This is a genomic window from Aeromonas sp. R2-3, from assembly GCF_040908375.1.
Taxonomy (GTDB): Bacteria; Pseudomonadota; Gammaproteobacteria; order Enterobacterales; family Aeromonadaceae; genus Aeromonas; species Aeromonas veronii.
On record NZ_JBFODP010000017.1, the window covers coordinates 459612 to 515988 of the forward strand.

The following is a 56377-nucleotide window of genomic DNA, read 5'->3' on the forward strand; positions in this document are numbered from 1 at the left end:
TGCTGCAATGTCTCTTGATTGGGCCAGTGAAGTAACAGCTGTTGCAGCAGTTGCTCATCATCCAGCATTCTCAGATCGCCAAGCCATATCACGGCATTTGCCTGTGCTAGCCGTCTGGCATTTTCCAGTTGGTTGTCGGCAAGAGTGAATAGCAGGGTAGGCAGAGCCAAGGTAGCGCGCTCCCAGCAACTGGTTCCTCCAGCACCGATGGCAAGATCGGCCTTCAACATCAATTCGGCCATGTTGTTTGCATCGAGGTGCAATTTGACGTGATGGCGACTTTTTGCCATGACCTCTTTAAGTGCATCGATATGAGGGGCTTTGCTTGCCAATACCAGATCAATTTCCAATATAGGGATGGGCAGTTGATCTATCTGGGGCAGAATGCGGGATAGATGATTGTCACTGTCCATTGCTCCGAGGGAGAGCAGCAGTCGTCTGATCCTTTTATTTGACGCTCTTCTGACAAGCGCGACAGGCCGTAGCCTGGCAAACTCTGGTCGCAGTGGCGCATAACCAGGGCCCAGCAGAGGCACTTCTGCAAATAGGCTCTCGCCATAGTCGGCTGGTTGCCGGTGTGGGGTCATATCAAGCAACCGGGTTGCTTCATGAGGTCTGTCAGCCAGATCGTCGATAACCAGTTGTTGGGGGAAGAGGGCCGCCAGCGGCTGCTCCCAACGGCGATCCAGCTGATAGTGATCCACAATCAGCCAGTCACTGCCTCCCCACCCCATGATGGCGCGATAGAGCGAGCGCCAGTCAGGTTGTGCGGGAAGCAGCGTCAGACCATGCTGGCGAGCAATGACTTGAGTGCCATCAAAGCCAGGCAAATCGGCACAAAAGAAGTGGCACTCGTCACCTCGGCTGGCTGCAAGATCAGCGATGCTAAGGCACCGCATGAGATGGCCTGCGCCTATTGTCGTACTGGCATCACATCGGAACAGCAACCGCATCAGCGTACCCGGAATACGGGTTGAATGGACTCGCCATCAAGCGCACTGGCCAGTGTCAGTTCTCTATCGTGGCGAATGAGCGCTGGTAGTATGTCGCGATAGGCGGCCAGCAGAACGGCCACATCCTGTTCGCTATGGGCCAGATTCATATTGTGACTGCCAAGGGTGAGGAGCCCTCGCTTGCACAACTCTTGGATCAGATAGCTCTTGAGAAGCCAGGTAGAGTGGTTTACCGAATCCGCAACCAGCAGAAAGCTCCAGCTCGGGTGTCCGGCGGTTTGCAGCCAAGCTGGGGCATCGATCTCTTTTAGCAAGCTATGTAGCCCATCCAGTAACTGTTGTCCCCGCTCTGCAAGCCTCTTCGGTACATCCAGTCGCTGCATCTTCTTGATGACGGCGTTGGCGGCGGCGAGCGCAATCACGTCCCCGCCGAAGGTGCCGGAGAAGAAGATATCTTCCATCCGTTTCATATATTGGCGGCGGCCAACAACGGCGGAAATCGGGAAACCATTGGCCATGCCTTTGCCGAACGCAGCAAGATCCGGCGTCACACCAAAGAGGCTCTGTGCCCCGCCCAAGTGGTAGCGAAAACCGGTAATGGTCTCATCAAAGATGAGTAGTGCGCCATGGGCATCGCAGAGTTGGCGCAGACCAGGCAGAAAATCCGGGGTTGGCCAGGTTACATTCATCGGTTCCAGAATGACGGCGGCAAACTCGCCCGGGTGAGCTTCCAGTAGACGCTGCAGCGAGGCAAGATCGTTGTAGTCAAATCTGTGCGTCAACTCTCTCACGCACTCGGGGACCCCCAAATGGCGGGTGGTTGAGCCTATATACCAGTCTTGCCAGCCGTGGTAGCCACAAACGGCTACCCGCTCGCGGCCTGTGACCGCACGGGAGAGCCTGATACAGGCTGAGGTGGCATCAGTCCCGTTTTTGCCAAAGCGAACCATTTCGGCGCAGGGGATGAGCTCAATGAGCTGTTCTGCGACCTCGGTTTCCAGCCGGTGGGGAAGGGAGAAGATCGAGCCAAGATTGAGTTGCTCCATTACCGCTTCATTCACATCCGGATCGCAATATCCAAGACTGATGGCCAGTAGGCCGCTGGCGAAATCAAGATACTCGTTGCCATCTACATCCCAAACATGTGCACCTTTGCCGCGCTCGATAAAGAGTGGGGCGGCGCCATAGGGAAAACAGAGGCGGCTTTTGGAGAAGGTTTGGGAGCCAAGAGGAATGCTCTGTTCCGCCCGAACCGAGAGAGCCAGTGAATGTTGATAACGTGAGGTCATATGTGATTCTCCTTGGCTAGTGAATTAGCCAATCCTTCGTTGCGTTGGTGCCGGGTATTCAGTGTTGCCAGCTCCGGCTGCTGCGCCAGCAGGTCGAGGATATCGTCGGTCGTAAAGGTTGGGTTGGTAGGATAGAGAGCCTGATAAATGCGCTCCACCAGCTCAAAATCGGCAGGCTCATCGACAGTCCAGCGCAGGTGGGCCAGCGAAGGCGAGCGCTGCAGTTCGCCGATGGAAAACTGCTCGGGATGACAGCGAACGTAATAGGTGACATGTTCCCGCTCGGTCTGCGTGGTGGCTTTTTCCTGCAAGGTTGCCAGAGTCGCTCCAGTCATGATCTCGGCATCCAGCCCATCCGGATAACTGGGACTGCCGCAGTTACTGCTGTAGTCGAACTTGCCCGAGAGATGGAGGGCTATCAGCTCGTCTATTACCATTGGGTCTGCCAGTGGGCAGTCAGCTGTGAGACGGACAACATGGGTCGGACTGTAGGGTTGGGCTGCCAGATAGAAACGTAGCAATACATCGTCAAGAGGACCGCAGAAACAGGGGATATGCAACTTTTCGCACAGTTCGGCAATGGCACGATCTTCTGGCTTATCGCTGGTGGCAACCAGCAGCTTGTCCAGCAGCTTGCTCTGTTGCAGCCGTTCAATCTGCCTTGCCAGCATGGGGTCGCCCAGCAGTTCTTTCAGTACCTTGTTGGGTAGGCGTGAAGAACTGGTTCTGGCCTGCAGAATACCTAGGATCATTGTATTCTCCAGAGTCCGGGGTTGATAAGTTCCTGTTCCATAGACGCCAGATGGGCGATATCGGCCTCGTAGCACTCGTGCAGCGCTTGACTGGCCGCAACGATAGCTGCCAGCTCTTGGGCATGACAAACACCGACAACAAAGCGGCTTACCTGTGGTAGGGCCGTCATGATGGAGAGGGCTCTGCCAAGCGGGGCCATTGAGGGATGCCACTGGTCAAACCGTTCAAGTGCGGTAGCGAAACGCTGAAAATAGTCAGGTCGCTGTGCTGGCTGCATCAACAACAGTCCCTGCAAAAAGAGCGAGCGAACATGGATTTCACAACCCATATCTACCAGTTTGTCGAGCCATCCAGTACGTAAAAAGCGTTGATCGAGCAAATTGGCAGGTAATTGCACCAGTTCCAGAGGATATCCAGCTGCGCTCCAGGCATCGAGCTCCTCCGGGGAGTAGACGGAGATCCCGAGTTTTCCGATCGAGCCCTTTTTCTGCAAATCGGTGAGCAACTCGAACATGGCAGGTGAGGCATCCTGGCTGCGGTGCAGCAGCAAGCCATCGAGCCGCTTTCGCCCCAGCAAATGCAAACTGTTGTTGACTGCGGCCTTAACATCGGACAGCGGTAGCCCAGGCGCCAGTTTGTCGATGATCGTGAAGCGGGTGATATCTCTTTGTCCCAGCCTCTGCTCGGCATTGCCATAGGCTTGCGCCGTATCCAGGGTATCGATACCTGCATGACGGGCCAATGCAATGATCTCGTCGAGTTCCTCATCGCAGACTTGTCCGTCGTGATTGCTGATCCCGTAATCCAGACCGAATTGCACTGTGCCCAGAGCTAGCCGCATAGTGCCTGCTCCAGCGCATCTACGACCTGTTGCTGCTCTGAAAGAGTCAGAGCCGGGAACAGTGGAAGAGAGATTGCTCCCTGATAGTAGGCTTGTGCGCCCGGATAGTCTGCTGGGTCATGTCCCAGCCCACGGTAGTAGGGTTGGGCAGGGATAGGAATATAGTGAACGTTGACGCCAATGCCGGCAGCACGCAGGCGGGCAAACACCTGATCGCGTTCAGCCACCTGAATGACATAGAGGTGATAACCGCTCTGGCGATTATTACTCTGCTGCAACGGCTGGACTGGCAAGAGGGATAACAGCGCGTCATATCGCCTGGCAAGTTCACGACGCTGGGTAATGAACTGATCAAGACGGCTCAACTGACTAAGCCCTAGTGCCGCCTGAATGTCGGTCAAGCGATAGTTGAAGCCCAGAAGTTGTTGCTCGTAATACCACTCTCCGGGAGAGGGGATGAACAGCGCTTGCGGATCGCGAGTTATCCCGTGGCTGCGATATAGCCGCAATTTGGCTGCGAGTTCCGGATCCCTAGTGGTGATGGCGCCTCCTTCTGCGGTCGTAATCGGTTTGACTGGATGGAAGCTGAAGACCGTCATATCGCTGTGACGGCAACTACCGATAGGTGACCCCTGATAGTGGGCACCCAGTGCATGGCAGGCATCCTCGATCAGAACGATTCCGTACTGGCGACAGAGAGCACCGATCTCTTCGAGATCGCAGGGCTGTCCGGCCAGATGTACAGCAATCAGCGCTTTTGGAAGGGAGTGGGTGCGCATAGCTTGCTGCAGTTTCTTATCCAGTGCCACTACATCGAGGTTACCGGTAGCAGGGTCAACGTCGACAAAATCAACGTTGGCATTGCAGTATCGAACGCAGTTCGCCGAGGCAACAAAACTGACCGCAGAAACCCAAACTGTATCTTTGGCGCCAATATCCAGAACTGCGCAGGCCAGATGAAGCGCAGTGGTGCCGTTACTGCAAGCAACCACATGCGGCACTTGGCAGTAATCGGCCAGTCCTTGTTCGAAAGCGGGAACAGCTTGGCCTTGGGTCAGATAATCAGATTTCAGTACGGCAACGACGGCTTCTATATCGGCATCGCTGATCGATTGGCGGCCATAAGGGATCATTCGGACAATACCTGCTGGTTCATGCTCTGTAGTTCGGCTATCGACAGAAAGTGCTGATTATTTAGGGAATTGTATTCAAAGCCCGGTGCAACCAGTGTGGCTGTTTCACCCAGAGCATTAACGCTGAAATCATTGTTGCGGCTGGTGAAACTGATGCTGGGTGCAATCACGTAGTAATCGTTGAACTCATAAGTGTGGAAAGAGTCGTCAGCCGGACACATCACCTCGTGCAGCTTCTCCCCCGCACGGATGCCGATGATCTCCTGCTTAAGGGTCGGAGCCATGGCTGCCGCCAGATCGGTGATCTTGACCGACGGGATTTTCGGCACGAACAGTTCGCCACCGCGCATACGCTGGAAGTTGCTAAGAACAAAATCTACGCCTTGCTGCAAGGTCAGCCAGAAGCGGGTCATCTCGGGGTGGGTGATGGGCAGCGTACTGGCGCCGCTCTTGATCAGATTGTCGAAGAAGGGAACTACTGAGCCCCTTGAGCCGACCACGTTGCCATAACGTACCACTGAGAAGATGGTCGGGTTCTTGCCCGCCATATTGTTGGCAGCGACAAAGAGCTTGTCAGAACAGAGCTTGGTTGCCCCGTAAAGGTTGATCGGGTTGGCAGCCTTGTCGGTCGAGAGTGCAATGACCTTCTGCACGCCATTGTTGAGCGCGGCCTTGATGACGTTTTCGGCTCCTCCAACGTTGGTCTTGATGCACTCCATCGGGTTGTATTCGGCAGCTGGCACTTGCTTGAGCGCAGCGGCATGCACCACAAAGTCGACATCGCGCATCGCCATGTCGAGGCGCTCGGCATCGCGAACATCGCCGATAAAATAGCGCATGCAGGGATGGTTGAAACACTGCTGCATTTCAAACTGCTTGAGCTCATCACGGGAGTAGACGATCAGTCGTGCGGGTTGGTAGCGGGATAGCACGGTTGCAATGAATTTCTTGCCAAATGACCCCGTGCCACCGGTAACCAGGATTGTTTTTCCATTAAACATGACGGTGTCCCATGATGAAAATTGGTATCTATAGAATTCTAAAGCACTTTTTATGCCATTTGCAGACGTATATTGGCAGGCGTGATCTGAATGGCTGTTTTTTGGCTACTTGCTGTTGGGTTGGGTAATAGCTTGGCAAACCTGCTCCACTGCATTGAGGGCTCTCGGGGTGAAACGGTGCAGCTCATCCGAGTTGATCAAATCGAGTCGCTGATGCTGCACCGCGTCGAGATTAGGCCACTTCAGCCAGTGACGCAGAGCGTCAGGATCTTGACTCCCAGCAAGGATCAGCGATGGGTTGGCTCTGATCACCTGTTCCATGTCAACTTGAGGGTAAGGGGTCTTGGCATTCGCCATGATGTTGATCCCGCCGCAGAGTTCGATGGCCTGAGCCGGCCAGGCATTGCCACTGACGCTGGTGAGCGGTGGGTACCAGAGCTGGTAGAACACCTTGACACCGGTTAGTTGGCCATAGCGCTGTTGCAGGGAATGCAGGCGCGCCAGATAGCGATCGGCGGCTTCGTTGGCACTCTTCTCCACTCCAAGCAATTTGCCCAGCGCCCGCATCTCGGTCGCCAGCGAGGCAAAATTGGTGGGCTCCGAGTAGAACACCGGGATACCCAGCTGTTCCAGCGGTACCAGCATTCGTGACTGGGCCGAGCGCCAGCCCAGGATCAGGTCCGGTTTTTGTGCCAGCAGGGCCTCGACATTGATGCTGCGATAATTGGCCACCTTGGGTTTGTTTTTCACCTCGGCGGGATAGTCGGAGGCATCGTCGATGGCCACCAGCTTGTCACCGGCACCGATGTCGTAAAGCAGTTCGGTAAGATGGGGTACCACGCTCACCACCCGGCTCGGAGTGGCTGCCTGCAGCGCAGCGGGCAACCAGGCAAGCAACACGCAGGGCAGCCAGATAGGCAATCGCAACCATCTAACCATGAAATAACCCCGCCACAGTGACAAGCAGCGCCAGCATCAACCAGCCCCAGCCAATTCCTTGCAGAATATTCAGCACCTTGCGCGGTGACTCACCGTCGGGGTCATCACCGCTGCCAAGTATCGGCCAGCGTTGCAAGGTTCCCTGATAGTAGCGGGGGCCGCCAAGGCGAATCCGGCACTTGTCAGCAAGTAGCGTCAACAGCATCCCGATGGTGGGATAGGGCCAGAGCGCACCATTGCGCAGCAGCTGTGCGGCCTGCTTGAGCCGCGGGAGCAGGAGCGGCAGCCCCAACAGCAGGATGGTGGGAGCATTGAGCCCCTGATAGAGGGCGCTGGTGGCTCGGCCAAAATAGCCAAACGCGGGATCCTTCATGCTCCAGCCCTGGCTCATCAGCTGAGTCAGCCGCCAGAGCAGTGCACCTTGTACCCCCGCGAGAGCGTACCCCATCAAGGGGCCAGCCCATTGGCCGATCAGACGCAGGGCGCAGCTCTCCGTCACCGCTTTGGCGAGCCCCATGGCCGAAAGTTTGCCGGTTTCCCGTTTGAGCCAGGGGGCGGACTGCAATCTCGCCAGCGGCAGCGTCTCCTGCGTGGCGAGCGAGCGGGTGGCATGGGCGAGTTCGCGTAGTGGACGAGATTCGATCATCAAGAGCAGGAACAGCAGGTCGAAGATCGGCTCGCTCAGGGCCAGATTGCGCAGCGACCAGAGCCCGGCGGCGCAGGGGAGCCAGACTACCAGCATCGCCAGCAGGCCGGCTTGCATTTGCTGGCCGGGTGAACCATCGGGTCTGTGTACCTTGTGCCCCAGCCGGGTCAGCAGGGGCGTGACGGCCGAAAGACGCAGATGGGATGGCCACGGGATCACCGCCTCCAGCAGGGCTGCCCCCACCAGAATGGCCGCCGTCGTCGAGAGGAGGGCGTCGGCCATCAAATCAAACAAGCCGTTCTCGATCACAGCTTGCCGAGCATCTTGATGATCACTTCGGCGGAGTGCTTACCGGCCACTTCGATGAAGGCATCGAAGGATTCAACCTGTTCCTTGCCAGCGATATCGGACATGGCGCGTACCACCAGATAGGGCACCTTGAACATGTGGCACACCTGACCGATCGCGGCACCTTCCATCTCGACCGCCAGCATCTGCGGGAAGTCGGCGCGAGCCTTGGCGATGGCGTCCGGTTTGCACATGAACTGATCGCCGGTGCAGATAAGGCCGACCTTGGTCTGGTGCTTGCCCTGCTCGGCGATGCAATCCTGAGCGACCGCGATGAGTTTCTCGTCGCAGGGGAAGGCGGCGGGTTGCTGCGCCATCTGGCCCATCTCGTAACCAAAGGCGGTCACGTCCACATCGTGGAAACGCATCTCGCTGGCAATCACCACGTCACCGATGTGCAGGTCCTGGGCAAAGCCGCCTGCAGAGCCGGTATTGATGACGCAGTCGGGAGCGAACTTTTCCAGCAGCAGGCTGGTGGCCACGCTGGCGGCGACTTTACCGATGCCGGAGCGGGTCAGGATCACCTCTTTGCCCGCCAGCATCCCTTGATAGAACTCACAGCCGCCCAGTTGCAGAGTGGTGGGGTTGCTCATCTGGCTGCGCAGCAGGGCCACTTCTTGCTCCATGGCGCCGATAATACCTACTTTCATTGCTGACCTCGTCTTGATAGCCGTGTGGCTGAATTTAAGTTGCTGTAGATCATAACAAAAGATGGCGTCGGCGCCGAGAGGCACGAGCGAAAGGTGAGATGAAGTGCAGCGCTCCATATGGGAGCGCCGCAGGTGACAAAAAGCATTGATGAGAGAGGGGCTAGTGTCTTTAGCCGAGCGCGGTATCGAGGGTCATCATCAGGGCAAAGCCCGCCATCAGGCCGAGGGTGGCATAGGTCTGGTGACCGTTGCGGTGAGTCTCCGGGATAACCTCGTGCGAGACTACAAACAGCATGGCGCCGGCGGCGAGCCCAAGTCCGATGGGGTAGGCGATGGCAAGGCCGCTGGAGAGCCCCACCCCGAGCAGGGCACCAACCGGTTCGAGCAGGCCACTGGCGATAGCAACCAGCACCGCCACCGAGGGGCGAAAACCGGCGGCGCACATGGCCAGTGCCACCGCCAGTCCTTCGGGAATATCCTGCAGTGCGATAGCGGTGGTGAGCGGCAGTCCCACCGACATATCCCCCTGCGAGAAGCTGACCCCGATGGCCATCCCCTCCGGCAGGTTGTGCAGGGCGATGGCAAAGACGAACAGCCAGACCCGGGAGCAGCTCTCATGGCCGGGGCCGCAGGGGCCGGTTTTGTCATGCTCGTGCGGGGTGAACTGGTCCAGTCCTAGCATCAACAGCACCCCGAGGGTCATGCCGACCACCACAACGGCGGCGGCGCTAAAGCCGTTGCCGGTGATCCCCTCGGCGGCCTCCAGCCCCGGCAGCAGCAGGGAGAAGGCGCTAGCCGCCAGCATCATGCCTGCGGCAAAGCCCAGCATGGTGTCCTCTACCTTTTGCGGTACCGAGCGCAGAAACAGAGCGGGCAGGGCGCCGATGGCGGTGGCGGCAAACCCGGCAGCACCACCGACAAGGCCGTAGCGCACGCCGCTGGTCACCTCTCCGGTAGCGAGCATGATGAGACTCTGCAACAGCAGTAACAAGACGGCAGCCAGCGCGATAAAGAGACCGAGGGCAGTGAGTGGGCGGCTTTGCATCTGGCTACGCAGTTGCTGTGACCAGGATAACGGAGGAAGAGCTGAGAGATGGTCCATGGCATGACCTCAAGGTGTGCAAAGTGGATGGTGGCATTACATCCACTTGGCCGCCCCTTGTCCATGCCTGCAAGGCGATTGCCGCTATCTGAAAATCTGGAAAGAGTTTATCTAGGCAAACACATGGGAACTCTTATCGGTAGCCAAAGGCGGGGGGCAAGATGGGTTGTCTGCAAATGGCTGAAGTGGATGTTGAGTGGCAAGTGGGGATGCATCGCGAACTCTTTTAAATCAGCTGTAGATGTCTGCCTTGGTGTTCGGATAACAGATACAAGAAAACCGGCTTGCGCCGGTTTTGTTATCTGTCTGCTCGAAGGCTGGCTTATTTCGCCAAGGATTCCGGCAGCTCTTCGCGGATCTTGCCCAGCATCTCTTTCAGGACGCGCGGGTTGGCAACCACGATGTTGCCGGAGTTTTCGTAGTTGTGACCACCTACGAAGTCGGTGACGATGGCGCCAGCTTCTTTGGCCAGCAGTTCACCGGCAGCGGTGTCCCAGGGTTTCAGGCCGATTTCCCAGAAACCGTCGACGCGACCGGCAGCCACGTAGGCCAGATCCAGTGCGGCAGAGCCGGAGCGACGGATGTCGGCACATTCGATGAACATGCTCTGGAACATCTTCAGGTAGGACTCGATGTGGTGCTTTTGTTTGTAGGGGAAACCGGTCGCCAGCACGGTGCCAGCCAGCTCTTTGGCTTTGCCGACACGGATACGGTAGCCGTTCAGCTGGGCGCCGCTACCACGAGTAGCAGTAAACAGTTCGTCACGGATGGGATCGTAAACAACGGCTTGTTCGGTTTTGCCTTTTACGCGCAGGGCGATGGAAACGGCAAAGTGCGGAATGCCTTTGACAAGGTTGGTCGTGCCATCCAGTGGGTCAATGATCCATTGGTAGTCCGGATTGGTACCGGCAATCTCACCAGACTCTTCAGCAACAATGCTGTGCTCCGGGTAAGATTTTTTGATGGTGTGAATGATGGCCGCTTCGGCTTCACGGTCAACGTTGGTCACGAAGTCATTGCTGCCTTTTTGGATAGCCTCAATGTTCTCGGGCTGGGAGAAGGCTTTTACTACAACTTGACCGGCGTTGCGCGCAGCGCGCACGGCGATATTCAGCATCGGATGCATAGGTTCACCACTGGATGTTAAAGAACGGGGGATAAAAGGACGCGGTATGATACCAGTATTTTGTGCGATGGCAACTGTTATCCCCCTACGACCAATTGATTACCACTGCCAGATTTGACGGCTCCAATATAGACCAGATCTGCGCTAGTCTTATCCCAGCAGCCGGATACAGGCTGTCATGAGCATAGGGATGTGAACCATGAATTTGTCATTAGTGAGTCAGAACGTGTCAGCGGCCAGCGAGGGACTGTTGGCCATCTTGCGGTCATCACCCGAGTATGGTGATCACTTTGCCCACATCACCGTGACCCCCCTGGCCCAGTGGCAACCGGCCAAGACGGAGGCGGCGATCATGCTGATAGACGGCGATGCGCCCTGGCAGGATGCCGGATTTGCCCGGGGAGAGGATGAGACGATCGGTTTGCCGGTCTTGCCGCTGTTGATCCGCAAGGGAGACAAGGAGCTGACGGTTTGCGGGCCGGATGTGCGTGACCCCCGTTTCTATTTTGTCTCAAACGGCATCGTGCTGGATGAGTCGGAGCTGGCCGAGCCTGCCTGCAGCCGGGTGCTGTTGCGCAAGCTGGAGTCCTACTTCCCGCTGCTTTCCCGCCTGATCATGCTGCGCCAGCGCAAGCCGGTTGCCATGATCAACTAATATCTACCATCGCCAGAGCGCACCAGCGGCGCACCGTGGCCTTGTTTGGCCTACGGTGCGCCGCTTTTTAATGGTCTGGAGCCGGTCACTTGTTGCAAGATGAGGCGGCTATGGTGTTGCACCCTGTTAAAACTGTGCAATCTGGCTATGACCAACAAGGAGTGAATCATGATCGATTTTTACACCGCCGCGACCCCCAATGGTTTCAAAGTGGCGATCGCTCTCGAAGAGCTGGGTTTGCCCTATCGGGTCATTCCCCTCGATTTGTCGGCACTGGATCAGAAGAAGCCCGAGTTTCTTGCCATCAATCCCAATGGCCGCATTCCGGCCATCGTCGATCGGGATAACGACGATTTCGCCGTATTTGAATCGGGCGCCATCCTCATCTATCTGGCGGAGAAAGCCGGCAAGTTGCTGCCCGCTGATCCCAAGCGCCGCTCTCAGGCCATCCAGTGGTTGATGTTCCAGATGGGCGGGGTAGGACCCATGATGGGGCAGGCCAATGTCTTCTACCGCTATTTCCCCGAGAAGATCCCCGCCGCCATCGAACGTTACCAGAAGGAGGGGCGCCGTCTGTTCGAGGTGCTCGACAGCCATCTGGCCCACCAAGAATATCTGGCGGACGAGTACAGCATCGCCGATATCGCCACCTGGCCCTGGGTGCGTATTTATGACTGGAGCGGCATCTCCATCGAGGGATTGCCCCATCTGCAAGCATGGATGGATCGCATGGCACTGAAACCTGCCTGCCAGAAGGGGATCACCATACCACCGCGCAAAGAGCAGCCCGATGAGCTGATCAAGCAGGCGCAGCAGATGGTAACACGTTGATTTTTAACTGCTGACGGGGCGAAATGCCCCGTAATATTAGAAAAACTAAGGCAAGCCGATTATAAAGATTCGTTCGTTTTTTGTGAGCTGAATCACTATGATGCCCCCATACCACCAAACGTCCTGTGCGGTGGCTTGGCGGGCTCCCCGCCTACTGTTTCCAACACTGTTTTTGATTGCATCACAACCTCTGTGATCAGATTCCTCTGGGCCATTTTGTGCCAGAGGGGCGGCAGCATTTTTTCGATTTTTTGGGACTGATATGGATCGGCACAGTTTTTATCCGTTGTTTTTATTGACCATTCTGATGGTCGCTGTGGGCCAGATGACCCAGACCCTTTATGTTCCCTCCATTCCCATGATGGCGGGGGACTTCAATGTGGCCTCGGGCCAGTTACAGGCGGTGATGGCCTGTTACCTGATCCCCTATGGCCTCTCCCAGTTTGTCTACGGGCCGCTGTCGGATCGCATCGGTCGTCGTCCGGTGCTGATCGTCGGCATGATGGTGTTTCTGGTGGGCACCCTGATCATTCAGGTCATCCCCCATTTTGCCGCCTTGCTGGTGGGCAGCTTTATTCAGGGACTGGGCACCGGTGCCGGTGGCGCCATGAGCCGTACCGTGATGCGCGATCGCTACAACGGCGCCGAGCTCAACCGCGCCAACAGTCTGGTGAGCATGGGGGTGATCTTCTCCCCGCTGCTGGCACCGGTGCTGGGGGGATGGCTGACCGAGCTGTTCAACTGGCGCGCCGGTTACTGGTTCCTGTTCGGTTTTGGTGCCGTAGCCACTCTGGCGATCATGGCCTGGTTTGGTGAAACTCTGCCTGCTGCTGCCCGTCAGCCACTGCGCGTCGGTGCAGCCTATCGCCACGTGCTGGGCAACCCCAAGTTTCAGGGAAACCTGCTCTGCCTCATGGCGACCTTTGCGGGACTCGCGGTATTTGAAGCGGCGGCCGGTGTGCTGCTCGGCGATGTGCTGAAACTGAGCGCCCGTACCGTGAGCGTGCTGTTCGTGCTGCCGCTGCCCGGCTATTTGTTCGGGGCCTGGCTCTCTGCCAAGCTGAGCTTCCGTTTGACTCAGGGCAAACTGATGCGTCTTGGCATCGCCTTTCTGGCGCTGGGGTCGCTTATCATTCTGGTGCCGGGGCTGTTCGGGATGGTGAGTGCCGCCTCGCTGGTCGGTGGTGCGGCTGTCTACTTTATCGGTAGCGGCATTCTCTACCCGACCGCCACTTCCTGTGCCATCGAGCCCTTCCCGGGTCAGGCCGGCACCGCGGGGGCCATTCTCGGCGGGATGCAGAATCTGGGGGCCGGTGTGGTGACCCTGCTGGCGGCCGGTTTCCCGATGACCGGTCAGGTGACGCTGGGGGCCATCATGACCCTGATGGTGCTGATCGTGGCGCTGAGTTTTGTCTGGCTGCGCCACCACGGCTCGCCGCACGAGCAGATGGCAATTTGATCTGCCGCTCTCTTTGCATCTGGAGCAAGCCCACCCTCAGCGGTGGGCTTTGTTTTATCCGGAGAACGGGCTAGGAGATCGCATTCGCTTGATGTAGTGATCGATGTTGTGAGGTTAACTTCCTGAAAAGAAAAAGCCCGTCACGCTGGTGACGGGCTTTTGCTGTTGGTACCCCGAGATGCCGTTGCCGGTTTGGGCCCTTGAACCGTCGGTTCAAGGCGGGGATCGGATCTGACCGCAGGCTTCTCGGTCGTGCCGAGCATGCGCAATAGCCAGAAGGCAGATCCCCTGTTTGGTATGAATATCGGCTCGGGGACTTGAACCGGCTGACAAACATCCCAGGGAATTTTAAAACGGTTTGCGATTAGGGCTGCTGCCCCTCTTCGCTGGAATCACCATATTGTCCGTGCTCGATCAGGGCCGCTTCGATGGTGCGCTGCAGCATTTTGATCCGCTTGTCCATGGTCTCAGAGTATTGGTGGTTCTTCTCTTTTTCAAGGCAGAGCTCATGACAGAAATTAAGCGCCGCCATGATAGCCAATTGCTCGTTGCTGGAGACTTTGGAGCGTTGACGCAGGTCGATCAACTTGTCGGTCAGCTGCTCGGCGGCCTGGCGCAGGGCATCCTGCTGTCCCAAGGGACAGGATACCTTGTAGGGACGTCCCAAAATGACGATTTCTACGGCCTCTGTGCTCATGCCTTCCTCAATACGGCGGAGCTGATTTCCGCCTTTATCCACGTGGACAACTGGGCGGGACTATATAGCGCAGATGCATAAGTTTCAAGGCCTTGCTGGCTCTGCAAGAGGGAGAATGCTAGGATCCTGACCATTAATTCTGCAAATTTGACTGAACTTTGAGCGGATCCTCGATGAGCAAAACGAACCCCCTTAAATATGCGGCAGTGGCCGACATCATGGAACAACATGAGCTGATGGCCAGCGCAGTAGAGGCCCATGGTGTGATCTGCGGTCTGGTGTGCGGCGGTGTGGCACTGGACGACAAGAGTTGGGTGCCCCATTTCAACGATCTGGTGAACGACGGTTTCGGTCTGCCGGCCCCGGTGCGCCAGGTGATGACCGATCTTTATCACAATGTGGTCGAGAGCCTGATGGCCCAGAAGGGCGTCGAGCTGCTGCTGCCAAGCGATGATGCTCCCCTCGACGAGCGCATCGATTCGCTGGTGGACTGGTCACAGGCATTTCTGGCCGGTTTTGGCGTGGTGCAGCAGGAGCTCTCCCGCGCGTCGGAAGAGCTGCAGGAGATGATCCAGGATATCGCCAGCATCACTCAGGTCTCTGCCGAGTTCGATCAGGAAGATGACGAGAACGAAGCCTCCTTCCTGGTGCTCTACGAACACGTCAAACTGGGGGTCATGATGGCCTTCGAAGAGTTTGGCAAGCGCCCCGATACCCCGAGCGCGCCGCCGACCCTTCATTGAGGCGCGGGTCAACGCGATCCTTACTGAATCTGCAAGAGCGCCTGATGGCACTCTTTTTTATTTCCTTGTGGTGGCTAACCCTGTGAGGCACAACCGGTTTTTTGCCGGTGACCTCGCATTCGGCCAGCGGCTTTGTGATAGCATGAGGCCACCTTTTTCACTTCTTCCTCTCTGCTTATGTCTCAATCTGATGTGCGACAGGTCGATGTCACCTTGGTCGGCGGTGGAATGAGCGGTGCCGTGCTGGCCCTCTCGCTGGCAGCCCTGCTTCGATCCGATGGCTCCCCCCTCGAGATCCTGCTGCTGGAGGCAAGCGTCCCCGAACAGCACACCCATTCAGGGTTCGACGCCCGCGCCATTGCGCTCTCGGCCGGTACCTGTGATGCGCTGTTGCGACGCGGACTCTGGCCGCTGTTTGCCCCCTATTGCGCCCCCATTACCCAGATTCATGTCTCGGATCGGGGCCACTTCGGTCAGGCTCGCCTGTCGGCTGCCGAATACGGTCTACCCGCGCTGGGCCAGGTGATCGAGCTTGCAGCTGCCGGTCATGAGCTGCAACGGGCGATGGCGGCCTCTCCCAATATCCGGGTCTGTTGTCCGGCCCGGGTGAGCGAGATTGTGCCCGATGAGGAGAAGGTGACCCTCACCCTCGAGAGCGGTGAACAGATTGAGACCCGCCTGCTGGTGGCGGCAGACGGCGGCAACTCCTTTGTGCGTCAGCACTTCAAGTTGCCGGTGACCCGCCACGACTTTGAGCAGCACGCCATCATCGCCACGGTCAAAACGGCGCAAGACCCTGAGGGACGCGCCTTCGAGCGTTTTACCGAAGGGGGGCCGCTGGCCCTGCTGCCGATGCAGGAGGGGCTCTCCTCGCTGGTATGGAGCGTCGGGCAGCATGAGGTGGATGAGCTGATGGCCCTCGATGAGGCGGCGTTTCTTGCCCGTCTGCAGCAGGCCTTTGGCTGGCGGCTTGGTCGCTTCGAGCGATGCGGCGTGCGTAACGTCTATCCGCTCATTCTGACCGCCTGCGACTACCCGCTGGCCCAGCGCACCGTGCTGGTCGGTAATGCCGCCCACGCCCTGCACCCGATTGCCGGACAGGGCTTCAACCTCGGGATGCGGGACCTCGACCTGCTTACCGGCGCCGTAGCCAAGGCGTTGGCAGAGGGGGAGGATATCGGCAGTTTCAAGGTACTGAGTGGCTACTGGCAGCAGCGTCAGCGCGATCAGGAGCAGACTGTCTGGCTCACCTCTTCGCTGGCCCAGCTCTTCTCCAATGGTCACGATCCGCTGGTGGCGGGGCGCAATCTGGCGCTCACCCTGATGGGGCGATTCCCGTGCCTCAAGGCGCCGCTTGCCTCGCGCACCCTGGGCTTTGTCGCTGATGTGTGCGGCAACTAGCCAGCATTTGTTGAGTGGAACCTGTTGACCGCCATTCGTTGATCAAAACCTATTGAATAAAGAGGTGATGCCTGCGGGCGTCCCCTCGCTGGCCAGCCGGTCAGCCCTGAAAGGATGAGATGATGCAGATGCAAAATGTGGATGTGGTGATTGTCGGTGGCGGCATGGTGGGGCTGGGGCTCGCTGCGGCCCTGAAACATAGCGCCCTCAAGGTGCTGGTGGTGGAGGGACAACTGCCCGACCCGCAGCTGGGGGAGGTGGCCGATAACCGGGTCAGCGCCCTGAGTCTGGCCAGCCAGCAGATCCTGCGCCATGTCGGCGCCTGGGACGGCATTGAAGCGCGCCGCCTGCAGGCCTACGACAAGATGGCGGTGTGGGAGCAGGACAGTTTCGGCCATATCGACTTCGATGCCGCCAGCCTGCGTCAGGCCAACCTCGGCCATATCGTCGAGAATCGGGTGATCCAGCTGGCGCTGCTTGAGGCGATTAAAGGTGCCAGCAATATCCAGTTGCTGACCCCCGCCAGAGCCAAGAGCCTGCAGAGCGGCCCGGCGGGTGCCCTGCTGCTCCTTGAAGATGGTCAGGCCATCTCGGCCAAACTGGTGGTAGCCGCCGATGGCGCCCACTCCTGGGTGCGCCGTCAGGCCGATATCCCGCTCACCAGCTGGGATTATGGCCACCACGCGCTGGTGGCGACGGTGCGCTGCGCCGAACCCCATGAAGCTGTTGCTCGCCAGATCTTCACCCCGGATGGCCCGCTCGCCTTTTTGCCGCTGTGGAAGGAGAACCTCTGTTCCATCGTCTGGTCGCTGCCTGCGGCCCGCGCCGAGGCGCTCTGCGCCTGCGATGATGAGCAGTTCAATCGCCAGCTTACCGCCGCCTTCGACGCTCGGCTCGGTCTGTGCAAGGTGGAGGGGCCGCGCAGCGCGATTCCCCTCACTGCCCGCTATGCCCGCGACTTTGCCCGCGAGCGGCTGGTGCTGGTGGGAGATGCCGCCCACACTATCCATCCGCTGGCGGGGCAGGGGGTCAACCTTGGCCTGCTGGATGCTGCCGCGCTGGCGGAGCAGATCTTGCAAAATCATGCCGCGGGTGAGGATATCGGCCTGCTCGCCAACCTGCGCAGCTACGAGCGCTGGCGCAAGAGCGAAGCGGCTCGTATGCTGGCGGCGATGGAGGGGCTCAAGCGGCTGTTCAGCGGGGCCAACCCGCTCAAGAAGCTGGTGCGGGGCGTGGGATTGCGCGCGGCCAATCTGCTGACTCCGTTCAAGGAGGGGGTGATCCGCGCCGCCATGGGGCTGGAGGGCGAGTTACCCGCATTGGCCCGTCCTGACTGGGCTGTTGCTGCGACCAAGGGCAGTGCCATGCAGGCCAAGGGTGAAAAAAACTAATATTACTCGCCGTTTTTGACAACAAAAGTAATCCGACAAGGCTGATGACCCGTTTTGGGTGTCAGCCTTTAATTTTGCTCTGGAGCGAAACGTTTTTCTGCAAATTGTGACGAAACGGTAAAAATCAAAATTTAATCTCGCCTGAGTCGGCTTATGGCTGTTTTTATCACTGCATTTATCTTAGTGTCTGGAGTCGGTTTTACGGGAGGGGATTAGTTTTTTTTGAGCGGCACGCTCGCCTGCTTGTCATATAATCCGCTCCGTTCAAGGAATCCCTCTTGCCTGGCAAGGGCAGGAGCGAGCACACACTTTTGGATCCGGTCGCTTTTTGCTGTTCGTAGTGCAGTCAGAGCGGTGGCACGGGTCGCAAGGGTGGTCGCCAAAGCGAAAAGGCTTTTTGCTAAGGAAAGAATGCGATGATCCAGACTACTGTACTGCATCCCAAACACCTGGAAGCCGGCGCCAAGATGGTGGACTTCCACGGTTGGGAAATGCCAATCAACTACGGCTCCCAGCTGGAAGAGCACCACGCGGTGCGCAGCGATGCCGGTATGTTCGATGTCTCCCACATGACCATCGTCGATTTGACCGGCGAACGGGTCAAAGCCTTTCTGCAACACCTGCTGGCCAACGATGTGGCCAAACTCACAGCCCCCGGCAAGGCCCTCTACAGCGGCATGCTCAATCCGGAAGGCGGCGTGATCGATGACCTCATCACCTATTACCTGACCGATACCTTCTACCGGCTGGTGGTCAACTCCGCTACCCGCGAGAAGGATCTGGCCTGGATCCGCCATCACGCCATCGATTTCGATATCACAGTGACCGAGCGTCCCGAGCTTGCGATGATTGCGGTGCAAGGCCCCAACGCCAAGGTCAAGGCTGCTGCTGTGCTGAGCGCCGCTCAGCGTACCGCCGTGGTGGGGATGAAACCCTTCTTCGGCGTGCAGGCAGGCGATCTCTTTATCGCCACTACCGGTTACACCGGCGAAGATGGTTATGAAATCGTGGTGCCGCAAGAGAAAGCCTGCGAGCTGTGGCAGGCACTGCTGGATAACGGCGTCGCCCCGTGCGGCCTAGGTGCCCGCGATACCCTGCGCCTCGAAGCAGGGATGAACCTCTACGGTCAGGATATGGACGAGTCAGTCTCTCCACTCGCTGCCAATATGGCCTGGACCATCGCCTGGGAGCCGAGCGATCGCAACTTCATCGGCCGCGACGTGCTGGAAGCGCAGAAAGCGGCGGGTAACCAGCCCAAGCTGGTGGGGCTGGTGATGGAAGAGAAAGGGGTGCTGCGTGCCGGTATGCCCGTTACCTTCACCGCGGCAAACGGTGAGAAGCGGGAAGGTGTGATCACCTCCGGCTCTTTCTCCCCCACCCTGGGCTACAGTATTGCCCTGGCGCGGGTGCCCCGCGATATCGGTGAGCTGGCCGAGGTGGAGATCCGCAAGAAGCTGGTCACCGTGAAGGTCACCAAGCCTGCTTTCGTCCGTAACGGCCAGAAGCTGGTTTAATACCGTCTTGGGGGAGGGCAGTGCCTCCCCCATCCCTTTTCATATTCGTTTTTAAACGCGACTCAAAGATCAAAGGAAGCACAAATGAGCCATATCCCGAGCGAACTGAAATATGCCACTTCCCACGAGTGGATCCGTGTTGAAGCCAACGGCGAGGCCGTGGTCGGTATCACCGAACACGCCCAGGAGCTGCTGGGTGACATGGTGTTTGTCGAGCTGCCGGAAGTGGGTAAGCAGGTCAGTGCCGGTGACGACTGCGCCGTGGCCGAGTCGGTCAAGGCGGCCTCCGACATCTACAGCCCGGTGAGTGGCGAGATCATTGCCGTCAACGAAGAGCTGGAAGGGAGCCCCGAGCTGGTCAACTCCGACCCCTACAGCGCTGGCTGGCTGTTCCGCATCAAGCTCGATGACGAGAGCGAGCTGGCCAACCTGCTGGATGCCGAAGGCTACCAGAACGTGGTGGACGAAGAGTAATGCCCCCGGGCCCTGCCAACACAGCAGGGCCCCTTTGTATGGCCGCCAGCCGGGCAAGCACCGGCCGGTGGAAGGGTGAAGTCGTCCGCACCTGCCGTTTGCCAGCCTAGGGGCAAACAGGCCGGTTCGCAACAAGGCGATCCCCTCTCGATGCTGCCGCAGCATCCGGTGCCGCGCCCTGTCTGCGGGACCCAGAACATGAGTGGAGTCGGTATCAGCCGACGATTAGGAACATCAGGTCTTGGTTATCAGGATGTCATGCCAGGACTTATTTATCAGGAAATAGGGAAATGACCCAGTCACTGTTTGAACTCGAGCAAAAAACCGATTTTGTCCGCCGCCATATCGGCCCGGGCGAGGAAGAGCTGCGCCAGCTGCTGGCGACCGTCGGGGCCGAAAGCCTGGACGATTTGATTGAACAGACCGTGCCCGCCGCCATTCGCCTGCCGGGCCCGCTGGGGATCGGTGCCGGCATGACCGAAGTGGAGGCGCTGGCCAAGCTCAGGGGCTATGCCGCTCAGAACAAGATTGCCAAGAGCTACATCGGCATGGGTTATCACGATACCCATGTGCCCCACGTCATTTTGCGCAACGTGCTGGAAAACCCGGGCTGGTATACCGCTTACACCCCGTACCAGCCCGAGCTGGCGCAGGGCCGTCTCGAAGCCCTGCTCAACTTCCAGCAGCTGACGCTGGATCTCACAGGCATGGATCTGGCAAGCGCCTCCCTGCTGGATGAAGCGACCGCCGCCGCCGAGGCGATGGCGCTGGCCAAACGGATGGCCAAGTCCAAATCCAACCTCTTCTTTGTTGCCGATGACGTGCACCCGCAGGTGATCGACGTGGTCAAGGAGCGCGCGGTTCACTTCGGTTTCGACGTGGCGGTTGGCGCGGCGAGCGATGCAGTGAGCGAAGAGGTGTTCGGGGCCCTGTTCCAGTACCCCACCACCACAGGTGAGGTGAAAGATCTGCGTGCCCTGATTGCCGCGGTACAGGCCCAGAAAGGGCTGGCCTGCGTCAGCGCCGATCTGCTCTCCCTGCTGCTGCTCAAATCCCCGGGCGAGCTGGGTGCCGACGTGGTGTTGGGCTCCGCCCAGCGCTTTGGTGTGCCCATGGGTTACGGTGGCCCCCACGCCGCCTTCTTCGCTACCCGCGATGCCTACAAGCGATCCATGCCGGGCCGTATCATTGGTGTCTCCAAGGATGCCCGTGGCAAGAGTGCCCTGCGTATGGCGATGCAGACCCGCGAGCAGCATATCCGCCGCGAGAAGGCCAACTCCAACATCTGTACCGCACAGGTGCTGCTGGCCAACATGGCGAGCTTCTACGCCGTTTACCACGGCCCGGTAGGGCTGAAAACCATCGCCTCCCGCGTGCATCGTCTCACCACCATTCTGGCGCTTGGCCTCAAGGCCAAGGGTGTGGCCCTCAAGCATGCCAGCTGGTTCGATACCCTGACCGTGCAGACTGCCGACAAAGCGGCGCTGATCGCCAAGGCCGAGGGGCTGGGCATCAACCTGCGTGCGGATCTCGACGGTGCGGTAGGGGTGTCACTCTCTGAGACCACCACCCGCGGCGATGTGGCGGAGCTGTTCGATCTTTTCCTCGGTCAAGGCCATGGCCTCGACATCGAGGCACTCGACAAGGCGGCTCAGGCCCATCATGCCATCCCGCAGGATCTGCTGCGCACCGACGCCGTGCTGACCCACGAGGTGTTCAACAAGTACCACTCCGAAACCGAGATGCTGCGTTATATCCACCGTCTCGAAGCGAAAGACCTGGCGCTCAACTACGCCATGATCTCCTTGGGCTCCTGCACCATGAAGCTCAACGCCACAGCCGAGATGATCCCGGTGACCTGGCCCGAGTTCGGAAAACTGCACCCGTTTGCCCCGCTGGCGCAGGCCAAGGGCTATCAGCTGCTGCTGGCCGACCTCGAAAATTGGCTGGTGAAGGTGACCGGTTACGATGCGGTCTGCATGCAGCCCAACTCCGGGGCTCAGGGGGAGTACGCTGGTCTCTTGGCCATCAAGAAGTACCACGAATCCCGAGGCGAGGGGCATCGCGACATCTGTCTCATTCCGGCTTCTGCCCACGGGACCAACCCGGCCTCTGCCCAGATGGCGGGGCTCAAGGTGATCGTCACCGCCTGTGACAAGTCCGGCAACGTGGATCTCGACGACCTGCGTGCCAAGGCGGCCGAGGCGGGTGATCAGCTCTCCTGTCTGATGGTGACCTACCCCTCCACTCACGGGGTGTATGAGGAGACCATCAAGGAGGTGTGCGACATCGTTCACCTGCACGGTGGTCAGGTCTATCTGGACGGCGCCAATATGAACGCGCAAGTCGGGCTGACGGCACCGGGCTTTATCGGGGCGGACGTCTCTCACCTCAACCTGCACAAGACCTTCGCCATTCCTCACGGCGGTGGCGGCCCGGGCATGGGCCCCATCGGCGTGAAGAAACATCTGGCACCGTTCGTGGCCGGTCACGCCGTGGTCAAGACCGACAAGGAGAGCCGCAACAACGGCGCCGTGTCGGCGGCACCGTTCGGCTCGGCCAGCATCCTGCCCATCAGCTGGATGTATATCGCCATGCTGGGGGACGAGGGGCTGAAGAGATCCACTCAGGTGGCCATCCTCAACGCCAACTATCTGGCCAAGAAGTTGGGTGAATCCTTCCCGGTGCTCTATTCCGGCCGCAACGGTCGGGTGGCCCACGAGTGCATCCTGGATATCCGTCCGCTCAAGGAGGCTTCAGGCATCAGCGAGATGGACGTGGCCAAGCGGTTGATGGATTACGGCTTCCACGCGCCGACCATGAGCTTCCCGGTAGCGGGCACCCTGATGGTCGAGCCGACCGAGTCGGAATCCAAGCGCGAACTGGATCGCTTCGTCGAGGCGATGACTTCTATCCGCGCCGAGATTGCCAAGGTGCAGGAGGGGCAGTGGAGCCTCGCCGACAACCCGCTGGTCCATGCGCCGCACACCCAGGACGATGTGATGGATGCAGAGTGGTCCCGTGGCTACAGCCGCGCCGAGGCGGTCTTCCCGTCCGACGCCGTGCGCGCCGCCAAGTTGTGGCCCTCTGTGAACCGCATCGACGACGTCTACGGCGATCGCAACCTGTTCTGTGCCTGTATCCCGACCGAGGATTACGCCAAGTAAGTGGCGTTTAGGAGCAACAGTTAAGCCGTATAAACAACAGGGCCACCCAAACGGGTGGCCCTTTTTATATGTCATCTGATTGCTGCTATCCAAACGTCCGGCTTAAGTCCTTGAGCTGGCTCGCTTTACTCTGCAAGTTGGCACTGGTTTCACTCACCTGATCGATTTTGAGACTGTTATCGTGAGAGAGCGAGGATATCTGGTTGATATTGCGACTGATCTCCTCGATGACCGCTTGTTGCTCGGTGGCAGCGGCGGTGATCTGGTTGGAAAAATCAGAGACCTTGTCTATCTCGACCACAACCTGATTCAGGTTGCCGGTGCTTGCCCGGGTGGTGGCGAGGCAGGCGTTGGTTCTGGTCACATTGAGATGCATCATCTCTTTCCATCCCCCCAGGGTTTGCTGGATATGGCCAATGCTGTTCTGGATCTGCTCTGTCGCCTTGTGGGTTCTGGTCGACAGGCTGCGAACCTCGTCCGCCACCACTGCAAAGCCGCGCCCCTGATCGCCTGCCCGTGCGGCTTCGATGGAGGCATTGAGCGCCAGCAGGTTGGTTTGATCCGCAATGCCGCGAATTTCGCTCATGATGGTGCCGATCCGCTCGGATTCGCTCGCCAGCTCGACAGCTGACTGGAAGGCTTGCTCTGCCTGGGTGGCCAGCGCCGACATCTCTTCTCCTGCTTCCGAAAGTTGGGTGCTGGTGGTGATGCAGTGGCTACGGGCCTCTTCAATCTGGCTGTTGCTGTCTTGAATATTGCGGTTGATCTCCTCGGCGGCCGAAGCCATCTGGGTGACGGCGGTGGCAATCTGCTGGATCTGCGTGTCTTGCGAAGAGATATCCTGGCTGGCCAGCGAGGCGGAGCCGCGCAGGTCATTGGCCATGGCATTGAGCGAAGCCGTGGTGTCATCCACCCGGCCGAGCACGGTACGGATCCTCGCTTGCCCGAGTTTGATATGGAAATCGGCGATGCTGTGGGGGGCATCCCCCGAGAAGATAAGGCGGCTGATGCTGTCGTAATCCTGCTCGAGCTGCTGCAAGAATCGCGGCGTGAGGAAGAGAGGGTGGCGATTGAACCAGATTGTTGCCAAGAGGGGAATGATGACCCAGAGCGCCTGCAGCGGTGAGAGCAGCCAGAGCGCGCTGATCACGCTGACGAGCAGCAGGGGGATGGTCATCATGGCCGGAGTGAGCTGACGCAGGCCCATATGAATGGCAGAGCCGGTTTCACGGGCTTTAAGGGTTTTGTACATCTGGCTGGCACGCGCTTTGTGCTCTGCGGCGGGGCGGCAGCGGACGGATTGGTAACCCACCATCTTGCCATCTTCATAAATCGGGGTGACATAGGCATCAACCCAATAATAGCGACCATCCTTGCAGCGGTTTTTTACCATGCCTCGCCATGGTTTGCCCGCCTGCAGGTGGGCCCAGAGATCGGCAAACGCTGCCTTGGGCATGTCGGGGTGGCGCACCAGATTGTGATGTTGCCCCAACATCTCTTCCAGGCGATAGCCTGCCACCTGACAAAACGCCGGATTGGCGTAGGTGATGTCCCCTTTGAGATCGGTCGTCGATACCAACTGGATATCGTCGGCAAATTCAACTTCGGTATCTGTGGTGTGGAGCGAGCTGGTTACCATGATCAGACTCCGGTTTCGGCGTAACGGAATACTTCGTCTGAGTATGGCAGAGGATGTTCATTTATTGTGTTGTTGCACATTAACTCTTGTGCTACTGCGTGGGGACGGGATGGGTCTCACATTTTTACAGCGCGGTTTGGCGAGGGGAGGCAAGCCAAGTAACATGGCGTGACTTATGGCTGTGCAGCGAGACAGGTAACGCAATGAAGTTGGATGCGATTTTATGGGATTATGACGGTACTCTGGTCAATTCGGTGCCGAAGAATATCGATATCACCAAGCAGATCCTGGCTGAGGTCGCCCCCCATCTGACCGGAGAGCATCTGCCGCGCTATCTGCGCAGCGAAGTGGAGTATCACCATGCCAATCACGCCGCCAAGAACTGGCAGGCGCTCTATATGGATTACTACGGTTTGTCGCGGGACGAGATGGTGCTGGCTGGCAGTCTGTGGGCCAAGCATCAGGAGATGAACCGGACCGAGGTGCGTTTTTTTGCGGGGCTGGAGGCGGTGATTGACCATTTCTCTGCCATTCCCCACGGAATTTGTTCGCAGAACGCCCAAAAGAACATTCGCCGCGTACTGGAGCAGCATGGCGTGAACAGCCTGTTCAAGGCTGTGGTCGGCTATGATGACGTGCCCGGACAGCAGCAAAAACCCAATCCTTACGGTGGCCTCAAATGTCTGGAGTCTATCTTTGGCCCAGCCAGGTGCCAGTCGCTGATCTATATCGGTGACCATGAAGCGGATGTGCAGTTTGCCCGTCATTTGCAAGCGGCGCTTGGCGAGCAGAGCCGTGTGATCTCGGTGGCTGTCGCCTATAGCCGCGCGACCCCGGAGCGCTGGGAACACCAACCCGACCATATCGCCCGTGACGTCGAGGATCTGCTCCCCATCGTCGGGCAATATCTGTAACGCCGGTTGCAGATTGCCGTACGGAATAGACAAACGCCGATCAGTTGATCGGCGTTTGTCTATGGGAAGCCTGATGGTTTCACACTCAGCTGGCTTAACACCCTGTCTGTTTAATGATGGGCGACTTAAAACAGCAGTTGCGTCAGGTAGCCCATCAGGATCGCCATGCCGAGAATCACGGTAAGGAAGGCCGCAATCATCGGGGTTCTGAACATGGATTTGAGCAGGATCACCTCGGTCAGACTGGCACCGGCACTGCCGATGATCAGCGCCATGACGGCGCCCATCCCCATCCCTTTGCCCAGCAGTACCGACGCCAGCGGGATCACGGCCTCGGCGCGGATGTAGAGCGGGATCCCGACGATGGCGCTGAATGGAATGGCCAGCGGGTTGTCGGCGCCGGCATGGGCGGCGATCCACTCGGCCGGAATAAAACCGTAAATAAACGAGCCGATGAGCACCCCCAGCAGCAGGAAGGGCAATACCGCTTTGAACTGCTGCCAGGCATCGATGCGAGCTTTGACCCAGGCGGTGGGGAGCTGTGGCGCTCTGGTCAGGGCAGCCGTGCCATCGCCGCAGCAGGGGAGGGTGGCCTGTTCTGCCATCTCTGGTTGCGGAGCCGGGCAGCACGCTGCCCCGTTGAGGGGTTTGATTGCGCGAATGGCGCCGCGTTGGTTGTCACTGCAATGTGCTTGAGTGGTGGCGCGGGTCGCCGGGCCACAGTCGCTACCGCAAGAGGGGGTGGCCTCTTTGGGGTCGATGACATGGCGCTCGAATCCCAATCTGTCGAGCAGCATGCTCGCCATGACGGAGACGCTGGCGGCGATCACGGCGTAGAGCAGGGTCACTTTCCAGCCAAAGGTGGCCCACATCAAGCCGACGATGATGGGGTTCAGCAGTGGCGAAATAAACAGGAAGGTGAGGGTGGGGCCAAAGCCAGCCTTGGCCGAGAGCAGCCCTCTCAGCATGGGGATGGTGGAGCAGCTGCAAAAGGGGGTGACGGCACCGAGCAGGGCCGAGAGCAGATAGCCCTTGCCATGTCTCGCTCCCAGCATCCGCTGGATCTTCTCGTCGGGGATCTTCTGACGGATCAGGCTGACCCCGGCGCTAATGACCAGAAACAGAACCGACAGCTCGACAGCCAGAAACAGGAACATCTGGGCTGCATCGGTCAGCATGGTTAACCACTCATTCATTGTCGTATCCTCACTTGGTTTCTATATTTCCAAAATAATCGAAATGAATGGCCGGTCAAGATATTTCTGGTATTATCGAAATATCAAGTTTGTGGAGGGCGCAGAGATGCAACTGGAAGAGGTCGCCAAGGCATTGAAAGAGCTGGGTCATCCGACCCGGCTGTTTATCTTCAAGCATCTGGTCAAGGCGGGAGAGCAGGGGCTGCCGGTGGGTGAGCTGCAAAAGCAGCTGGCGATCCCCGCTTCCACCCTCAGCCACCATATCGCGGCGCTGGTCTCGGTGGGGCTGGTGAAGCAAAACCGGGAGAGTCGCACCCTGCTTTGCGTCTCTCAATACGCGGTGTTGGAGGAGATCATCGCCTTTTTCCGCGACGAATGTTGCGTCAACAGCCCGGAGCATCGGCAAGATCTGCCTTCCTGAGGGCTATGGCTGCTAGTAGTGCTGCGCGCAATAAAAAAACGCCGATCATGTGATCGGCGTTTTGCATTGTTTTTCTCAGCTGCGGGTATTAACCCAGATTGGCTGCAACCTTGCTTTGAGCTTGTCCTTTGCGCTTGATGACAAAGCCAATGCCCAGTACCACCAGCCAGGCGGGGATCAGTTCGACCGAGATGCGGAAATCCGGGGTCATATACATGATCACCAGGATGCCAGCCATGAACGCGAGGCAGAGATAGTTGCCGAAGGGGTACCAGAACGCCTTGAACTTGGGCTGGACACCCTCTGCGACCTTGGCCTTGCGGAACTTGAGGTGCGCGAGGCTGATCATCGCCCAGTTGATCACCAGTGCGGAGACCACCAGCGCCATCAGCAGGCCGAACGCCTTGCCCGGCATCAGGTAGTTGATCAGCACGCAGAGCAGAGTGGCGATGGCCGAGACCGAGAGGGCAACCAGCGGCACGCCGCTCTTGTTGGTCTTGAGCAGGGCTTTCGGGCCGTTGCCCTGTTTGGCCAGACCGAACAGCATCCGGCTGTTGCAGTAGACGCAGCTGTTGTAGACCGACAGTGCCGCCGTCAGCACCACGATGTTGAGTACGGTGGCGACCAGATTGCTGTCCAGAGCGTGGAAAATCATCACGAACGGGCTGCCGCCTTCCACCACTTTACCCCAGGGGTAGAGGGACATCAGGATAGCCAGGGCGCCGATGTAGAAGATGAGGATGCGGTAGATCACCTGATTGGTGGCCTTGGGAATGCTCTTCTCGGGGTTGTCCGCTTCCGCGGCGGTAATGCCCACCAGCTCCAGACCGCCGAAGGAGAACATGATCACCGCCATCGCCATCACGAGACCGCTGATGCCGTTGGGGAAGAAGCCGCCCTGAGCCCACAGGTTGGTGACGCTCGCCTCGGGGCCGCCGGCACCGGAGAGGAGCAGATAGCCGCCAAAGCCAATCATGCCGATGATGGCGACCACCTTGATGATGGCGAACCAGAACTCCATTTCGCCAAACGCTTTGACGTTGGAGAGGTTGATGGCGTTGATCAGCACGAAGAAGAAGGCTGCCGACATCCAGGTCGGGATCTCGGGCCACCAGTACTGGACATAGATGCCCACCGCGGTCAGCTCGGCCATGCTCACCAGCACGTAGAGCACCCAGTAGTTCCAACCGGACGCAAAACCGGCAAACTCGCCCCAGTATTTGTAGGCAAAGTGGCTGAATGAACCCGCTACCGGCTCTTCCACCACCATTTCGCCGAGCTGGCGCATGATCAGGAAAGCGATAAAGCCGCCGATGGCATACCCCAGCAGGACCGAGGGGCCTGCCATCTTGATGGTTTGGGCAATGCCCAGAAAAAGGCCGGTGCCGATGGCGCCGCCCAAAGCAATCAACTGAATGTGGCGGTTTTTAAGGCCGCGCTTCAGCTCCTCACCGTCTTGTTTCAAATCCATGGGTCTGTCCTTACGTCTCTGTTGTCTCTGGTCGGTGTTGGGCTCATCCTGAGCAGGCCGCAGTGCGTAGCCAAAACCTGACGAAAGTTGTATTTATTTCGTTACGCCATGCCGTTTTCAATTTTTAGTGTTGGCTGGCAACCGAAGCAGAATAGTGATAATCCGCCATGAATGCACCTGTTTTCCATCTCTAATGGCCGTGTTTTGTACCAAAGGCAGCTTTTTCATGATCTGAAGAGGCTTGCTGGTAGTTTTTGGTTGATGTTTGTGCAGTCGAATTCTGTTTGATTGACATTTTGTCTTGTTGGTGTGCTTTTGTGGTGCCAAGCCACAAATGGATGCAAATGATGCCAAACAAGCGAGAGTACAGGGAAGAGTGCAGGGAGTTGGAGTACAGAAAGCGCGAAAGCGTGCTGCAACAAGGGGTTGCCCAGGGTGTACTGGTGGCGCTCTGGTTAGGGATTGCCGCCAGTCCGCTGTTGTTGCTGGTGGCCGCCACCATGCTGCTGGGCTGGCTCTCGCTCGGTGATCAGGGGTTGCTGCACTACTGGCAGTCGCTGCTGCTGGTTGGCGGGGTGACGGGGGCGCTCGTTGGCGGCTGGCTGGCGGAGCGGGTTCGCCTGCGCCACGGTTTGCTGGCCTTCTATGCCCGGTTGATGAACAACCCTGAGCTCAATCGTTAGTTAACTCTGGCTGTTTGCCGAGCGCAGCAGAACGGAATCGAATAGCGGCTAACTGGCAGCAGGTGACAAGGCACAACGCTAAGGTCGACAAGAAGAGGGATAAGCATTTGTGGTGCTTATCCCTTTTTTATCCACGCTTTTCACTGTCATCTATGTGAATTGCAGTTCGCCACAGCTGACTTTCGCCGCGACACTGTAATTTTTATCTTTTGTTGATGCCGATAGCTGTCAAGCTGGCTTAACAGAGCTGGCGGCGCAGACCGGTCGCCTCGAGGACCTTGGCGCTGATCTCCTCCACCGAGTGGGAGCTGGTATCCAGGAAGCGGATCGCCTCCTGGCGAAACAGTCGCTCCACGCAGGCCAGCTCCTGCTCGCACTGTTCGATGGAGGAGTAGCGGCTGTTAGCGCGGCGCTGGTTGCGGATCTCGTGCAGCCGCTGCGGCGCTATGGTGAGGCCAAACAGCTTGTGACGGTTGGCCTTGAGGGGGGCGGGCAGCTCCAGCATCCCCATGTCCTGCTCGATAAAGGGGTAGTTGGCGGCGCGAATGCCGAACTGCAGCGCCAGATAGAGGCTGGTGGGGGTCTTGCCGCAGCGGGAGACCCCGATCAGGATGATGTCCGCCTCATCGTACTCTTTGGTGGTGATGCCATCGTCGTTGGCCAGTGCGAAGTTGACCGCCTCGATGCGATCGTCATAGAGCTTGCGGTTCTCCATGCCGTGGGTGCGGTGGAGGCGGGGCTCGGCTTTGACCCCCAGCTCCTGCTCCAGCGGGCTGACGAAGGTGTTGAGAAAGTCGTGGCCGCACGCTTCCGATTTCAGTACCTCTTCCCGTACCTGCGGGTCGACGATGGTGTGAAACAGGATGGGGCGTACCCCGGTCTGGCGAAACTGCTCGTCGATCCGCATCCGTACCTGACGGGCTTTCTCCAGTGTCTCCACAAAGGGGATAGTGATCTGCTCGAAGGCCAGCGGAAACTGGCTCAATACCGCGTGACCAAACACTTCGGCGGTGATTGCGGTTCCGTCTGAAACATAAAATACGGTGTGCACGTAGGGCTCCTGTGATACCGCGGGTGGGGTCGCATGGGGTAAGGGGGGAGAAGTATCTCCCGAAACCATACCAGTTTTGTCAACCGGTCTGCTGTGCCCAAGTTGTGAAGTGGCTTGCAAACCTGAATCGTTATCTTTTTGTGTCGCCATTGTAGAATGTTCCGGTCATTCGACCATCCCCAACGCTTGCTCGGGGATTTTTTTGAAAACCAGTAGAAAACGTTTTCATGGTCGTTGGCAACAAAAGAAACAGACAATAACGCACCTGACTTACCCATAACCTCATCGATTAAATCGGGCGCACGAGGTGCTATGGCATCGGTGCCCACCAACCTGGAGACATCCAAGTGCAACAGTACGTGCTCTGGTACGAACAACTCGGAATGCAGGACGTAGAACGAGTTGGCGGCAAGAACGCATCCCTTGGCGAGATGATCAGCAACCTCTCTGGCGCCGGCGTATCCGTGCCGGGGGGCTTTGCCACCACCGCCTTTGCGTTTAACGAGTTTCTGGAGTCAAGCGGCCTCAACGGCAAGATCCACCATCTGCTCGACAATCTCGACGTGGACGATATCGCCGCCCTCAACCGGGCCGGTCAGCAGATCCGCGACTGGGTGATCGAAGCCCCGTTCCAGCCCGAGCTGGAGCAGGCGATCCGGGTTGCCTATGAAAAGTTGAGTGCCGGTGTCGAGGCCTCGTTTGCGGTGCGCTCCTCCGCCACCGCCGAAGATATGCCGGACGCCTCCTTTGCCGGTCAGCAGGAGACCTTCCTCAACGTACGTGGCATCGATGCCGTCATGACGGCGGTCAAGCATGTGTTTGCTTCTCTGTTCAACGATCGCGCCATCTCCTATCGGGTGCATCAGGGCTACGACCACAAGGGCGTTGCCCTCTCGGCCGGGGTGCAGCGGATGGTGCGCTCGGATCTCGCCGCCTCCGGCGTCATGTTTACTCTGGATACCGAGTCCGGCTTCAACGACGTGGTCTTTATCACAGGAGCCCATGGTCTTGGCGAGATGGTGGTGCAGGGCGCGGTCAACCCGGACGAGTTCTATGTGCACAAGCCGACCCTCAAGGGGGGGCGCCCGGCGGTGGTGCGCAAGACCCTCGGCTCCAAGCTTATCAAGATGACCTACTCGGACGATGCTGGTCACGGCCGTCAGGTGAAGATTGTCGATACCAATGAGGCCGAGCGTAGCCGCTTCTGCATCAGCGATGAGGAGGTGATGGCGCTGGCGAAACAGGCCCTCATCATCGAGCAGCATTATGGCCGCCCGATGGATATCGAGTGGGCCAAGGATGGTCAGGATGGCCAGCTCTATATCGTGCAGGCGCGCCCGGAAACCGTGCGCAGCCGCCAGGAGGCTAACACCCTCGAGCGTTTTGCCCTCAAGCAAGCGGGCAAGGTGTTGATCGAGGGGCGGGCTATCGGCCACAAGATTGGCGCGGGCCCGGCACGGGTCATCTCCTCCATCAGCCAGATGGACGAAGTGCAGCCCGGCGATGTGCTGGTCACCGACATGACCGACCCGGACTGGGAGCCCATCATGAAGCGGGCCTCCGCCATCGTCACCAACCGGGGTGGTCGCACCTGTCACGCCGCCATTATCGCCCGCGAGCTGGGCATTCCGGCAGTGGTGGGCTGTGGCAACGCTACCGATCATATTCAGCCGGGCCAGCGGATCACCGTCTCCTGCGCGGAAGGGGATACCGGTTTTATTTATGACGGCGAGCTGGACTTCGATGTGGCGGTGACCGAGGTGGGCAATATGCCGCGCCTGCCCATCAAGATCATGATGAACGTCGGCAACCCGGACCGCGCTTTCGACTTTGCCCAGTTGCCCAATGCCGGGGTAGGGCTGGCGCGTCTTGAGTTCATCATCAACCGGATGATCGGGGTGCACCCCAAGGCGCTGCTGGAGTTTGACCAGCAAACGCCAGAGCTCAAGGCCACCATCGCCAAGATGATCGCCGGTTACGACAGCCCGCGAGAGTTCTACGTGGCCAAGCTGACCGAGGGGATCGCCACTCTGGGTGCCGCCTTCTGGCCGGAGCGGGTGATCGTGCGGATGTCAGACTTCAAGTCCAACGAGTACGCCAATCTGGTGGGCGGTCGTGGCTACGAGCCCCACGAGGAGAACCCGATGATCGGTTTTCGTGGCGCATCCCGCTACATCGCCGACAGCTTCCGCCCCTGCTTTGCACTCGAGTGCGAGGCGATCAAGCGGGTGCGCGATGTGATGGGGCTGACCAACGTCGAGGTGATGATCCCCTTCGTGCGCACCGTGGGCGAGGCGGAGCAGGTGATCGACATCCTGGCCGAGAACGGTCTGCGCCGTGGCGAGCGGGGGCTCAAGGTGATCATGATGTGCGAGATCCCGAGCAATGCCCTGTTGGCAGACAAGTTTTTGGAGCACGTGGACGGCTTCTCCATCGGTTCCAACGACATGACCCAGCTCACCCTTGGGCTGGATCGGGATTCCGGGCTGATTGCCCATCTGTTCGACGAGCGTAACGAGGCGGTCAAGGCGCTGCTGGCGATGGCTATTCAGGCTGCGCGCAAGGCGGGCAAGTATGTGGGGATCTGTGGCCAGGGGCCATCCGATCACCCGGACTTTGCCGCCTGGCTGGTGGAGCAGGGGATCGATTCGGTGTCGCTCAACCCGGATACCGTGGTCGATACCTGGCTCTATCTGGCGGAGCAGCATGGTGCCAAGTAAGTCACTGTCAAAATGAGCAGCAGAAAGGGGGCCATAATGGCCCCCTTTGTTATCTGTGTGTCGCGACCTATTTCGGCTGCTGTTCGGCCCCCGACAGCTCGATCTGCACATTAACCCCTTCGCTCTTGAGCTTGGTGGCGATGGCGTTGAGATCGGTGCCCGGTTTGGCCTCCAGCAGTGCGATACCACCGCTGCTCTGCTTGAAGTTCAGGCCGTGGCGAGTCGCCAGCGCCTTGGCGCTGGCATCGTCAGCTTCCACCAGCAGGGTGCCGCTTACAGTCAGCTCCGGGCTAGCGGCCCCTTGCATCAACACGTCACCGCGGCGCAGGGTCTGTTGCGGGATCTTGCTGTCAAGGCTGCGGGCGACCCGCTTCTTGCTGCCGTTGTCAGGAATGAGGTAGGTCTGGCCGTTCACCTCTATGGTGCTGTACTGCTTGCCATCCATGGTGACGGACTCCTGGGCGCAGAGCTGTCCCGAGAGGGGGGCCAGCAGGGTTGCCAGAAGCAAGGTAACAGGTTTGTTCATGGTAAGACTCCTAGCGTGTTAGCTGCGGTTGGCATCGTGACCCAGGACCCGCAGGGACCATGAGATCAGCTTGCCCGGTTGGCGATTGTTGCGCTCGGTCAGGGTGGTACGCTCACGGGTCTCGCGATTGAGCAGAGAGACCTGACGGGTACCGTTGGCAACGTCGGTCACTTCCAGTCGCCATGTGCCTTGCGCCGATTCGCCGTAGAACTTGTTGGATAGCATCCGCATGTCACGCAATCCCTTGGTTCGTACAAAGCCCAGCTGCTGCTGGTCGAGAGATTGGCCGACCAGGCTGTTGAAGGGGCTCAGCAGGATGCTGCGGGTGCCGGCGGGGGAGACCAGTTCGATCAGCAGATCGGGCAGGCGCTGATGATCCAGACTCACCATCACCTGAACCGCTTCTACCGTCAATGGTGTCGCGATGCGTGTTGTCGAGCTGGTCGGGCTGTTGCCCACATCCGGGATGGCGGCGGCACTGCCAGTGACATTGATCTTCTGCCATGGCAGTTGCACCAGCGGGGGCAGGGGCTGGTGATTGGCTGCCAGCTCAAGGGCCTTGTTGACGTCGATCAGACCAAAACCATAAGTCGGGCTGAACCACATGCCGGCGGCATTGCGCTCCCACCCTTCCAGCCCTTTCACATCACGCACCTTGCCGGTGCTGCTGGTGTAGCTGACCATCACAGGTTTCTGTGTGGCATCGACCCGGGTTGCGCTGCGCGCCAGCAGATCCCGCAGGTCACGTACCGACAGATCCGGGTAGGCGGACATCAGCAGCGCCATGGCGCCGGAGGTGCTGGGGGTGGCGGAGGAGGTGCCGTTCATCACACCGTTGTAGTCGCAGCTGGCATCCAGTTGCGAGTTGCCGTGAAGCCGGTTGGTGCTGGGATCGTCGGTGCGGTTGTAACCCATGTCGCAGCCGGGCAGATCCGTGGTCACCATCGCCGGAGCGTCGGTACCGTACTCGCCGCCGGTCGCGCTCAGGAAGATGTTGCTGCCGACGCTGGAGTAGGAAGATCTGACGCCATCGGCGTTGAGAGCGCTCACCACCAGGTTCCAGAAGTTGCTGTTGGAGGGATCGAGGTTGCTGTTTTCAAACGGCAATTTGGGGCCATTGCCGGTGCGGTTAAGCACATAGCCGCCCGCCGCTATCTTGTTGAAGCCGTTGCCGGCGGCCTTGATATAGGCCGCGCCCTGCGCCTTGAGGGTCTGCTGTTCAAACAGGCGATCAAGCTGGGATTGATCCAGAGAGTTGGCAGAGCGGGGATCCACCACACTCATGCCGTAGCTCTGGTTGAACACTCGGTTATCGCGGCTGGCATCGCTGTCGCCAAGGGCGTAGAGCCAATCTTTCTGCAACTGCTGGCTGTTGTCGTCCAGCAGGTTGAACCCCTGAAGCTGGGCTCGCGGGGCAATCCCCTTGGTACCGATGACGTTGTCTACCGCCGCAATAATGCCGGAGACCGACGTGCCGTGGGCCGTATCCGGATCGGTCGGTGTCGGGTCATCGCTGCCGGTTACCACGTTTTTCGACCCCGGACGCACGTTGTCCGCCAGATCCGGGTGGGCGATGGCCAGACCATCATCCACCACGGCCACATTGACTCCCTGGCCCAGCACGCCGGTGCGATGAGCCCACCAGAGGTTGAGATCATTGCCCGCTATACCGCCACGGGCGCTGAATCCATCCTGGCCGCTGTTGAGCAGATACCACTGCTGATCCTGCAGGGGATTGGCACCTGGCAGGCAGCGCTCGGTGCTGCTGCGTCCGATATCCATGCCGCTCTCCTTGCCGGTGAGCGGCGCACAACCTTCATTTGCCTGAACGAGCGCACTGGGCAGGGTCGACAGCAGTGCTGTGATCGCCAGTGCTAACGATGTTTGCTTCATTATTTTTTTAACTCCATCTTGGATCGCACTCATCCTGAGTGCGACGGAAATCTATACACGGGTGGTAGGGGTTCAAAAAGAGCCATTTTCAAAAAACGCAATGAGGTTCAAAGAAATCCGATCTGGTTTATGGTAGGTATTCCAATGACGCTGATTATGTGTTTTATTGAGAATGGTTCTCACTGCTCGCTACTGATCTTTTTATCTGTAATTCACTCCTCTCGCGACTCTCCTTTGCCGCAGCCATCTCGATTCGGGGCAATCCCGAGGGGAGCTCGTGCGCTCTTGAACGTGAGAGGCATGGTTGTGTGTGCCAATGTGAGTGCAGCTATGCATTCGGGGGTGACAGCAAGGGTGATGAGGTGGGACCAGCGGTTTATTGCTTGGCGGCAGTGGATGGCTCTGTTATGGTAACCAAAATAGCCGTTTGGATGGCTAGATTGCTGCGGTTTGAGGGGCTTAATCTCTGAGAGCCACCCCGCCGCAGTCCCATAGCTTGATGCGTACCTGACAGGGAGTCCCTATGCCGTTTCGTTCCTTCTTATCTTCTCCTTTGACTGCTTCCTTGCGCGCCACTGCTGGCGCCAGCACCTTTATTGCCGCGATAGCGGTCGGGAGCCTCTCTTTTTCCGCGGTTGCCGCCGATGCGCCCTTGCCGACCAAACAGGAGATTGTGATTGGTACCACGGTGGGGGATTTTGCCGACATGGTGACCGATTCCATCAAGCCGCAGCTGGAGGCCAAGGGGTACAAGGTCAAGCTGGTGGAGTTCACCGACTATGTGACCCCCAATATTGCTCTGGCTGACGGATCACTGGATGTGAACTGTTTCCAGCACAAACCTTATCTGGAGAGTTTTGCCAAAGATCGCGGCTTGTCGCTGGCGCCCATTACCCAAGTGCCAACCGGTCCGATGGGGCTCTACTCCGGCAAGTTGGCAGCACTCGACAAGGTGAAAGAGGGGAGCACGGTGGCCATCCCCAACGATCCCACCAATCAGGCGCGGGCGCTGCTGATGCTGCAGGATCTTGGTTGGCTCACTCTCAAAGAGGGGATAAACCCGCTCAAGGCGAGCGAGTTTGATGTGGTGAACAATCCGCACAATCTCAAGCTGGTACTGCTGGAAGCCGCGCAGTTGCCCCGCTCGCGGGAGGATGTGGACTTCTCGGTGATCAACGGTAATTTTGCCGCCTCCAGCGGAATCCCGTTCAGTGAAGGACTGTTTCTGGAGCGCAGCTACGATTTTATCAACTGGGTGGTGGTGAAAAGCGCAGATGCGGAGCAGCCGTTTGCCAAAGATGTGGCGGCAGCCTACAACTCGGCGGCTTTCAAAGCCTATGCAGCCAAGCGTTTCGTCGGCTACAAGTACCCGCAAGGGTGGGGTGGCTAACAGTCGTGAACGTGGCCCGGCTATACAACGAAAAACGCCCCGAATTCGGGGCGTTTTTTATGGTATCAAGCCATCAACGGGCGCTTCACTGGTTGCGATAGAAGCGGTTCAGCTCGTTCATCACCTGGATCATGGCGCCCATATCCGGGGTGCCGTGCTTGATCGGGCGATAGCTGTTGCGCTCCAGCAGTTCGAAGTCACCCTGCTTGTTGAAGTGGGTGATGGTGTCCCCTTCATAGATGGCGAAGTCATTCTGATCCCCGGCCAGCAGCCAGTTGCGCGGGCTGGTATCAAACAGCGAGCGGCCAACGCTGTAATCGCGCGCCGGATTGCGCACGCCCAGCATCCCCTGCATCAGGGTCGGCGCCAGATCGAAATGGCTGCTCGGTTGTTCCCGAACGTCACTGCCGCGCCCCGGCCAGGCCAGTACCAGCGGGACCTGCACCTGATAGGGTGAGTAGTTGCTGCCTGCGCCCCAGCTGTTGCTGCGGGTGTCGTTGAACTCCTGACCGTGGTTGGAGGTGATGACGACGATGGTGTTGCTGTCCATCCCCTGCGACTGCAATTTGGTCAGCATCTGTTCAAGCAACTGGTCGGTATAGAAGACCGAGTTCTTGTAGCGGTTCTCCAGTTTTTGCAGGTTCTCCGCCCGATAGGCGGTCGCCGGATTGAAGTTGGCGAGCTCCGGTTGGAACGGCCCCTTCATGGTGGCGGGCAACTGGTAGTCGCCGGGGCTCGAGAGATAGACCAGCGAGAACCAGGGACGCTCGGGAGAGCGCTTCTCCAGCCACTGCTGCCAGTCGGTCAGCAGCTTGCCATCGTCACTCTGCTCGGAGACAAACACCTGTTTGCGCAGACCGGCGAGGATGCTCTTGCGATACTTCTGGGCATCTTCCATCGCGCCGAATAGCCCGAACTGGTAATCCTGGCGCAGCATCTCGTCGAACAGCACCGGCGGACGCTTGTCGCTGCTGATGTCCTTGTAGTAGTGGCCGGGCAACCCGTAGAAGAGGCTGAACATCCCCATCAGATCGTCGTTGCCACCACTCAGGTGATTGCGGAACGTCAGATGCTGATCCGCATAGCGCTGCAGATTGGGCATGTTGATGTTGTTGAGCATGTCAAAACGCAATGAGTCGACCACCACAATCAGCAGATTGTGGTGAGTCAGGGGGGCGTTGACGTTGAGCGGGCGCAGCGGATAGTGCATCCGGCTGTCGCTGTTATCCCCCTGGGAAGCAGCCTGCTTCTCGTATTGATCCAGATCCAGCCAGCCATGTTTGGCCAGGAAGGAGCGGGCCGTCATGGGGTAGGAGAGGGGGAAGTTGGCTCTCTGCATGGTGATGGGCTGATAGAGGGTCGCATCCGCCCAGCTGTTGACCACGTGGGTCAGAATAAAGCAGATCAGCAGGGCCAGCCCCACCTGATTGCCGTACTGGCGGCGCTTGCGCTTGTTGATCTTGCGCCAGACATAGGCCGACAGCAGCAGTTGCAGCAGGAAGATGGTGGGCACGGCAACGAAGATGATGCTCCAGATTGAGCCCTCTTCGGTCTGCGCCTGATCCAGCAGCAACTGCCATACCTGACTGTTGAGGTGGAACTTGAACAGCCGGAATACCTGGGTGTCGATCAGCAGCAGCACCAGCGCCAGGGTAGCGATGATGGCCGAGATGAACCGCAACGACTTCTCCTTGGGCAGCACGAAGCTGAGCGGGAAGATCGTCAACAGGTAGGTGACAAAACTCAGAAACGAGAAGTGGCCAATCCAGCTTACAACGAGATAGATCACGCCAAGCGTGGTCGATGGCCAGCTGATGGCACCCAGATAACGGGTGGCGATGAGCATGGCCAGAATAATGTTGAAGAAGGAGAACCAATGCCCCCAGGTGATCAGGCGAGAGACATTATCACGATAGGGGTTACCGGTTTCGACCATAGTGATCCATCTGCGTTGAGAAACGTCAAATCAACAGAGTCGGGGACTCAGTGTGCGTCGTGGCGATTATCGACCGATGCGGTCAGGGCTTGGACAAACTTTTCAGTGATGGCCTGGCGCTGGGCCGGTGCCATACCGTTGATGATATTGGTGGTCAGATTGCCAAGCACCATAAGGCTGAGATCCACCGGCGCTTTATGCTTTTCCAGCGCGGTGATCAGGTCGTTCATCAGGGCGTCAAATTGCTCGTTATTGTACTTTGATACGATAGGCATAATCTTCAGTTCATCTCGGTTCAAAGCGCCTTATAATACTTCACCCTTTCGGCTAACACTATGGCTTTGTGACATGAGTCTCGATATCGACAAGATCATTCTTCACTCCTTGCGCCAGGGCGGCGATGGTCAACCCCACGCCGATACCCGCAGCCAGACCCTGCCCCCTGATGAGGCGGTACAGGGACTGATGGCGGAACTGCATCGGATCTACAACGGCAAGGGCGGCAAGGGTTTTGGCTTCTTTGCTGACCCCGAGGCCGCCGTCGCCGAGCTGGCCGACGGTGAAGAGGCTCCCAAGCAGCCTTCACCCGCGTTTCGTATCGCCCTCGAACAGCTGCTCGACGAGCAGACCGAATTCGTTCCCTTCTCGGTCACTGTGACCCAGATGCTGGTCAAGCAGCTGGTGGAGCACGCCCTCGATGAGCAGGGGGTGCTGCTGTTTGCCAAATACAATTATGTCGGGGTCGATTATCTGCTGATTGCCCTGCTGGAGGGCAAGGAGAGCGTCACCGTCAGCGAAGCGCTGGAATTGCTCCATATCCAGTATCTGGATATCGGCAAACTCAATCTGGTGGCCCGCATTGATTTGACCGAGTGGAAAACCCAACCAGATTCGCGCCGCTATATCACCTTCAGCAAGGGGCGCATTGGTCGCAAACTGGGTGATTTCTTTATGGATCTGCTGGGTGCCCGCGAGGGCATGGATGCCAAGGTACAAAATAAAGGCTTGCTGCAGGCGGTCGAAGATTATTGTGACAGTCGTCAGCTCGAACCGACCGAGCGCAATGACTATAAAAAGCAGGTCTTCAAATATTGCACCGAACAGGCGAGCGCCGGTGAAGAGATCGAAATCAAGGAGCTGTCTGCAGAATTGCCCGGCGACGGTGACCTCGATTTTTACAGCTTTATTGGTCAGGAGTATGAGCTGGAAGAGCGTTTCCCTGCGGATCGCTCTACCTTGCGTGGTTTGACCAAGTTTGTCGGCTCCGGCGGCGGTCTGACTCTGAGCTTTGAGCAGAAGCTGTTGAACAGCCGGATCTTTTACGATCCCCAGACCGACACCCTGACCATCAAGGGTGTGCCGCCCAATCTCAAGGATCAGCTGCTGCGCCAGTCGTAGTCATGCTCCCGAGTGTGATCAAGTCGTCATTTCTGGCAAAAAGAGACTCCGCCCCGGCGGGGTCTCTTTTTTTATTGCGCCCGGGCAGACCTCGAAACTGGCGCGGTACTTTGTTAACAAATCAAACAAAATAAACCACCTGAAAGGGTTTTCATTGAGGTGAAAACCCTTTCACTTGTGAAATTTTATTTCATTTTGGTAATTATTTTTCTGTGGTTGTCTGGAATTAAGCCGATAAATGGCCGTAATTCCCTGAAATAAGAAAATGTTTTCAAAACTTTCTGGAAGGAAATACGTAATTGCATTTCAAAAATGCGAGTTGCGTCATGTGAGCCGTTTGCCGCTTGGGATAATATTCATCTCGCACACAATGCTCTTACAGCGCGGAACTAATACAAGGAAAGGCTCATGAAAAAGAAATTGCTGTCATCCCTGATCGGTCTGGCCACTCTTGGCGTCGCTTGCTCTGCTACTGCTGCCATCGATGAAGGCCAGCTGACCATCTGGATCAACGGTGACAAGGGATACAACGGTCTGGCTGAAGTGGGTAAGAAGTTTGAAGCAGAAACCGGCATCAAGGTTACTGTGGCTCACCCGGATCAGGTTGAAGTGAAATTCCAGCAAGCCGCCGCCACTGGCAACGGCCCGGACATCTTCTTCTGGGCTCACGACCGTTACGGTGAGTGGGTCAAAGCCGGTTTGCTGGTTCCGGTAACGCCGAACGCTGCCACCAAAGGCAAATTTGAACAGCTGGCATGGGATGCCATGACTGTTGATGGCAAAACCTATGGCTACCCGGTTGCCATGGAAGCTGTCAGCCTGATCTATAACAAAGACCTGCTGCCCGAGCCGCCGAAAACCTTCGAAGAGATCGCCAAGATTGACGAGACTCTGAAGAAAAACGGCAAGCGCGCCATCATGTGGGCTTATGACACCCCCTACTTCAGCTATCCGCTGGTGGCTGCCAACGGTGGTTACGCCTTCAAGAAAACCGCTACCGGTTATGACGTCAAAGATACCGGCGTGAACAACGCAGGTGCCAAGATGGGCGTGGGCTACATATCCGAGATGATCAAGTCCGGTCACCTGGAAAAAGGCATCGACTACGGTGTGATGGACGCCAAGTTCAACAAGGGCGAAGTGGCCATGATGATCAACGGTCCCTGGGCCTGGAGCAACCTGGACAAGAGCGGCATCAAGTACGGCGTAGCGCCGCTGCCGACCCTGAACGGCAAGCCGGCCAAAGCCTTCGTTGGCGTACTGGGTGCCACCATCAACGCTGCCAGCCCGAACAAGGATCTGGCTATCGAGTTCCTGGAAAACTACCTGCTGACCGATGCCGGTCTGGCGCCGGTTAACGCCGACAAGCCGCTGGGTGCCGTTGCGCTGAAATCCTTCCAGAAGACCCTGGAATCCGATCCGCACATCAAGGCCACCATGCTGAACGCCCAGGCTGGCGAGCCGATGCCATCCGTTCCCGAGATGAGCCGTTTCTGGTCTTCCTTCGAAACTGCCCTCAAGAACGTGACCTCCGGTCGTCAGGGTGTTGACGAAGCTCTGGATACCGCTGCCAAGCGTATCGTTCAGTAAGCACGCACTACCCGGGAGGCCGCCATGGCCTCCCACTCTCTCAAATCTCTCTTGGCGTTATAAAGGTTAATTGGCATGGAAGTAGTACCTTCTGTTGAGTCCTATGCCGGTCCGAAGGATAAGCACACCTGGCTTAAGTGGACCATAGCGGCCCTGGTTGCCATCCTCAACGGCTACGCAGCCGTGATGATGTACGCCAGTGGCGAGTGGGTATTCGCGCTGCTGGATCTGGTGGTGGTTTCCGTCGGTCTGTATGTCTTCATGAACAAGAAGACCTATGCCCATCGCTACATCTTTCCGGGTGTTGCGGGCATGGTTGTGTTTATCATCTTCCCTCTTGCCTACACCATTGGCATTGCCTTCACCAACTATTCGGGGTCCAACTTGCTCTCCGTGGAGCAGGCGCGGGACTACCACCTGAAGAAAACCTACAAGGTGGCGGGCGGTGAATTCGATTTTACCCTGCTGGGTGGCGACAACGGCCAGTTCCAGCTGCTGCTGACACAGGATGATCAATCCTTTATCAGCCAACCTGTTTCCCTGATGACCAACAAGGCCCGTGAGCTGGCGTCCCGCGAGGGCCGTGTGCAGAACACCCAGCAAGTGGTCGAGCTGCAGCCCTTCACCGGCGAAGCGGCCAGCAAGGCCGCACCGATCCGCGCCATTGTTGAGCATCGTACTCACCTGAGTGACCTTGATCTGGTGCTGCCGGATGGCGGTACCCACCTGACCCTGAGCAGCCTGCGCAAGTTTGCCGCCCAGAAGCAGCACTACACCCGTCTGATGGATGGTGCCGTGCTCAAGTCCGGCGTGGTGATCAAAGACAGCAACCTGCTGCGTGATACCCAGAATGGCGAGCTGATGCTGCCCAATGGTGAGACCGGCTTCTATCAGTACATCGACGAACAGGGTCAGTTTGTCGGCAAGGGTATTGCTCCGGGCTTTGTGGTGAGCGTCGGTTGGAAGAACTTCGCGCGCATCGTCACCGATCCGGGCATCCAGTCACCCTTCCTGCAGATCTTCATCTGGACCGTGATCTTCTCAACCTGCTCCGTCGCTTTCACCTTGGCTATCGGTATGGTGCTGGCCTGTCTGGTGCAGTGGGAAGAGCTCAAGGGGCGCGGTTTCTATCGGGTCATGTTGATCCTGCCCTATGCGATCCCGGCGTTTATCTCCATCCTGGTGTTCAAGGGGTTGTTCAACCAGAACTTCGGTGAGATCAACATGTTCCTGGAAGCGGCATTTGGCATCAAACCGGACTGGTATACCAACCCCTTCCTGGCCAAGGTGATGATCCTGATTGTCAACACCTGGCTCGGCTACCCCTACATGATGATCCTCTGCATGGGCCTGCTCAAAGCCATTCCGGAAGATCTCTATGAAGCGTCCGCCATGGACGGTGCCGGCCCGGTACAGAACTTCTTCAAGATCACCGTGCCGCTGCTGATGAAGCCGCTGACACCGCTGTTGATTGCCTCGTTCGCCTTCAACTTCAACAACTTCGTGCTTATCCAGTTGTTGACCAACGGTGCGCCCGACATCATCGGCGCCAGCACCCCGGCAGGTACCACCGACCTGCTGGTGAGTTATACCTACCGGATTGCGTTCCAGGGATCGGGTGGTCAGGACTACGGTCTGGCCAGTGCCATCGCCACAGCTATCTTCCTCATCGTAGGTGCGCTGGCGCTGCTCAACCTGAAATTGTCCAAAGCCGACAAGCAGCTGTAAGGAGGCTTCAACATGGCAATCGTACAACCCAAATCAGTCAAATACCGGGTGTGGGCAACCCACCTGGTCATGTGGGGCTTCCTGGCGCTGATCATCTTCCCGTTGATCATGGTTATCGCCATCTCGTTCCGTAACGGTAACTTCGCGGTAGGGGAGATCATCCCCTCCAATCCGACGCTGGATCACTGGAAGCTGGCGCTGGGCATGTCTATCACCAACGCCGACGGCAGCATCACGCCGCCGCCGTTCCCGGTGCTGACCTGGTTGTGGAACTCCATCAAGATCGCCGGCATCACAGCCCTGATGATCGTGACGCTCTCCACCACTTGTGCTTACGCCTTTGCCCGCCTGCGCTTTCGTGGCAAGTCCACCATCCTGCAGGGCATGCTGATTTTCCAGATGTTCCCGGCAGTGCTGGCACTGGTAGCCATCTACGCGCTCTTTAACAAGATTGGTGACTACATCCCCTGGCTCGGTCTCAACACCCACGGTGGCCTGATCCTGGCGTACATGGGGGGGATTGCCCTCCACGTCTGGACCATCAAGGGCTACTTCGAGACCATCGACTCCTCCCTGGAGGAGGCGGCGGCCATCGACGGTGCGACCCCGTGGCAGGCATTCCGTCTGATCCTGTTGCCCCTGTCGGTGCCCATCCTGGCGGTAGTGTTTATTCTGGCCTTTATCGGTTCCATTACCGAGGTGCCCATGGCCTCCATCCTGCTGCAGGATGTGAACAATCTGACCCTGGCGGTCGGGGCCCAGCAGTACCTCTATCCGCAGAACTATCTGTGGGGTGATTTCGCGGCGGCCGCAGTGCTCTCCGGTTTCCCCATCACAGTGGTCTTCCTGTTGGCACAGCGCTGGTTGGTTGGCGGTCTGACTGCTGGTGGTGTGAAAGGTTAAGTTTATGGCCGGGGGAGCTCACTCCCCCCGCTATCACGATTTGCAAAGATTCAAGAGCGGAGCTCGTCATGGCTGAAGTAGTACTCAACAACGTTCGCAAAAATTACGATCCGGCTGTTCACAAGGACACCCTGCGCAACATCAACCTCTCCATCAAGGAAGGGGAGTTCATTGTCTTCGTCGGCCCGTCAGGCTGCGGTAAATCCACCCTGCTGCGGATGATCGCGGGTCTGGAAGACATCACCAGCGGTGAGCTGACCATCGGCGGTCGCTACATGAACGACGTGCCGCCGGTAGAGCGCAACGTCGGCATGGTGTTCCAGTCCTACGCCCTCTATCCCCACATGAACATCTACGAGAACATGGCCTTTGGTCTGAAGCTCAAGAAGATGGACAAGGAGAACATCCACAAGCGGGTGATGCGCGCCGCCGAGATCCTGGGTCTCGAGCCGCTGCTGGACAGAAAGCCCAAGGCGCTCTCCGGTGGTCAGCGTCAGCGGGTCGCCATCGGTCGCTCCATCGTGCAGCAGCCACAGGTGTTCCTGTTTGACGAGCCGCTCTCCAACCTGGATGCCGCGCTGCGGGTCAAGATGCGGATCGAGATCGCCAAGCTGCACAAAGAGCTTAACTCCACCATCATCTACGTGACCCACGATCAGGTGGAAGCGATGACTCTGGCCGACAAGATTGTGGTGCTGAGCCCGCTCAAGGCCGAAGCTGCCACCAACCTGGAACAGTTCGGTTCACCGCTGGATCTCTACCACAACCCGGACAACAAGTTCGTGGCGGGCTTTATCGGCTCTCCCAAGATGAACTTCCTGGCGGGCGAGTTGCTGGAGATTGGCGAGCAGGAGTGCCTGGTCAAGTTGACCTCTGGCGATACCGTGCGTGCCCGGGTCGATGCCCGCAGTGGCGCTGTGGGTGACAAGGTGGAGCTGGGCATTCGCCCCGAGCACCTGATGCCGCTGGATCACCCCCATGCGCACAGCAAGGTGAGCGGGATCGTGCAGGTGGCCGAGCACCTGGGCGCCGAGTCCTTCGTTTATATGGATGTGGATGGTCACGACTTTACCGTCAAGGCTACCTCGGATGTGGATGTGGCGACCGGTCAGACCTACAGCGTGGGTATCCCGGCCGAAGCCTGCTACCTGTTCGATGCCAAGGAGCAGGCGTTCCCACGGACCGCCAAATATATCCGTACCTGATTTTTTGTTGTGCTGGTTTTCCTTTCTTAATAATCAATGCCTTTTTGCCGGTCGTCAGACCGGCTTTTTATTGCCTGCGATTTGAACATGCAGGTAGGCAAGGTAACCCGGTTCAAGCCTCGAGTTCGGCGGTAATATCGGGCACAAAGGTCTGGCTGGCCAGCGGCGGGCGCTCATACCCTTCGGTCTTGATGGGGGGGAGCTTGATAGGCTCGTAGTGGATCGCCTCGTAGGGTACCTTGCTCAGCAGATGTGCAATGCAGTTGAGGCGGGCACGGCGTTTGTCATCTGCCTCCACCACGAACCAGGGACAATCCTCGGTGTCGGTGTAGGTGAACATGTCATCCTTGGCGCGGGAGTATTCCACCCAGCGTGACCGGGATTGCAAATCCATCGGGCTGAACTTCCAGCGCTTGATGGGGGTGTTGATCCGCTCTTTAAAGCGCTTCTCCTGCTCCTCGTCACTGACCGAGAACCAGTATTTGATCAGGGTGATGCCGGAGCGGATCAGCATCCGCTCAAACTCGGGGCAGGCGCGCAGAAACTCGCGATACTCGGCGTCGCTGCAAAATCCCATCACCCGCTCGACTCCGGCCCGGTTGTACCAGGAGCGGTCAAACAGCACCATCTCGCCAGCGGCGGGCAGGTGGGCCACATAACGCTGAAAGTACCACTGGGAGCGCTCTCGATCGGAGGGGGCGGGCAGCGCCGTGACCCGGCAGACCCGGGGGTTGAGCGGCTCGGTGATCGCCTTGATGACGCCCCCTTTACCGGCGGCGTCGCGTCCCTCGAACAGCACCACCACCTTCAGTCCCTCCTGCTTGACCCACTCCTGCAGCTTGACCAGCTCCTCCTGCAGATGGGCAAGGTGGTGCTCGTAGCACTTCTTGTCCAGACGCGGCCGCTTCTTGCTCTTCTCCTTCGCCATGGGCTTCTCCTTTTGGCATCCTTTCATGGGTGACTTCTTTGAGTCACTGTCAGCTTGCACCAGGGAGGCGTCACCTGCCAAGGGGGACGTGATACACTGCCCGCCCATCGCTGGCAACAGGAGATAACATGAAGCATTTTATGGAGATAGCGGGCCGTCGGATGGCCTATCTGGATGAAGGGCAAGGGCCGGTACTGCTGTTTGGTCACAGTTATCTGTGGGACAGCGCCATGTGGGCGCCGCAAATCGAGGCGCTCAAGGGCAGCTATCGCTGCATCGTTCCCGAGCTGTGGGGCCACGGCGATTCCGATCTGCTTCCGGAAGGCGCCTGCACGCTGGCAACCCTGGCGCGCGATCATCTGGCGCTGCTCGATGCCCTCGGGGTTGACGAGTTCGTACTGGTGGGCCTCTCCATCGGCGGCATGTGGGGTGTGGAGCTGGCGCGCATGGTGCCAAACCGCCTCAAGGGTCTGGTGCTGATGGACAGTTTTGTCGGCCTGGAACCGCAGATCACCTGCGAGCGCTACCTCGGCATGCTGGCGATGATCGAGCAGCTCGGCACCGTGCCGGCGCCCATCATCGAACAGGTGGCGCCTATCTTCTTTGCCAGCCAGCCTGATGAGGCGCTGATGAGTGGTTTCAAGGCGCGTCTGGCCGCTTGGCCAAACGAGAAGATTGCCGCCATGGTGGCGGTGGGCCGCAGCTTTGTGACCCGCGAAGATCGCATCGAGTGGCTGGAGGAGATCACCACTCCCGCACTGGTGATGACCGGCTGCGAGGACAAGGCCCGTCCGGTGCTGGAGGGCTATCTGATGGCCGAGGTGCTGGGTTGCCCGTTCAGGGAGATCCCGATGGCTGGCCACATCTCGTCGCTGGAAAATCCGGCCTTCGTCAATCAGCAGCTGATCGATTTTCTGGCGGCGCTGTAAGCCTGAATTGGACGCCTGAGCAGGCTGTACGACCAGCCTGATGGTCGTGAAAAAGGGAGCCGAGGGCTCCCTTTTGTTTGGTCGTGTCTCACGGTTCAAGACTCATAACGGTTACCAGATATAGCCCAGCGCAAAACCCGCATAGAGCTCGCCATCGTGCTGGACGATGGGGCTGTTTTTGATGTCCCGATCATACCATTCGTAGTTCATGGCAAACATGCCAATCCAGTTGGGGCTGAAGCGGTAGCTGGTGACGAGGGCCGTCATCGGGGAGAGGGTGGTACCGGTATCCCAAGCAGGCCGCTGGGCGGTTGTCTCGCTCTCGGAGATGCCGCCGAAGTAGTAGTTGGCCATCTTGTCGCTGCGCAGCATCAGCCCCATCCCCGGCATGATCAGCAGGTTGTCGCGCAGGATGGGGAAATCGGCCCACAGCAGCAGCTCCTGTCCCTTGCTGCGGCCGGTGACATCGCTGTTGGCACGCACGGTCAGCAGGGCGTAGGGGGTGATGATGTTGCCACCGATCCCGCCTTCCAGCTGCCACTTTCGCTGCTCCATGCCGGTGAAGGCGGGAGAGTCTTCGGGATCCAGATTGCCAAAACGGACCCGGCCATAGCCATAGAGGGCGACCTTCTCATCCTTGTGGAAGTAGTAGCGGGCCCGATCTCCCAGAAACATAAAGTCGTCGCCGAAGTAGATAAAGCCCGGGATGGCGTAGAGGGCGTTGTCCTGCGCTTCATAGCGGGCTTGTCCCCCGATGAGCGCCGCTCCGGCGACAAAGCCCTGTGGCACCGGGCTGGTAGGGCTGTCGCTGGTGAGCAGATCCATGGCGCCAAGATCGATATCGGCACGCGCTGGCAGGGCGGCAGCGAGGAGCAGGGCCGTCAGTCCTGCCGCTCTGATTTGACGAAAAAAGGTCATGGACACTCCGTTGTCACGATTGCAGGGGAAGCAGGTTATTTTGCGGCACCGGGCATCTCTTCACGTTTTGGCCAGGCATTGATCACCGCCTTGACCAGGGTGGCGAGGGGAATGGCGAAGAAGACACCCCAGAATCCCCACAAGCCGCCGAAGACCAGCACGGCGATGATGATGGCCACCGGATGGAGGTTGACTGCCTCCGAGAAGAGCACCGGCACCAGCAGGTTGCCATCGAGAGCCTGAATGACCAGATAGGCCACCATCAGCCAGGCGAACTCGGGGGTGAGCCCCCACTGGAACAGAGCCACCATGGCGACCGGTACGGTCACCACGGCGGCGCCGATATAAGGGATCAGCACAGAGAAGCCGACTGCGACCGCCAGCAGCACCGAGTAGCGCAATCCCATCAGGGCGAAGGGGACATAGGTGGCGATGCCGACGATGAGTATCTCGATCACCTTGCCGCGGATGTAGTTGATGATCTGGTTGTTCATCTCGACCCACACCCGGTTGACCAGGGTGCGGTTGCGCGGCAGGAAGCGGCGCAGGCTGCCCATCAGTACTCGCTTGTCTTTGAGCATAAAGAAGACCATCAGCGGCACCAAAATGAGGTAGATCATGATGGCGACCACGTTGACCAGCGAACTGAGGGAGGCGCTTACCAGATGCTCGCCGCCACTGAGGATGCGCTGGCGAATATTGTCGATGACGGTCTCCACCAGACTGACGTCGATGAGCTCGGGGTATTTGTCAGGCAGGGTGCGGACATAATCCTGAGCGTGGGTCAGCATGGCCGGCGCCTCTTTGGCCAGATTGATCCCCTGACTGACCAGCGTCGGGATAAGACCCAGCAAGGAGGCGACTGCTACCGCAATAAAGAGGATCAGAATGACGCTGGTGGCCAGGGTGCGCGACAGCCCCGCTTTTTGCAGCCGGGCGACCGGCCACTCCAGCAGATAGGCCATTACCAGCGCCACCAGCAGGGGGGCCAGCAGATCGCCAAACAGCCAGATGATGGTGAAGCAGAACACCAGCAACAGGAAAAGGGTAACGGCATCGGGATCGGAAAAACGGGTCTGATACCAGCGCTTCAATACTTCTAACATGACGGCATCCTTACATCACTGGGGCTCAAGATGGTTGTTTAGCCCCGACAACCAACTGCAAAGAGAGGGTTTTGTCCGCTTCTTGCTGCACCTCGACATGGTGGCCCTGACGGTGCAGATAGGCCGGAATATCCTGCCGGGAGCCCGCATCGGCCAGCCGTATGGTGACGGTTTGACCGCTTTTGGCCTCCCTTAACCAGAGCTTGAGCCGGATCAGCGGCTCGGGGCAACGCCAGGGGGTCAGGTCGAGAATTTCCATGGGGGCTCCATCAGGCAGGTGGCCGCTATTATGGCCGTGATAAGAGCATGAAACAACGCTTGTAGCCCTTGATGGGCAAGGGTATTCTGCCGAGGCCCTTTCTGATGGAGATAGAGATAACGTGGCACGTTTTTCCCCCCTGATGGCATCGCTTCCCCTGCTGGCTTCCCTGATGGGCGCCACGTTTCATGCCGAGGCCAACAATCAGCTTCCCGACATCGGCACGGCCGGGGTTGCTGCCCTGCCCATCGAGCAGGAAGTGCGTTACGGCAACGCTTTTATGCGCTTTGCCCGTGCGGGTCTGCCGATCATCGATGATCCGGTGCTGAGCCAGTACATTGACGATCTGGGTCAGCGATTGCTGACCAATGCCGATGGGGTACGTTTCCCGTTTACCTTCTTCCTCATCAATGATCCCAGCATCAACGCGGCCGCCTTCCTCGGCGGGCGAGTCAAGGTGCACACTGGCCTCTTCCTCTACGCCGACAGCGAGAGCGAGCTGGCCTCGGTACTGGCCCACGAAATCACCCATGTGACCCAGCGCCACATCGCCCGTTATATGGAAGCGCAGGCAAGCAGCTCGGCGGTGACTCTGGCCGGTCTGGTGGGCTCCATCGCGCTGGCAGTGATCAACCCGACAGCCGGTATCGCCGCGCTGCAGACCACGCTGGGTCTCTCCATGCAGTCAGCCATCAACTACACCCGCGACAACGAATACGAAGCGGATCGCATCGGCATGAAGACCCTCTATGATGCCGGTTTCGATCCCATGGGGATGGCCAACTTCTTCCAGAAACTGGCTGCCGAATACCGTTACGCCAGCAAGCCGCCGGAGATGCTGCTCACTCACCCGCTGCCGGAGACCCGGATCAGCGAGGCCCGCGCTCGGGCGGGCAGCTATGGTCGCCGCGACTTGCCGCCCAGTCTCGACTTCTGGCTGGCCAAGGTGCGGATTCAGGTGCGTTTTGGTACCGATACCCCGCAGGGGCTGCTGAGCTACTTCGATAGCCGGATCCAGAAAGGGGATTATCCGCTCAAGGATGCCGCCATCTATGGCAAGGCGCTGGCGCTGATCCAGCTCAAGCGCACCGACGAGGCTGATACCCTGATGCAGGAGCTGGCGGCCCGTCATCCGGAAGATCTCTTTATCGTCGATGCCCAGACCGACATCGATCTGGCCAAGGGGCGCAGTGCCCAGGCCATCGCGCGCCTCGAGAAGTTCCGCAGCCGGATGCCGGATAACGAAGTGGTGGTGGTCAACCTCGGCAACGCCTACCTCGAGAGCGGCAACTACAAGAAGTCCATCGCCATCCTTGACCCCTATGCCCGTGCCCATGAGGAGAACAATCTGGCCTGGAACCTGCTGGCCGATGCCTATCGCAAGGCGGGCAGAATGACCGAGCTGCATATGGCGCGGGCCGAGATGCTCGCACTGCGCGGGGATTATCAGGCGGCCATCGACGAGCTGATCGTGGCACGCGGTACCACCAGCGATCGGATGACCCTGGCTCGTCTGGAGGCGCGCATCACCGAGCTGGAGCGGGCCAAGAAGGATCTCGATAGCCTCAAGGGCTAACGAAACCTGGCATTGACCTATCAAACAAGGGCGCACCACGGTGCGCCCTTGTTGTTTATGGCGGTGGCGTTGATGTGGGGGACGGTGATAGCAGCGATGGGCTAGTGACTCATGCTGCTGGCGGTCGCTTTGAGCATCTCGATCTGCTGCTGGTCGAGCTCGCCGACCAGCGTCTGCTTGAGCTTGCCCTCGCTATCGAGCAGATAGCTGGTGGGCAGGCCGCCTGGGCGAGGGAAGGGGAGCCTGGCATCTTCATTGGCAATAAGGAGCGGCACCTTGATGTGATACTGCGCAGCCAGCTTGTCCAGCTCTGCTGGCGTGGTCGGGTCGTAGTTGATGGCCACCACTGTGATCCGGCCCTCCGCTGCCAGCCTGTTGAGGCGCGGCATCTCGCGCAGGCAGGGGGCACACCAGGGGGCGAAGTAGTTGACCAGCAGCGGCTTGCCGGCAAAGTTGCGCAGGCTGACCGACTGCCCTGTTGCATCGGTAAATTCGGGGGCGGGTGTGCACGCGCCCAGCAGGCCAGCCACAATCAGCCAACAAATTCGTTTCAATTCCTTTCCACTGCCGCTTACCCTGACCATCACTTTCCCCTACAATAGCGCCGTTTCTAGTCCCATCTTGCGATTAATCAGGGAGTTACCATGAGCGAGACCCAAATCTACCACAATCCGCGCTGCTCCAAGAGTCGCGAAACCCTGGCTCTGCTGGAACAGCACGGGATCGCCCCTGATGTGGTGCTCTATCTGGAGCAGGCCCCGAGCGAAGATGAGATCCGCAACCTGCTCTCTCTGCTCGGTTTTAGCGATCCCCGCCAGCTGATGCGCACCAAGGAGGATCTCTACAAGGAGCTGGGATTGGCCGATGTCAGCGGTGATGCCCTTATTCGCGCCATGCACCAGCATCCCAAGCTGATCGAGCGCCCAATTGTCATCAAGAATGGTCAGGCCCGCATTGGTCGCCCGCCGGAGCAGGTGCTGGAGATCCTCAAGTGAGCACCCGCTTCGCTCGTTGGCTGACTCTGGTCGGCTTCTTCGGTCTGCTGTGTTGGGTCATCCTCTGGCATCTGTGGCTGTCGCCCCATCCGGACCTCAACCCCTGGCTGCTGCCGGTGATCTGGACGGTGCCGCTGCTCTTCCCTCTCAAGGGGATAGTGCAGGGCAACCCCTACACCCACGCCTGGGGCAACTTCGTGTTGATGCCCTATTTCCTCCACGCCCTCACCCTGATCACAACGGATGAGGGGGAGCGGTGGCTGGCGGTGGTGGAGCTGGTCTTCACCGCTCTCGCCTTTGTCGGCACCATCTATTACGCCCGACTGCGTGGCCGGGAACTTGGCTTAAGCATTCGCAAAAAGAAAGACGAAGCCAACTGATGACAAACGCCCTGCAAGGGGCGTTTTTTATGGGGAAGCAGCTCTATCCAGAGGGATCACTGTGCCCCTTGGGCTGCCCTATATTGGGCCAGCTGCTGCTGGCTAAAGTCCATCAGCTGGGGATAGAAGCGCAGAAATCCCGCCTCGCATGTTTGCCACTGCGACTCATCGAGGGTCAACAGCGCCTCTCCCAGTTGTACCGGGCGGCGCAGTCGGCGGCCGATGCCATTTAGCGCTTGCCCCAGCCCCTCCTTGTGGCTGTAGGAGGCGATCCAGTTTTGCTCGGCCATCCGCTTGAGGGGGAGTGGCAGTCCATCCGGCAGGCGTGGGTGATCCGCCAATAGCTGGTCATAACTGCGTTGCAGGAAGCGGGGCAGGGGCTCGGTACTGAACAGCTCCCAGTGCTGGCTCAGCCAGTGGTCGTAGATCATATCCACCACTATGCCGCCAAAGCGGCGCCAGGGGGCCTCGAAACAGGCGACGGCCGCCTTGTGCTCGGGGTGGCCGTCGGTGAAAGCGTCAATTTTGCGGTGCAGCCAGATCCCCTCATCGAAGTGGGCGGCAAGCCCCGTGGGCAGCGTGCCTTTGACGAAATCGCCGAGCAGATTGCCGGTGAGGGAGCTTCGGGTGTGGGCAGCCAGATGGAGATGGGCCAGAAAATTCATCGGTCGCTGTGGGTCTGTTATGGGATGGCAAGGTGCTTCGAGCCTAACGGATCCCGCCCGCCTTGGCCATGATCGGGATTTTGCTACTGCCCTGTGGCTGCCTCTTGCCGGGCAAATTTGGGGCGTGCTAAGGTGATGCCATCTTTGTCACAGGACGCGACAAACCACCATGATGCGCAAAGCCAGAGGCTTTTTTCTGGCCTTCTACTTCAAGCCTTTCTATCTCTCCGAGTGGTTCGACGAATAGATCGAACCCCTGGAGCAGTTCACTGACGCCCGCTCGGGCGTGATCTCGCTCATCCAGATTTTGCCGCTTTTGGTCATCGCATGCATTCGCCTGCGGTGCCTTGTCCGCGCTTGTGCGCTTTTTATGTAATGGAGTACTCAAGATGAAGATCAGACTGACCCTCTCAGCCCTGTTTGTTGCCAGCCTGCTGGCCACCCCCGCCATAGCCAAGGAGTGGAAAACCGTGCGTTTCGGGGTGGAGGGGGCCTACCCGCCCTTCTCCTGGACCGATGCGTCGGGCGAGATCAAGGGGTTTGATATCGATCTCGCCAACGCCCTGTGTCAGCAGATGGCGGTCAAGTGCGAGCTGGTGGCGCAGGATTGGGACGGCATGATCCCGGCCCTGCTGTCGCGCAAATACGACGCCATCATCGCCGCCATGTCGATCACCGACGAGCGGCGCCAGAAGGTCGATTTCACCGAGAAATATGCCCATATTCCCAATCGCTTTGTGGCGGCCAAGGGGACCGAGCTGACGCTGACCCCGGAAGGCATGGCGGGCAAGCGCATCGGGGTGCAGCGGGCCACCACCCACGATAAGTACCTGACCGACAATTTTGGCTCGAATGTCACCATCGTCCGTTACGGCAATGCCGATGAGGCCTATCTCGATCTGAAGGCGGGTCGGGTGCTGGCCCTGCTGGCCGATGCCTCTGCCATTGAGCAGGGGCTCCTTGGCAAAGAGGGGGGCGACAAGTTCGATTATGTGGGGCCCGCCCTGACCGATCGCCAGTGGTTTGGTGATGGCATGGGGATCGCCGTGCGCAAGAGCGATAAGGAGCTCAAGGGCAAGCTGGACGAGGCGATCAAGGCCCTGCGTGCCAATGGCACCTATCAGCAGATCAACCAGAAGTACTTCAAGTACGATATATATGGTGGTTGACGGGGGGAGGGAGCTTGCTCCCTCTCTTTTCATTGGGCAAGCGACAATCGTGCAAGGAGGATCGCCATGTTGACCCTGATCGAGGGGGCCGAGATCTTCAGCCCCACCCACCTTGGCCAGCAGGATCTGCTGGTGGCTGATGGCCGTATCGCCTGGATGGGCAAGGGGTTGACGGTGCCCACAAACTGGCCGCTGCATCGTGTCGATGGTCGTGGCCGCTATCTGGTGCCCGGGCTGGTGGATCCGCTGGCCCATATCACCGGCGGCGGCGGTGAGGGGGGCTTTGCCTTTCGCACCCCGGAACTGGCGGCGAGCGAGGCGCTCAGGGCCGGTGTCACTACCCTGGTGGCGGCGCTTGGCACCGACAGCCTGACCCGCACTCCCGCGCAGGTGCTCGGCAAGGTGCGCGAGTTTCGCGCCGCCGGGGTGAGCGCCTTTATGTATAGCGGCTCCTACCATCTGCCGGTCAAGACCCTGACCGGCACGGTGGAGTCGGACATTATCCTGATCCCCGAGGTATTGGGGGTGGGGGAGGTGGCCATCAGCGACCACAGATCCAGTGCGCCGACCCACGACGAGCTGGCCAGGCTTGCCAGCGAGGCGCGGGTGGCCGGGCTGCTTGCGGGCAAGAGCGGGGTCAGCTTCTTCCATGTCGGGGATGGCAAGGGGGCATTGGCCCCCCTAAGGGCTCTTCGCGATGAGACCGATATTCCGCTGCGCCAGCTCTATCCCACTCACTGCAACCGCAACCCCTGGCTCTTTGCCGAGACCATCGAGTGGGGCAAGGCGGGAGGTTGGGTTGACCTCACTACATCGAGCTTTCCCGATCTGCTGGAGGATGGCGAGCGGCTTGCCGCCGATGCGTTTCTCGAGCTGCTGGCCGCCAATGTGCCTGCCGATCGCATCACTTTCAGCTCGGATGCGAACGCCAGCCTGCCGCGCTTTGATGGCGAGGGGCGGCTAATCGAGATGCGCTGCGGCCAGATTGCCAGCCTGTGGCAGCAGTGCGTGCGCGCGACCCAACTCGGTGTCTCGCTGGAGAGGGCATTGGCCGCGGTGACGAGCAATCCGGCGCAGGCGCTGGGACTCGGCAGCAAGGGGCGTATCGGGGTCGGGCAGGATGCGGATCTGCTGCTGGTGCACGACCGGACGTTTGCTATCGAAAGGGTGATGAGCGGCGGCCTGTGGCGCGAATAAGGTTGCGGGCAATATCGCAGCCAGTGCGAGTGCGTGGTTGCTCCAAACAGCCAAAGCCCGACAACAAGGTCGGGCTTTTTTATCTGCAATGTGGGAACAAGGCTTAGATCGCCAGAAATCCGAGGATCAGGATGGGGCCGAGCAGGCTCAGGATAAAGCCGGAGACAATGGCCACCGGCACCACCTGAATGCCCCCTGATTTCTGGATAACCGGCAGGGTGAAGTCCAGCGCCGTGGCGCCGCCGTAACCGATGGCCGCCGAGGGGTGGCGTCGCATCAGGATCGGGATGATCAGTATGGCGATAAGCTCGCGCCCAAGATCGTTGATAAAGGCAGCAGAACCGAGCACCGGCCCCAGTTTGTCGGCCACCAGAATGCCGGAGAGCGAATACCAGCCGAAGCTCGAGCTCATCGCCAGACCATGGGTAAAGGGCATGCCCAGCAACTGGGCCGCCAGCAGGCTTCCCAGCCAGCTGCT

At 58.8% G+C, this 56377-nt stretch carries 52 protein-coding genes and 1 other RNA gene (2 of these 53 only partly in view); 25 read left to right on the forward strand and 28 right to left on the reverse strand.

All coding sequences use genetic code 11. From position 1 onward, the window contains the following. The 11 genes from pseG to suhB all read right to left on the reverse strand — a co-directional run. Nucleotides 1–953: the 5' portion of a UDP-2,4-diacetamido-2,4,6-trideoxy-beta-L-altropyranose hydrolase gene (gene pseG, locus AB5Z02_RS07715; protein WP_368215779.1), read on the reverse strand. The gene continues 544 nt to the left of window position 1, outside the view; only the first 953 of its 1497 coding nucleotides appear in the window; its start codon is at nucleotides 951–953; its stop codon lies off the left edge, out of view. Further along, entirely contained in the window at nucleotides 953–2242 is a 1290-nt protein-coding gene (locus AB5Z02_RS07720) for an aminotransferase class III-fold pyridoxal phosphate-dependent enzyme (protein ID WP_368215781.1), read from the reverse strand. Before AB5Z02_RS07720 ends, pseG begins: the two co-directional genes overlap by 1 nt. Beyond that, entirely contained in the window at nucleotides 2239–2994 is a 756-nt protein-coding gene (locus tag AB5Z02_RS07725; protein WP_368215782.1) for an NTP transferase domain-containing protein, read from the reverse strand. The genes AB5Z02_RS07720 and AB5Z02_RS07725 overlap by 4 nt, the downstream gene beginning before the upstream one ends. Beyond that, on the reverse strand, nucleotides 2991–3836 hold the full coding sequence (locus AB5Z02_RS07730) for an aldo/keto reductase (RefSeq protein ID WP_368215784.1): 846 nt from the start codon (nucleotides 3834–3836) through the stop codon (nucleotides 2991–2993). Before AB5Z02_RS07730 ends, AB5Z02_RS07725 begins: the two co-directional genes overlap by 4 nt. Then, nucleotides 3827–4969, reverse strand: coding sequence for a UDP-4-amino-4,6-dideoxy-N-acetyl-beta-L-altrosamine transaminase (pseC, locus tag AB5Z02_RS07735; RefSeq protein ID WP_368215786.1), 1143 nt, complete (start codon nucleotides 4967–4969; stop codon nucleotides 3827–3829). The genes AB5Z02_RS07730 and pseC overlap by 10 nt, the downstream gene beginning before the upstream one ends. Continuing rightward, on the reverse strand, nucleotides 4966–5970 hold the full coding sequence (pseB, locus tag AB5Z02_RS07740) for a UDP-N-acetylglucosamine 4,6-dehydratase (inverting) (RefSeq protein ID WP_106843014.1): 1005 nt from the start codon (nucleotides 5968–5970) through the stop codon (nucleotides 4966–4968). The genes pseC and pseB overlap by 4 nt, the downstream gene beginning before the upstream one ends. A gap of 105 nt (nucleotides 5971–6075) precedes the next feature. Beyond that, nucleotides 6076–6909: a cobalamin-binding protein gene (locus tag AB5Z02_RS07745; RefSeq protein WP_368215789.1), complete on the reverse strand. Its 834-nt coding sequence runs from the start codon at nucleotides 6907–6909 to the stop codon at nucleotides 6076–6078. Next, on the reverse strand, nucleotides 6902–7864 hold the full coding sequence (locus AB5Z02_RS07750; protein WP_231719700.1) for a cobalamin biosynthesis protein: 963 nt from the start codon (nucleotides 7862–7864) through the stop codon (nucleotides 6902–6904). The genes AB5Z02_RS07745 and AB5Z02_RS07750 overlap by 8 nt, the downstream gene beginning before the upstream one ends. Continuing rightward, nucleotides 7861–8553 carry a 5'-methylthioadenosine/S-adenosylhomocysteine nucleosidase gene (gene mtnN / locus AB5Z02_RS07755; RefSeq protein ID WP_040067225.1) on the reverse strand — a complete coding sequence of 231 codons (693 nt, stop codon included), beginning with the start codon at nucleotides 8551–8553 and terminating at the stop codon, nucleotides 7861–7863. The genes AB5Z02_RS07750 and mtnN overlap by 4 nt, the downstream gene beginning before the upstream one ends. Before the next feature lie 169 nt (nucleotides 8554–8722). Next, a complete protein-coding gene (locus tag AB5Z02_RS07760) occupies nucleotides 8723–9655 on the reverse strand; it encodes a ZIP family metal transporter (protein ID WP_047440409.1) in 933 nt (310 codons plus the stop codon). 322 nt (nucleotides 9656–9977) lie between these two features. Further along, nucleotides 9978–10781 carry an inositol-1-monophosphatase gene (gene suhB / locus AB5Z02_RS07765; protein ID WP_005352992.1) on the reverse strand — a complete coding sequence of 268 codons (804 nt, stop codon included), beginning with the start codon at nucleotides 10779–10781 and terminating at the stop codon, nucleotides 9978–9980. Between the two features lie 199 nt (nucleotides 10782–10980). Here suhB and AB5Z02_RS07770 point away from each other — a divergent pair, with 199 nt between their 5' ends. The 3 genes from AB5Z02_RS07770 (at nucleotide 10981) to emrD (ending at nucleotide 13726) form a co-directional block, all read left to right on the forward strand. After that, nucleotides 10981–11436: a hypothetical protein gene (locus tag AB5Z02_RS07770; RefSeq protein WP_231719701.1), complete on the forward strand. Its 456-nt coding sequence runs from the start codon at nucleotides 10981–10983 to the stop codon at nucleotides 11434–11436. A 168-nt stretch (nucleotides 11437–11604) separates the two neighbouring features. Further along, complete coding sequence (locus AB5Z02_RS07775) at nucleotides 11605–12267, forward strand: glutathione S-transferase family protein (RefSeq protein ID WP_231719702.1); 663 nt, start codon at nucleotides 11605–11607, stop codon at nucleotides 12265–12267. Between the two features lie 262 nt (nucleotides 12268–12529). Further along, a complete protein-coding gene (gene emrD, locus AB5Z02_RS07780) occupies nucleotides 12530–13726 on the forward strand; it encodes a multidrug efflux MFS transporter EmrD (RefSeq protein ID WP_368215791.1) in 1197 nt (398 codons plus the stop codon). A gap of 166 nt (nucleotides 13727–13892) precedes the next feature. Here emrD and ssrS read toward each other — a convergent pair. Further along, a non-coding RNA gene (ssrS, locus tag AB5Z02_RS07785) (6S RNA) lies at nucleotides 13893–14074 on the reverse strand. Between the two features lie 16 nt (nucleotides 14075–14090). Further along, a complete protein-coding gene (gene zapA, locus AB5Z02_RS07790) occupies nucleotides 14091–14423 on the reverse strand; it encodes a cell division protein ZapA (protein ID WP_005333910.1) in 333 nt (110 codons plus the stop codon). Nucleotides 14424–14596: 173 nt separating this feature from the next. On the opposite strand from zapA, the gene AB5Z02_RS07795 reads away from it, so the two are divergent. The 6 genes from AB5Z02_RS07795 (at nucleotide 14597) to gcvP (ending at nucleotide 23113) form a co-directional block, all read left to right on the forward strand. Next, nucleotides 14597–15166 carry a UPF0149 family protein gene (locus tag AB5Z02_RS07795; RefSeq protein WP_005346580.1) on the forward strand — a complete coding sequence of 190 codons (570 nt, stop codon included), beginning with the start codon at nucleotides 14597–14599 and terminating at the stop codon, nucleotides 15164–15166. Between the two features lie 177 nt (nucleotides 15167–15343). Further along, nucleotides 15344–16567, forward strand: a complete 1224-nt coding sequence (gene ubiH / locus AB5Z02_RS07800) for a 2-octaprenyl-6-methoxyphenyl hydroxylase (RefSeq protein WP_368215793.1) — start codon at nucleotides 15344–15346, stop codon at nucleotides 16565–16567. Between the two features lie 122 nt (nucleotides 16568–16689). Further along, entirely contained in the window at nucleotides 16690–17958 is a 1269-nt protein-coding gene (locus AB5Z02_RS07805) for an FAD-dependent 2-octaprenylphenol hydroxylase (RefSeq protein WP_368215827.1), read from the forward strand. A gap of 416 nt (nucleotides 17959–18374) precedes the next feature. Beyond that, on the forward strand, nucleotides 18375–19472 hold the full coding sequence (gene gcvT, locus AB5Z02_RS07810; protein WP_005346577.1) for a glycine cleavage system aminomethyltransferase GcvT: 1098 nt from the start codon (nucleotides 18375–18377) through the stop codon (nucleotides 19470–19472). 84 nt (nucleotides 19473–19556) lie between these two features. Further along, on the forward strand, nucleotides 19557–19946 hold the full coding sequence (gene gcvH / locus AB5Z02_RS07815) for a glycine cleavage system protein GcvH (protein WP_005333898.1): 390 nt from the start codon (nucleotides 19557–19559) through the stop codon (nucleotides 19944–19946). Between the two features lie 290 nt (nucleotides 19947–20236). Further along, complete coding sequence (gcvP, locus tag AB5Z02_RS07820; protein ID WP_368215795.1) at nucleotides 20237–23113, forward strand: aminomethyl-transferring glycine dehydrogenase; 2877 nt, start codon at nucleotides 20237–20239, stop codon at nucleotides 23111–23113. Nucleotides 23114–23198: 85 nt separating this feature from the next. Here gcvP and AB5Z02_RS07825 read toward each other — a convergent pair whose 3' ends face one another. Next, complete coding sequence (locus AB5Z02_RS07825) at nucleotides 23199–24752, reverse strand: PAS domain-containing methyl-accepting chemotaxis protein (RefSeq protein WP_110302330.1); 1554 nt, start codon at nucleotides 24750–24752, stop codon at nucleotides 23199–23201. 203 nt (nucleotides 24753–24955) lie between these two features. Here AB5Z02_RS07825 and AB5Z02_RS07830 point away from each other — a divergent pair, with 203 nt between their 5' ends. Further along, nucleotides 24956–25666 (forward strand): HAD family hydrolase, encoded by a 711-nt coding sequence (locus tag AB5Z02_RS07830; RefSeq protein ID WP_368215797.1) that lies wholly within the window; start codon nucleotides 24956–24958, stop codon nucleotides 25664–25666. A 125-nt stretch (nucleotides 25667–25791) separates the two neighbouring features. Here AB5Z02_RS07830 and AB5Z02_RS07835 read toward each other — a convergent pair whose 3' ends face one another. Continuing rightward, entirely contained in the window at nucleotides 25792–26862 is a 1071-nt protein-coding gene (locus AB5Z02_RS07835; protein WP_110302328.1) for a permease, read from the reverse strand. Nucleotides 26863–26968: 106 nt separating this feature from the next. Between AB5Z02_RS07835 and AB5Z02_RS07840 the strand changes: the two genes are divergently transcribed. Continuing rightward, nucleotides 26969–27283 (forward strand): helix-turn-helix transcriptional regulator, encoded by a 315-nt coding sequence (locus tag AB5Z02_RS07840; RefSeq protein WP_021230885.1) that lies wholly within the window; start codon nucleotides 26969–26971, stop codon nucleotides 27281–27283. An 88-nt stretch (nucleotides 27284–27371) separates the two neighbouring features. On the opposite strand, the gene AB5Z02_RS07845 is transcribed toward AB5Z02_RS07840, so the two are convergent. Then, nucleotides 27372–28754, reverse strand: coding sequence for an amino acid permease (locus tag AB5Z02_RS07845; protein WP_005352966.1), 1383 nt, complete (start codon nucleotides 28752–28754; stop codon nucleotides 27372–27374). A gap of 347 nt (nucleotides 28755–29101) precedes the next feature. On the opposite strand from AB5Z02_RS07845, the gene AB5Z02_RS07850 reads away from it, so the two are divergent. Then, nucleotides 29102–29437, forward strand: coding sequence for a hypothetical protein (locus AB5Z02_RS07850; protein WP_100654026.1), 336 nt, complete (start codon nucleotides 29102–29104; stop codon nucleotides 29435–29437). A 238-nt stretch (nucleotides 29438–29675) separates the two neighbouring features. Here AB5Z02_RS07850 and AB5Z02_RS07855 read toward each other — a convergent pair whose 3' ends face one another. Continuing rightward, the gene (locus AB5Z02_RS07855) at nucleotides 29676–30488 is read right to left on the reverse strand and encodes a pyruvate, water dikinase regulatory protein (protein ID WP_064336694.1); all 813 of its coding nucleotides are present in this window, start codon (nucleotides 30486–30488) and stop codon (nucleotides 29676–29678) included. A gap of 347 nt (nucleotides 30489–30835) precedes the next feature. Between AB5Z02_RS07855 and ppsA the strand changes: the two genes are divergently transcribed. After that, a complete protein-coding gene (gene ppsA / locus AB5Z02_RS07860) occupies nucleotides 30836–33208 on the forward strand; it encodes a phosphoenolpyruvate synthase (protein ID WP_368215798.1) in 2373 nt (790 codons plus the stop codon). 67 nt (nucleotides 33209–33275) lie between these two features. Here ppsA and AB5Z02_RS07865 read toward each other — a convergent pair whose 3' ends face one another. After that, complete coding sequence (locus tag AB5Z02_RS07865) at nucleotides 33276–33734, reverse strand: hypothetical protein (RefSeq protein WP_368215799.1); 459 nt, start codon at nucleotides 33732–33734, stop codon at nucleotides 33276–33278. An 18-nt stretch (nucleotides 33735–33752) separates the two neighbouring features. Then, nucleotides 33753–35627, reverse strand: coding sequence for a S8 family serine peptidase (locus AB5Z02_RS07870; RefSeq protein WP_368215800.1), 1875 nt, complete (start codon nucleotides 35625–35627; stop codon nucleotides 33753–33755). A gap of 523 nt (nucleotides 35628–36150) precedes the next feature. Here AB5Z02_RS07870 and AB5Z02_RS07875 point away from each other — a divergent pair. Continuing rightward, nucleotides 36151–37017, forward strand: coding sequence for a MetQ/NlpA family ABC transporter substrate-binding protein (locus AB5Z02_RS07875; RefSeq protein WP_368215801.1), 867 nt, complete (start codon nucleotides 36151–36153; stop codon nucleotides 37015–37017). 85 nt (nucleotides 37018–37102) lie between these two features. Here the strand turns inward: AB5Z02_RS07875 and AB5Z02_RS07880 are convergent, their stop codons facing one another. Further along, entirely contained in the window at nucleotides 37103–38953 is a 1851-nt protein-coding gene (locus AB5Z02_RS07880) for a DUF3413 domain-containing protein (protein WP_368215802.1), read from the reverse strand. Between the two features lie 47 nt (nucleotides 38954–39000). After that, a complete protein-coding gene (locus tag AB5Z02_RS07885; protein ID WP_005333874.1) occupies nucleotides 39001–39228 on the reverse strand; it encodes a YejL family protein in 228 nt (75 codons plus the stop codon). Between the two features lie 73 nt (nucleotides 39229–39301). Between AB5Z02_RS07885 and yejK the strand changes: the two genes are divergently transcribed. The 5 genes from yejK (at nucleotide 39302) to AB5Z02_RS07910 (ending at nucleotide 45777) form a co-directional block, all read left to right on the forward strand. Continuing rightward, nucleotides 39302–40351: a nucleoid-associated protein YejK gene (gene yejK / locus AB5Z02_RS07890; RefSeq protein WP_368215803.1), complete on the forward strand. Its 1050-nt coding sequence runs from the start codon at nucleotides 39302–39304 to the stop codon at nucleotides 40349–40351. Between the two features lie 408 nt (nucleotides 40352–40759). Continuing rightward, nucleotides 40760–41941 (forward strand): maltose/maltodextrin ABC transporter substrate-binding protein MalE, encoded by a 1182-nt coding sequence (gene malE, locus AB5Z02_RS07895; protein WP_005333871.1) that lies wholly within the window; start codon nucleotides 40760–40762, stop codon nucleotides 41939–41941. A 75-nt stretch (nucleotides 41942–42016) separates the two neighbouring features. Beyond that, entirely contained in the window at nucleotides 42017–43669 is a 1653-nt protein-coding gene (gene malF, locus AB5Z02_RS07900; RefSeq protein ID WP_005333870.1) for a maltose ABC transporter permease MalF, read from the forward strand. Nucleotides 43670–43681: 12 nt separating this feature from the next. After that, nucleotides 43682–44572: a maltose ABC transporter permease MalG gene (gene malG, locus AB5Z02_RS07905; RefSeq protein WP_005333868.1), complete on the forward strand. Its 891-nt coding sequence runs from the start codon at nucleotides 43682–43684 to the stop codon at nucleotides 44570–44572. Between the two features lie 68 nt (nucleotides 44573–44640). Beyond that, the gene (locus AB5Z02_RS07910; protein ID WP_005333867.1) at nucleotides 44641–45777 is read left to right on the forward strand and encodes an ABC transporter ATP-binding protein; all 1137 of its coding nucleotides are present in this window, start codon (nucleotides 44641–44643) and stop codon (nucleotides 45775–45777) included. Nucleotides 45778–45889: 112 nt separating this feature from the next. Here the strand turns inward: AB5Z02_RS07910 and ppk2 are convergent, their stop codons facing one another. After that, entirely contained in the window at nucleotides 45890–46705 is an 816-nt protein-coding gene (ppk2, locus tag AB5Z02_RS07915; RefSeq protein WP_005361444.1) for a polyphosphate kinase 2, read from the reverse strand. 128 nt (nucleotides 46706–46833) lie between these two features. On the opposite strand from ppk2, the gene AB5Z02_RS07920 reads away from it, so the two are divergent. Next, entirely contained in the window at nucleotides 46834–47634 is an 801-nt protein-coding gene (locus AB5Z02_RS07920; RefSeq protein ID WP_368215804.1) for an alpha/beta fold hydrolase, read from the forward strand. Between the two features lie 111 nt (nucleotides 47635–47745). On the opposite strand, the gene AB5Z02_RS07925 is transcribed toward AB5Z02_RS07920, so the two are convergent. The 3 genes from AB5Z02_RS07925 to AB5Z02_RS07935 are packed head-to-tail and all read right to left on the reverse strand — an operon-like array spanning nucleotide 47746 to nucleotide 49917. Then, nucleotides 47746–48552, reverse strand: a complete 807-nt coding sequence (locus AB5Z02_RS07925; RefSeq protein WP_368215805.1) for a MipA/OmpV family protein — start codon at nucleotides 48550–48552, stop codon at nucleotides 47746–47748. A gap of 35 nt (nucleotides 48553–48587) precedes the next feature. Beyond that, nucleotides 48588–49658: an AI-2E family transporter gene (locus AB5Z02_RS07930; protein WP_005333851.1), complete on the reverse strand. Its 1071-nt coding sequence runs from the start codon at nucleotides 49656–49658 to the stop codon at nucleotides 48588–48590. Between the two features lie 25 nt (nucleotides 49659–49683). Continuing rightward, on the reverse strand, nucleotides 49684–49917 hold the full coding sequence (locus tag AB5Z02_RS07935) for a sulfurtransferase TusA family protein (protein WP_069529159.1): 234 nt from the start codon (nucleotides 49915–49917) through the stop codon (nucleotides 49684–49686). A 121-nt stretch (nucleotides 49918–50038) separates the two neighbouring features. Here AB5Z02_RS07935 and AB5Z02_RS07940 point away from each other — a divergent pair, with 121 nt between their 5' ends. Then, on the forward strand, nucleotides 50039–51493 hold the full coding sequence (locus AB5Z02_RS07940; protein WP_005333848.1) for a M48 family metalloprotease: 1455 nt from the start codon (nucleotides 50039–50041) through the stop codon (nucleotides 51491–51493). Between the two features lie 101 nt (nucleotides 51494–51594). On the opposite strand, the gene AB5Z02_RS07945 is transcribed toward AB5Z02_RS07940, so the two are convergent. Next, nucleotides 51595–52077, reverse strand: coding sequence for a TlpA family protein disulfide reductase (locus AB5Z02_RS07945; protein ID WP_368196173.1), 483 nt, complete (start codon nucleotides 52075–52077; stop codon nucleotides 51595–51597). Between the two features lie 60 nt (nucleotides 52078–52137). Between AB5Z02_RS07945 and arsC the strand changes: the two genes are divergently transcribed. Together arsC and AB5Z02_RS07955 are read left to right on the forward strand one after the other, a co-directional pair. Beyond that, nucleotides 52138–52488 (forward strand): arsenate reductase (glutaredoxin), encoded by a 351-nt coding sequence (gene arsC, locus AB5Z02_RS07950; RefSeq protein ID WP_042657676.1) that lies wholly within the window; start codon nucleotides 52138–52140, stop codon nucleotides 52486–52488. Beyond that, nucleotides 52485–52868 (forward strand): DUF2069 domain-containing protein, encoded by a 384-nt coding sequence (locus tag AB5Z02_RS07955; RefSeq protein ID WP_206899858.1) that lies wholly within the window; start codon nucleotides 52485–52487, stop codon nucleotides 52866–52868. Before arsC ends, AB5Z02_RS07955 begins: the two co-directional genes overlap by 4 nt. A gap of 56 nt (nucleotides 52869–52924) precedes the next feature. On the opposite strand, the gene AB5Z02_RS07960 is transcribed toward AB5Z02_RS07955, so the two are convergent. After that, the gene (locus AB5Z02_RS07960; RefSeq protein ID WP_368215806.1) at nucleotides 52925–53533 is read right to left on the reverse strand and encodes an ACP phosphodiesterase; all 609 of its coding nucleotides are present in this window, start codon (nucleotides 53531–53533) and stop codon (nucleotides 52925–52927) included. Between the two features lie 389 nt (nucleotides 53534–53922). Between AB5Z02_RS07960 and AB5Z02_RS07965 the strand changes: the two genes are divergently transcribed. Next, a complete protein-coding gene (locus AB5Z02_RS07965) occupies nucleotides 53923–54702 on the forward strand; it encodes an ABC transporter substrate-binding protein (protein ID WP_231719718.1) in 780 nt (259 codons plus the stop codon). Nucleotides 54703–54768: 66 nt separating this feature from the next. Further along, nucleotides 54769–55899 (forward strand): beta-aspartyl-peptidase, encoded by a 1131-nt coding sequence (gene iadA, locus AB5Z02_RS07970; RefSeq protein ID WP_182963659.1) that lies wholly within the window; start codon nucleotides 54769–54771, stop codon nucleotides 55897–55899. Between the two features lie 103 nt (nucleotides 55900–56002). On the opposite strand, the gene AB5Z02_RS07975 is transcribed toward iadA, so the two are convergent. Continuing rightward, a protein-coding gene (locus AB5Z02_RS07975) for a lysine exporter LysO family protein (RefSeq protein ID WP_201915146.1) crosses the window boundary here: on the reverse strand, nucleotides 56003–56377 show its 3' portion. The gene runs 528 nt beyond the window's last position; only the last 375 of its 903 coding nucleotides appear in the window; the start codon falls outside the window, past its right edge; its stop codon occupies nucleotides 56003–56005.

Coding starts and splice junctions, on each gene's coding strand:
- AB5Z02_RS07720 (WP_368215781.1), bottom strand. CDS start 2,242: ATGACCTCACGTTATCAACATTCACTGGCTCTCTCGGTTCGGGCGGAA.
- AB5Z02_RS07725 (WP_368215782.1), bottom strand. CDS start 2,994: ATGATCCTAGGTATTCTGCAGGCCAGAACCAGTTCTTCACGCCTACCC.
- AB5Z02_RS07730 (WP_368215784.1), bottom strand. CDS start 3,836: ATGCGGCTAGCTCTGGGCACAGTGCAATTCGGTCTGGATTACGGGATC.
- pseC (WP_368215786.1), bottom strand. CDS start 4,969: ATGATCCCTTATGGCCGCCAATCGATCAGCGATGCCGATATAGAAGCC.
- pseB (WP_106843014.1), bottom strand. CDS start 5,970: ATGTTTAATGGAAAAACAATCCTGGTTACCGGTGGCACGGGGTCATTT.
- AB5Z02_RS07745 (WP_368215789.1), bottom strand. CDS start 6,909: ATGGTTAGATGGTTGCGATTGCCTATCTGGCTGCCCTGCGTGTTGCTT.
- mtnN (WP_040067225.1), bottom strand. CDS start 8,553: ATGAAAGTAGGTATTATCGGCGCCATGGAGCAAGAAGTGGCCCTGCTG.
- AB5Z02_RS07760 (WP_047440409.1), bottom strand. CDS start 9,655: ATGGACCATCTCTCAGCTCTTCCTCCGTTATCCTGGTCACAGCAACTG.
- suhB (WP_005352992.1), bottom strand. CDS start 10,781: ATGCATCCGATGCTGAATATCGCCGTGCGCGCTGCGCGCAACGCCGGT.
- AB5Z02_RS07770 (WP_231719701.1), top strand. CDS start 10,981: ATGAATTTGTCATTAGTGAGTCAGAACGTGTCAGCGGCCAGCGAGGGA.
- AB5Z02_RS07775 (WP_231719702.1), top strand. CDS start 11,605: ATGATCGATTTTTACACCGCCGCGACCCCCAATGGTTTCAAAGTGGCG.
- emrD (WP_368215791.1), top strand. CDS start 12,530: ATGGATCGGCACAGTTTTTATCCGTTGTTTTTATTGACCATTCTGATG.
- zapA (WP_005333910.1), bottom strand. CDS start 14,423: ATGAGCACAGAGGCCGTAGAAATCGTCATTTTGGGACGTCCCTACAAG.
- AB5Z02_RS07795 (WP_005346580.1), top strand. CDS start 14,597: ATGAGCAAAACGAACCCCCTTAAATATGCGGCAGTGGCCGACATCATG.
- ubiH (WP_368215793.1), top strand. CDS start 15,344: ATGTCTCAATCTGATGTGCGACAGGTCGATGTCACCTTGGTCGGCGGT.
- AB5Z02_RS07805 (WP_368215827.1), top strand. CDS start 16,690: ATGCAGATGCAAAATGTGGATGTGGTGATTGTCGGTGGCGGCATGGTG.
- gcvT (WP_005346577.1), top strand. CDS start 18,375: ATGATCCAGACTACTGTACTGCATCCCAAACACCTGGAAGCCGGCGCC.
- gcvH (WP_005333898.1), top strand. CDS start 19,557: ATGAGCCATATCCCGAGCGAACTGAAATATGCCACTTCCCACGAGTGG.
- gcvP (WP_368215795.1), top strand. CDS start 20,237: ATGACCCAGTCACTGTTTGAACTCGAGCAAAAAACCGATTTTGTCCGC.
- AB5Z02_RS07825 (WP_110302330.1), bottom strand. CDS start 24,752: ATGGTAACCAGCTCGCTCCACACCACAGATACCGAAGTTGAATTTGCC.
- AB5Z02_RS07830 (WP_368215797.1), top strand. CDS start 24,956: ATGAAGTTGGATGCGATTTTATGGGATTATGACGGTACTCTGGTCAAT.
- AB5Z02_RS07835 (WP_110302328.1), bottom strand. CDS start 26,862: ATGAATGAGTGGTTAACCATGCTGACCGATGCAGCCCAGATGTTCCTG.
- AB5Z02_RS07840 (WP_021230885.1), top strand. CDS start 26,969: ATGCAACTGGAAGAGGTCGCCAAGGCATTGAAAGAGCTGGGTCATCCG.
- AB5Z02_RS07845 (WP_005352966.1), bottom strand. CDS start 28,754: ATGGATTTGAAACAAGACGGTGAGGAGCTGAAGCGCGGCCTTAAAAAC.
- AB5Z02_RS07850 (WP_100654026.1), top strand. CDS start 29,102: ATGCCAAACAAGCGAGAGTACAGGGAAGAGTGCAGGGAGTTGGAGTAC.
- AB5Z02_RS07865 (WP_368215799.1), bottom strand. CDS start 33,734: ATGAACAAACCTGTTACCTTGCTTCTGGCAACCCTGCTGGCCCCCCTC.
- AB5Z02_RS07870 (WP_368215800.1), bottom strand. CDS start 35,627: ATGAAGCAAACATCGTTAGCACTGGCGATCACAGCACTGCTGTCGACC.
- AB5Z02_RS07875 (WP_368215801.1), top strand. CDS start 36,151: ATGCCGTTTCGTTCCTTCTTATCTTCTCCTTTGACTGCTTCCTTGCGC.
- AB5Z02_RS07880 (WP_368215802.1), bottom strand. CDS start 38,953: ATGGTCGAAACCGGTAACCCCTATCGTGATAATGTCTCTCGCCTGATC.
- AB5Z02_RS07885 (WP_005333874.1), bottom strand. CDS start 39,228: ATGCCTATCGTATCAAAGTACAATAACGAGCAATTTGACGCCCTGATG.
- yejK (WP_368215803.1), top strand. CDS start 39,302: ATGAGTCTCGATATCGACAAGATCATTCTTCACTCCTTGCGCCAGGGC.
- malE (WP_005333871.1), top strand. CDS start 40,760: ATGAAAAAGAAATTGCTGTCATCCCTGATCGGTCTGGCCACTCTTGGC.
- malF (WP_005333870.1), top strand. CDS start 42,017: ATGGAAGTAGTACCTTCTGTTGAGTCCTATGCCGGTCCGAAGGATAAG.
- malG (WP_005333868.1), top strand. CDS start 43,682: ATGGCAATCGTACAACCCAAATCAGTCAAATACCGGGTGTGGGCAACC.
- AB5Z02_RS07910 (WP_005333867.1), top strand. CDS start 44,641: ATGGCTGAAGTAGTACTCAACAACGTTCGCAAAAATTACGATCCGGCT.
- ppk2 (WP_005361444.1), bottom strand. CDS start 46,705: ATGGCGAAGGAGAAGAGCAAGAAGCGGCCGCGTCTGGACAAGAAGTGC.
- AB5Z02_RS07920 (WP_368215804.1), top strand. CDS start 46,834: ATGAAGCATTTTATGGAGATAGCGGGCCGTCGGATGGCCTATCTGGAT.
- AB5Z02_RS07925 (WP_368215805.1), bottom strand. CDS start 48,552: ATGACCTTTTTTCGTCAAATCAGAGCGGCAGGACTGACGGCCCTGCTC.
- AB5Z02_RS07930 (WP_005333851.1), bottom strand. CDS start 49,658: ATGTTAGAAGTATTGAAGCGCTGGTATCAGACCCGTTTTTCCGATCCC.
- AB5Z02_RS07935 (WP_069529159.1), bottom strand. CDS start 49,917: ATGGAAATTCTCGACCTGACCCCCTGGCGTTGCCCCGAGCCGCTGATC.
- AB5Z02_RS07945 (WP_368196173.1), bottom strand. CDS start 52,077: ATGGTCAGGGTAAGCGGCAGTGGAAAGGAATTGAAACGAATTTGTTGG.
- arsC (WP_042657676.1), top strand. CDS start 52,138: ATGAGCGAGACCCAAATCTACCACAATCCGCGCTGCTCCAAGAGTCGC.
- AB5Z02_RS07960 (WP_368215806.1), bottom strand. CDS start 53,533: ATGAATTTTCTGGCCCATCTCCATCTGGCTGCCCACACCCGAAGCTCC.
- AB5Z02_RS07965 (WP_231719718.1), top strand. CDS start 53,923: ATGAAGATCAGACTGACCCTCTCAGCCCTGTTTGTTGCCAGCCTGCTG.
- iadA (WP_182963659.1), top strand. CDS start 54,769: ATGTTGACCCTGATCGAGGGGGCCGAGATCTTCAGCCCCACCCACCTT.